The 57,671-nt window shown below is 72.2% G+C and carries 49 protein-coding genes and 1 tRNA gene (1 of these 50 cut by a window edge); 29 read left to right on the forward strand and 21 right to left on the reverse strand.

The window, feature by feature from the left end; genetic code table 11:
* Positions 1-76: 76 nt before the first annotated feature.
* A complete protein-coding gene (locus Q5425_RS23695) occupies positions 77-946 on the forward strand; it encodes a TIGR03560 family F420-dependent LLM class oxidoreductase (protein WP_308674483.1) in 870 nt (289 codons plus the stop codon).
* A 62-nt stretch (positions 947-1,008) separates the two neighbouring features.
* On the opposite strand, the gene Q5425_RS23700 is transcribed toward Q5425_RS23695, so the two are convergent.
* The 3 genes from Q5425_RS23700 to Q5425_RS23710 all read right to left on the reverse strand — a co-directional run bounded on the left by Q5425_RS23700 (position 1,009) and on the right by Q5425_RS23710 (position 5,529).
* Complete coding sequence (locus tag Q5425_RS23700; protein ID WP_308674484.1) at positions 1,009-2,376, reverse strand: FAD-binding protein; 1,368 nt, start codon at positions 2,374-2,376, stop codon at positions 1,009-1,011.
* Positions 2,373-3,929, reverse strand: a complete 1,557-nt coding sequence (locus tag Q5425_RS23705) for a class I SAM-dependent methyltransferase (protein WP_308674485.1) — start codon at positions 3,927-3,929, stop codon at positions 2,373-2,375. The genes Q5425_RS23700 and Q5425_RS23705 overlap by 4 nt, the downstream gene beginning before the upstream one ends.
* A 70-nt stretch (positions 3,930-3,999) precedes the next feature.
* Positions 4,000-5,529 (reverse strand): multicopper oxidase family protein, encoded by a 1,530-nt coding sequence (locus Q5425_RS23710; RefSeq protein WP_308674486.1) that lies wholly within the window; start codon positions 5,527-5,529, stop codon positions 4,000-4,002.
* Positions 5,530-5,805: 276 nt separating this feature from the next.
* On the opposite strand from Q5425_RS23710, the gene Q5425_RS23715 reads away from it, so the two are divergent.
* From Q5425_RS23715 to Q5425_RS23725, 3 genes are all read left to right on the forward strand, one after another.
* Positions 5,806-7,395: an MFS transporter gene (locus Q5425_RS23715; RefSeq protein ID WP_308674487.1), complete on the forward strand. Its 1,590-nt coding sequence runs from the start codon at positions 5,806-5,808 to the stop codon at positions 7,393-7,395.
* Positions 7,396-7,539: 144 nt separating this feature from the next.
* Positions 7,540-7,869: a YciI family protein gene (locus Q5425_RS23720; RefSeq protein ID WP_308674488.1), complete on the forward strand. Its 330-nt coding sequence runs from the start codon at positions 7,540-7,542 to the stop codon at positions 7,867-7,869.
* 84 nt (positions 7,870-7,953) lie between these two features.
* Positions 7,954-8,517 (forward strand): dihydrofolate reductase family protein, encoded by a 564-nt coding sequence (locus Q5425_RS23725; RefSeq protein WP_308674489.1) that lies wholly within the window; start codon positions 7,954-7,956, stop codon positions 8,515-8,517.
* Positions 8,518-8,816: 299 nt separating this feature from the next.
* Here the strand turns inward: Q5425_RS23725 and Q5425_RS23730 are convergent, their stop codons facing one another.
* Complete coding sequence (locus Q5425_RS23730; RefSeq protein ID WP_308674490.1) at positions 8,817-10,064, reverse strand: RNA polymerase sigma factor; 1,248 nt, start codon at positions 10,062-10,064, stop codon at positions 8,817-8,819.
* A gap of 115 nt (positions 10,065-10,179) precedes the next feature.
* The gene (locus tag Q5425_RS23735; RefSeq protein ID WP_308674491.1) at positions 10,180-10,596 is read right to left on the reverse strand and encodes an SgcJ/EcaC family oxidoreductase; all 417 of its coding nucleotides are present in this window, start codon (positions 10,594-10,596) and stop codon (positions 10,180-10,182) included.
* A gap of 244 nt (positions 10,597-10,840) precedes the next feature.
* Here Q5425_RS23735 and aroF point away from each other — a divergent pair, with 244 nt between their 5' ends.
* The 9 genes from aroF (at position 10,841) to Q5425_RS23780 (ending at position 20,233) form a co-directional block, all read left to right on the forward strand.
* Positions 10,841-11,875 carry a 3-deoxy-7-phosphoheptulonate synthase gene (gene aroF / locus Q5425_RS23740; protein ID WP_308674492.1) on the forward strand — a complete coding sequence of 345 codons (1,035 nt, stop codon included), beginning with the start codon at positions 10,841-10,843 and terminating at the stop codon, positions 11,873-11,875.
* Positions 11,876-12,031: 156 nt separating this feature from the next.
* Positions 12,032-13,333, forward strand: coding sequence for a hypothetical protein (locus tag Q5425_RS23745; protein ID WP_308674493.1), 1,302 nt, complete (start codon positions 12,032-12,034; stop codon positions 13,331-13,333).
* A 118-nt stretch (positions 13,334-13,451) separates the two neighbouring features.
* Positions 13,452-15,017, forward strand: coding sequence for an AMP-binding protein (locus Q5425_RS23750; RefSeq protein WP_308674494.1), 1,566 nt, complete (start codon positions 13,452-13,454; stop codon positions 15,015-15,017).
* A gap of 1 nt (position 15,018) precedes the next feature.
* On the forward strand, positions 15,019-15,303 hold the full coding sequence (locus Q5425_RS23755) for an acyl carrier protein (RefSeq protein ID WP_308674495.1): 285 nt from the start codon (positions 15,019-15,021) through the stop codon (positions 15,301-15,303).
* Positions 15,304-15,306: 3 nt separating this feature from the next.
* Positions 15,307-15,678: an ectoine synthase gene (locus Q5425_RS23760; protein WP_308674496.1), complete on the forward strand. Its 372-nt coding sequence runs from the start codon at positions 15,307-15,309 to the stop codon at positions 15,676-15,678.
* 15 nt (positions 15,679-15,693) lie between these two features.
* The gene (locus Q5425_RS23765) at positions 15,694-16,836 is read left to right on the forward strand and encodes an acyl-CoA dehydrogenase family protein (protein WP_308674497.1); all 1,143 of its coding nucleotides are present in this window, start codon (positions 15,694-15,696) and stop codon (positions 16,834-16,836) included.
* Between the two features lie 28 nt (positions 16,837-16,864).
* Positions 16,865-17,566 carry a transglutaminase-like domain-containing protein gene (locus tag Q5425_RS23770; RefSeq protein WP_308674498.1) on the forward strand — a complete coding sequence of 234 codons (702 nt, stop codon included), beginning with the start codon at positions 16,865-16,867 and terminating at the stop codon, positions 17,564-17,566.
* Positions 17,567-17,655: 89 nt separating this feature from the next.
* Positions 17,656-18,963 (forward strand): MFS transporter, encoded by a 1,308-nt coding sequence (locus Q5425_RS23775; protein WP_308674499.1) that lies wholly within the window; start codon positions 17,656-17,658, stop codon positions 18,961-18,963.
* A gap of 22 nt (positions 18,964-18,985) precedes the next feature.
* Positions 18,986-20,233 (forward strand): ATP-grasp domain-containing protein, encoded by a 1,248-nt coding sequence (locus Q5425_RS23780; RefSeq protein ID WP_308674500.1) that lies wholly within the window; start codon positions 18,986-18,988, stop codon positions 20,231-20,233.
* A gap of 133 nt (positions 20,234-20,366) precedes the next feature.
* Here the strand turns inward: Q5425_RS23780 and Q5425_RS23785 are convergent, their stop codons facing one another.
* From Q5425_RS23785 to Q5425_RS23815, 7 genes are all read right to left on the reverse strand, one after another.
* Positions 20,367-20,876 carry a hypothetical protein gene (locus tag Q5425_RS23785; RefSeq protein ID WP_308674501.1) on the reverse strand — a complete coding sequence of 170 codons (510 nt, stop codon included), beginning with the start codon at positions 20,874-20,876 and terminating at the stop codon, positions 20,367-20,369.
* Positions 20,873-22,093, reverse strand: a complete 1,221-nt coding sequence (locus Q5425_RS23790) for an ATP-grasp domain-containing protein (RefSeq protein ID WP_308674502.1) — start codon at positions 22,091-22,093, stop codon at positions 20,873-20,875. Before Q5425_RS23790 ends, Q5425_RS23785 begins: the two co-directional genes overlap by 4 nt.
* Entirely contained in the window at positions 22,090-23,463 is a 1,374-nt protein-coding gene (locus Q5425_RS23795) for a TrpB-like pyridoxal phosphate-dependent enzyme (protein ID WP_308674503.1), read from the reverse strand. The genes Q5425_RS23790 and Q5425_RS23795 overlap by 4 nt, the downstream gene beginning before the upstream one ends.
* 314 nt (positions 23,464-23,777) lie before the next feature.
* Positions 23,778-24,074, reverse strand: coding sequence for a hypothetical protein (locus Q5425_RS23800; protein WP_308674504.1), 297 nt, complete (start codon positions 24,072-24,074; stop codon positions 23,778-23,780).
* Positions 24,075-24,415: 341 nt separating this feature from the next.
* A tRNA-Arg gene (locus Q5425_RS23805) sits at positions 24,416-24,492 on the reverse strand.
* 1,264 nt (positions 24,493-25,756) lie between these two features.
* Entirely contained in the window at positions 25,757-26,131 is a 375-nt protein-coding gene (locus tag Q5425_RS23810) for a peptidase inhibitor family I36 protein (protein ID WP_308674505.1), read from the reverse strand.
* 176 nt (positions 26,132-26,307) lie between these two features.
* Positions 26,308-27,357 carry a LacI family DNA-binding transcriptional regulator gene (locus tag Q5425_RS23815; RefSeq protein ID WP_308674506.1) on the reverse strand — a complete coding sequence of 350 codons (1,050 nt, stop codon included), beginning with the start codon at positions 27,355-27,357 and terminating at the stop codon, positions 26,308-26,310.
* Positions 27,358-27,432: 75 nt separating this feature from the next.
* Between Q5425_RS23815 and Q5425_RS23820 the strand changes: the two genes are divergently transcribed.
* Positions 27,433-28,614, forward strand: coding sequence for an MFS transporter (locus Q5425_RS23820; RefSeq protein ID WP_308674507.1), 1,182 nt, complete (start codon positions 27,433-27,435; stop codon positions 28,612-28,614).
* Positions 28,615-28,789: 175 nt separating this feature from the next.
* Complete coding sequence (locus tag Q5425_RS23825) at positions 28,790-29,977, forward strand: sensor histidine kinase (RefSeq protein ID WP_396135221.1); 1,188 nt, start codon at positions 28,790-28,792, stop codon at positions 29,975-29,977.
* Here Q5425_RS23825 and Q5425_RS23830 read toward each other — a convergent pair.
* The gene (locus tag Q5425_RS23830; protein WP_308674508.1) at positions 29,951-30,589 is read right to left on the reverse strand and encodes a phosphoglycerate mutase family protein; all 639 of its coding nucleotides are present in this window, start codon (positions 30,587-30,589) and stop codon (positions 29,951-29,953) included. The two genes, Q5425_RS23825 and Q5425_RS23830, sit on opposite strands and share 27 nt — an antisense overlap.
* 56 nt (positions 30,590-30,645) lie before the next feature.
* Here Q5425_RS23830 and Q5425_RS23835 point away from each other — a divergent pair, with 56 nt between their 5' ends.
* The 8 genes from Q5425_RS23835 to Q5425_RS23870 all read left to right on the forward strand — a co-directional run bounded on the left by Q5425_RS23835 (position 30,646) and on the right by Q5425_RS23870 (position 44,825).
* Entirely contained in the window at positions 30,646-32,673 is a 2,028-nt protein-coding gene (locus Q5425_RS23835) for a cytochrome c oxidase assembly protein (protein WP_308674509.1), read from the forward strand.
* A gap of 129 nt (positions 32,674-32,802) precedes the next feature.
* Positions 32,803-34,479, forward strand: a complete 1,677-nt coding sequence (gene ettA, locus Q5425_RS23840) for an energy-dependent translational throttle protein EttA (RefSeq protein WP_308674510.1) — start codon at positions 32,803-32,805, stop codon at positions 34,477-34,479.
* Between the two features lie 16 nt (positions 34,480-34,495).
* Positions 34,496-37,204, forward strand: a complete 2,709-nt coding sequence (locus Q5425_RS23845; RefSeq protein ID WP_308674511.1) for a hypothetical protein — start codon at positions 34,496-34,498, stop codon at positions 37,202-37,204.
* Positions 37,205-37,879: 675 nt separating this feature from the next.
* Positions 37,880-42,871 carry an NAD-glutamate dehydrogenase gene (locus Q5425_RS23850; protein WP_308674512.1) on the forward strand — a complete coding sequence of 1,664 codons (4,992 nt, stop codon included), beginning with the start codon at positions 37,880-37,882 and terminating at the stop codon, positions 42,869-42,871.
* Positions 42,868-43,287 (forward strand): thioesterase family protein, encoded by a 420-nt coding sequence (locus Q5425_RS23855; RefSeq protein WP_308674513.1) that lies wholly within the window; start codon positions 42,868-42,870, stop codon positions 43,285-43,287. The genes Q5425_RS23850 and Q5425_RS23855 overlap by 4 nt, the downstream gene beginning before the upstream one ends.
* Positions 43,280-43,915, forward strand: coding sequence for a hypothetical protein (locus tag Q5425_RS23860; protein WP_308674514.1), 636 nt, complete (start codon positions 43,280-43,282; stop codon positions 43,913-43,915). The genes Q5425_RS23855 and Q5425_RS23860 overlap by 8 nt, the downstream gene beginning before the upstream one ends.
* Positions 43,916-43,968: 53 nt before the next feature.
* Positions 43,969-44,223, forward strand: coding sequence for a hypothetical protein (locus Q5425_RS23865; protein WP_308674515.1), 255 nt, complete (start codon positions 43,969-43,971; stop codon positions 44,221-44,223).
* 29 nt (positions 44,224-44,252) lie between these two features.
* The gene (locus Q5425_RS23870) at positions 44,253-44,825 is read left to right on the forward strand and encodes an ATP-binding protein (protein ID WP_308674516.1); all 573 of its coding nucleotides are present in this window, start codon (positions 44,253-44,255) and stop codon (positions 44,823-44,825) included.
* 9 nt (positions 44,826-44,834) lie between these two features.
* On the opposite strand, the gene Q5425_RS23875 is transcribed toward Q5425_RS23870, so the two are convergent.
* The 3 genes from Q5425_RS23875 to Q5425_RS23885 all read right to left on the reverse strand — a co-directional run bounded on the left by Q5425_RS23875 (position 44,835) and on the right by Q5425_RS23885 (position 47,864).
* Positions 44,835-46,385, reverse strand: coding sequence for a glycoside hydrolase family 13 protein (locus Q5425_RS23875; protein WP_308674517.1), 1,551 nt, complete (start codon positions 46,383-46,385; stop codon positions 44,835-44,837).
* Entirely contained in the window at positions 46,385-46,768 is a 384-nt protein-coding gene (locus tag Q5425_RS23880; RefSeq protein ID WP_308674735.1) for a globin, read from the reverse strand. Before Q5425_RS23880 ends, Q5425_RS23875 begins: the two co-directional genes overlap by 1 nt.
* Before the next feature lie 109 nt (positions 46,769-46,877).
* Entirely contained in the window at positions 46,878-47,864 is a 987-nt protein-coding gene (locus Q5425_RS23885; protein ID WP_308674518.1) for a mechanosensitive ion channel family protein, read from the reverse strand.
* Positions 47,865-48,222: 358 nt separating this feature from the next.
* Here Q5425_RS23885 and Q5425_RS23890 point away from each other — a divergent pair, with 358 nt between their 5' ends.
* Positions 48,223-48,720, forward strand: a complete 498-nt coding sequence (locus Q5425_RS23890) for an HNH endonuclease (RefSeq protein ID WP_308674519.1) — start codon at positions 48,223-48,225, stop codon at positions 48,718-48,720.
* A 249-nt stretch (positions 48,721-48,969) separates the two neighbouring features.
* On the opposite strand, the gene Q5425_RS23895 is transcribed toward Q5425_RS23890, so the two are convergent.
* Entirely contained in the window at positions 48,970-49,341 is a 372-nt protein-coding gene (locus tag Q5425_RS23895) for a hypothetical protein (protein WP_308674520.1), read from the reverse strand.
* 277 nt (positions 49,342-49,618) lie between these two features.
* Here Q5425_RS23895 and Q5425_RS23900 point away from each other — a divergent pair, with 277 nt between their 5' ends.
* Together Q5425_RS23900 and Q5425_RS23905 are read left to right on the forward strand one after the other, a co-directional pair.
* Positions 49,619-49,873, forward strand: a complete 255-nt coding sequence (locus Q5425_RS23900) for a hypothetical protein (protein WP_308674521.1) — start codon at positions 49,619-49,621, stop codon at positions 49,871-49,873.
* On the forward strand, positions 49,860-50,348 hold the full coding sequence (locus Q5425_RS23905; protein ID WP_308674522.1) for a DUF5130 family protein: 489 nt from the start codon (positions 49,860-49,862) through the stop codon (positions 50,346-50,348). Before Q5425_RS23900 ends, Q5425_RS23905 begins: the two co-directional genes overlap by 14 nt.
* An 804-nt stretch (positions 50,349-51,152) precedes the next feature.
* On the opposite strand, the gene pepN is transcribed toward Q5425_RS23905, so the two are convergent.
* A complete protein-coding gene (pepN, locus tag Q5425_RS23910) occupies positions 51,153-53,720 on the reverse strand; it encodes an aminopeptidase N (protein ID WP_308674736.1) in 2,568 nt (855 codons plus the stop codon).
* Positions 53,721-53,873: 153 nt separating this feature from the next.
* On the opposite strand from pepN, the gene Q5425_RS23915 reads away from it, so the two are divergent.
* Entirely contained in the window at positions 53,874-54,494 is a 621-nt protein-coding gene (locus Q5425_RS23915) for a DsbA family protein (protein ID WP_308674523.1), read from the forward strand.
* Positions 54,495-54,559: 65 nt separating this feature from the next.
* On the opposite strand, the gene Q5425_RS23920 is transcribed toward Q5425_RS23915, so the two are convergent.
* Together Q5425_RS23920 and Q5425_RS23925 are read right to left on the reverse strand one after the other, a co-directional pair.
* On the reverse strand, positions 54,560-55,369 hold the full coding sequence (locus tag Q5425_RS23920; protein ID WP_308674524.1) for an MBL fold metallo-hydrolase: 810 nt from the start codon (positions 55,367-55,369) through the stop codon (positions 54,560-54,562).
* A complete protein-coding gene (locus tag Q5425_RS23925; protein ID WP_308674525.1) occupies positions 55,366-56,088 on the reverse strand; it encodes a 2-phosphosulfolactate phosphatase in 723 nt (240 codons plus the stop codon). Before Q5425_RS23925 ends, Q5425_RS23920 begins: the two co-directional genes overlap by 4 nt.
* 45 nt (positions 56,089-56,133) lie before the next feature.
* Between Q5425_RS23925 and Q5425_RS23930 the strand changes: the two genes are divergently transcribed.
* Positions 56,134-56,607 (forward strand): ribose-5-phosphate isomerase, encoded by a 474-nt coding sequence (locus tag Q5425_RS23930; protein WP_308674526.1) that lies wholly within the window; start codon positions 56,134-56,136, stop codon positions 56,605-56,607.
* Positions 56,607-57,416, forward strand: a complete 810-nt coding sequence (locus Q5425_RS23935; RefSeq protein ID WP_308674527.1) for a DNA-formamidopyrimidine glycosylase family protein — start codon at positions 56,607-56,609, stop codon at positions 57,414-57,416. Before Q5425_RS23930 ends, Q5425_RS23935 begins: the two co-directional genes overlap by 1 nt.
* A gap of 53 nt (positions 57,417-57,469) precedes the next feature.
* Here the strand turns inward: Q5425_RS23935 and Q5425_RS23940 are convergent, their stop codons facing one another.
* On the reverse strand, positions 57,470-57,671 hold the 3' portion of the coding sequence (locus Q5425_RS23940) for a hypothetical protein (RefSeq protein ID WP_308674528.1). It continues 590 nt past the right edge of the window; only the last 202 of its 792 coding nucleotides appear in the window; its start codon lies beyond the right edge, outside the window; its stop codon occupies positions 57,470-57,472.

Genomic DNA, 57,671 nt, shown 5'->3' on the forward strand with positions numbered 1-57,671 from the left:
GAGTGGTAAGGCGGGTTAGAACCCGCCTTACCACTCACGACAGCCGCGGCAGACTGCAGAGACCGGGAGGCACCACGTGAAGATCGGCTTGGAGTTCGGGGAGTACGGCTGGGCGGGCGGCCCGGGGAAGGCGGCCGAGGTCATCGCCCGCTTCGCCCGCACGGCCGACGACGCCGGGGTGGACCTGCTCGGCGTGGGCGACCACCTCTGGCAGGGCCCGCAGGCGGGCGGGCCGGAGCAGCCCTACCTGGAGTGCTTCACCACGCTCACCGTGATGGCGGTGCACAGCTCGCGGGCCCGCCTGGCGCCGGTGGTGGCCGGGGTCCACTTCCGGGAGCCCGCGGTGCTCGCGAACGCGATCACGTCGCTGGACGTGCTGTCCGGCGGCCGCGCGGTGCTCGGCGTCGGGGTCGGCTGGGACGCCGACGAGTCGGCCGGGATGGGCATCGCGTTCCCGCCGGTGGCCGAGCGCTTCGAGCGGCTCGAGGAGACCGTGCGGATCTGCCTGCGGCTGTGGGAAGCCGGGACGCCGGAGCCGTTCGAAGGGGAGCACTACCGGCTGCCCCGGCCGCTGCTGGTGCCGAACAGCCTGACCCGCCCGCACCCGCCGATCCTCATCGCCGGTGGCGGTGAGCGGCGCACGCTGCCCCTGGTCGCCCGCTACGCCGACGCGTGCAACCTGTACCCGACGCCGGACCTGGCGGACAAGCTCGCCGTGCTGCGCCGCCTCTGCGAGGCCGAGGGACGCGACTACGACACGATCGAGAAGACCGTGATCCTGCCGTTCGAGCTGGGGACCTACGGCGAGCGCGCCGACGAGCTGGCGGGCATGCTGCGCGGCCTGGCCGGCCTCGGCGTCGACACGGCGATCGGCATCGTCTCCGGCCCCGACCCGGTGGCGCAGGCGGAGATCGTCGGCAACAAGATCGTCCCCGCCGTCGCCTGAAAGACGACAAAGCGAGCCGTGACTCCCGAGGGGGTCACGGCTCGCTTTTCGGTGCGGACAGCTCAGCTCAGCGCGGTGGCGTTGGGGGCGATGTCGCCGCGGAACACCCCGCCGGGGTCCACCCGCCGCCGGACGCGGTCCACCGCCGCCACCTGGTCGTCGTCCAGGTGCCGCTGCGGCTGCTCGAAGTGCTCGACGAAGTTGGGCACCGTCCGGCCCGTCCGCCACGGCCGGAGCGCCGTGCGGATCTTCGCGCACCGCCCCAGCAGCCGCTCGGGGCCCGACGGGTCCGGGACCCCCGACGCGGCGAAGGAGTACGCCGCGTCCAGCCGTCCCAGCACGCCGGCGCCCGCCGGGGCCGTGGCGAACGCCCCGCCCAGCTGACGCAGGCCCGCGCCGACGAACGGGGACCCCGAACCCGGCCCGAGCAGGCGCAGCAGCTCGGCCTCCCCGTCGGCGTCCAAAGTGGACAGGAGGTGGTGCTCGCCGAGGAACGGCACCGGCTCCGGGGGGTCCATGTGGATTCCGAGGACGCCTTCGGCCGTCAGCTCGCCCCAGGTGTCCACGAGCGGCTCGCCGAGCGCGTACAGCGGCCGCAGCAGGTCGTCGGCCAGCCGGTGGGTTTCGCCGGCCGACCCCGCCCGCACCAGGCCGTCCACGCAGACCGTCGTCCGCCCCGCCAGTGCCGGTGGCACGCCGGGCACCGCGGGCAGGTTGAGCAGCCGCAGGCCGGTGGTCACCTCGCGCGGCGCGTCCGCGGTCCACGCGTTCCACCGGGAGAGCACCGCTTCCGCGAGCTCGCCCGCCCAGTAGGTGGCGCCGCCGAACAGCTGCCCGGCGGGGAAGAGCGCGATCTCCACGGACGTGACGACGCCGAACCCGCCGCCCCCGCCGCGCAGCGCCCAGAACAGCTCCGGGTCATGGCCGGCGTCGACGCGGCGGGACTCGCCGTCCGCGGTGACGAGCTCGACCGCGACCACGCCGTTGACCGCCAGCCCGGCGAAGCGGCCGTAGCCGCTGAGCCCGCCGCCGAGCAGGTAGTTCACCAGGCCGACGTTCGCGGACGAACCGTGCGCCGACGTCAGCCCGTGCTTCGCGGTGGCCGCGACGAGCTCGCCCGCGCGGCTGCCCGCGGGAACCCGGGCGACCAGGCGGGCGGAGTCGACGTCGATCCCGCCCGCCAGCTCGGTCCGGATCAGCAGCGCCTCCGGCATCGGGCGGGCCGCGCCCGCGCCGTGGCCGCTGGTGAACATGCGCACGCCCAGGCCGGCCGCGGCGGCGTGCCGCACCGCGGCCCGCACCTGACCGGCCGACCGGGCGGTCACGGCGGCGGCCGGGTGGACCGGCGCCGCCAGGTTGAAGACCCGGGTCGCCGCCTCGTAGTGCGGATCACCCGGCCTGCCGATCGTGACGTCGTCGAGCTCGGTCATGCCACGCGCTCGGCCGTCAGGAACACGAACGTGCCCGAACCGGACTCGTCCCGCACGCGCATCCCGGCGTCGGCGAGCCAGCCGCGGAGCTCGTCGAGGCTGAACAGCCGCATCCCGTCCTCGGCGTTCGGGAACCGGTGCGCGTGCTGGAAGTAGCTGTAGAGCGCGTCGTCGCCCCACCGGAAGGTCAGCAGCGTGAAGGTGCCGCCGGGCCGCAGGCAGCGGCCGACCTCCGCGATGCCCGCGGCCGCGTCCGGCAGCGCCTGCAGCGCGTTCCAGCACAGCACCGCGCCCAGGGAACCGTCTTCGAACGGCAGTTCCAGCGCGCTCGCCTGCAGGGCGGGCACGCCGGGCAGCGCGATCCGCAGCGCGGCGAGCATCGGGACGCTGACGTCCAGCGCGACCAGCCGCTCGGGGCCGACGGCCTCGGCGAGCACCGTGGTCCAGCGGCCCGCACCGGCGGCGAGGTCCAGCACCGGGCCGTCCGCCGGGGCGACGTGCTCGGCGATGTAGCGGTCTTCGTCGGCCGGGGTGACGGCTTCGTCCCAGTTGGACCCCATCGCCCGTAGGAACGCCGGTCGCAGCACGGCTTCGTAGTACAGGCCCATGCTGGGCATCGCGGCGAGCTTGTGCAGCGCGTCGCCGGTGTCCTCGTCGCCGGGGGCGACCCGGTCACCCGGCATCAGGTCGAGGATGCCGCCGGCGACCGGGTACGCCGTCGCGCAGCCGGTGCAGGTGACGCCCTCGCCGTCGAACGCCAGTGCCTCGTGGCAGTTCGGGCAGCGCAGCGCGGCGGCGTGCCTGCCGAAGATGCCCGTGCCCACCTCGGCCTGGCGGCCGGCTTCCAGCGTCCCCGGGTCGGGAACGGGCGCCGCGACGATCGGGGCGGGCACGCCGTGGCGGGCCGCCCAGTACGCCTTCGCGCCGGCGTGCCCGAACAGCGTGCGCTGGTCGTTGCGCCACGCGGCGGTGAACTGCTCCGGCGTCAGCGCGGTGATCCAGCTGGTGTCGAAGTCGCGTTCGGACTCGTCGAGCCCCCACACCGACGGCGAGGGCCAGACCCGGCCCAGGTCCGCGTTCGCCTGGTCCGCCGGGGTGAGCAGCCGGACGAGCCGGGTCAGGTCGTCGTCGGACAGCGACGGCGTGACGGCGTCCGCGGCGGCGAGGATCCGCTCGCGGTCGCCGGGGAAGTGCGCCAGCAGGTAGACCAGCCCGAGGGTCAGCGGGTCCCGGTCCGCGCCCTGGGCCAGCAGCTCGAGGTAGCGGTCGAGGCCCGCGCGCACGGCCGTGGCGACCGGGCCGTCCGTCGCCGGGAACTCGGCCTCGGCCAGCACGCCCAGCAGCACGGCGAGGTGCCCCTTGCGGTCGTCGGCGGCCTTGTCCAGCCGGGCGACCAGCGCCGGCACGGCGGGCAGCGCGAGCTCCGTCAGGACACCGTCGTCCCACAGCGCGCCGGTCAGCCGCCGGAACTGCTCGTCGAGCCGCTCGGGCGGTGCGTTCACGAAACCGTCGGCCAGCTCGGCGATCTGTGCCGAAGTGCCGCTAACACTCATGACAGGCGTCCTTTCGCGCGGGCGCCCGGGGGACTCGCCGGCCGGCCGGCGGGCCCCCGGAACGGCACCGCTAGTCGACGATCTCCATCTGGCCCATCATTCCGATGGCGCCGTGCTCCAGGAAGTGGCAGTGGTACACGTACTTCCCGAGGTAGCCGGTGAACTGCGCCTTGACCTGGACGACGTCGCCGGGCGGCAGCAGCACGGTGTCCTTGAGCCCGGCGTCCTCAGGGGCCGGCGGGCCGCCGTTGCGGCTGATCACCTGGAACTGCACCAGGTGGATGTGGAAGTTGTGCGTGAACCCGTAGGCGCCGTCGGCGTTGCTGATGTTCCACAGCTCGGTCGAACCGCGCTTCACCGTCATGTCGATCCGGTTGTGGTCGAACGGTTTCCCGTTGATCACGCCGACCGGGATCGGGCCGCCCTGGGAGAAGTCGGTGGCGATGGCGACGTCGCGGGTGACCGTCGCCGCGGGCAGCACCTCGAGCGGGCGCAGGCGCGCCGGGACCTTGCTCGTGTCGGTGGCGCGGCGCACGACGTCGAAGCGCAGCATCGGGCCGAAGGTGGCGTCGGTGAGGACGATGCTGCTGCCGAACTTCACCTGCGAGAAGTCGATCACGACGTCGACCCGCTCGCCGGAGCTGAACTTCAGCTCGGCCTTGTCCACCGGCGCGGGCAGCAGGCCGCCGTCGGTGCCGATCTGGGTGATCTTGGCCCCGGCCAGGCTCAGCCGGAACACGCGCTCGGTCGCGGTGTTGACGATCCGGAAGCGGTACTTGCGCGCGGCGACCTGGAAGTAGGGCTGCGGCTTGCCGTTGACCAGCGCGACGTTGCGGTCGGCCGGGTTGCCGCCGAAGACGAAGTTGCCCGCGGCGTCGAAGAGCGCGTCCCGCAGCATGATCGGCACGTCGAAGGCCCCGCAGGGCAGGTTCAGCCCGGCCTCGGCAGGGTCGTCCACGATGTAGAAGCCGTGCTGCCCGCGGTAAACGTGCTCGGGGTCGGTGCCGTGCGAGTGCGCGTGGTACCAGAGCAGCGCGCCCTGCTGCTTGTTCGGGTAGCGGTAGGTGCGCGACCCGCCGGGCTCGATCAGCTCCATCGGGTAGCCGTCGTTCGCCGCGTCGACGTGCGCGCCGTGCAGGTGGACGTTCGTCGCCAGGGCCAGGTCGTTGCGGAAGGAGACCTCGGTGGCGCGCCCGGTCCGGGCGCGGATCACCGGGCCCATGAAGGAACCGCCGTAGGTCCACATCGGAGTCTTGAGGCCGGGCAGGATCTCGACGTCGGCCGGCTTGACCGTCAGCTCGTAGCGGTCGGCGGTCGACGTCGACGCCACCGGGCGCAGTTCCTTGGCCAGCGGCATCGGCACGGTGAACGGCGTCACTGCCGGGCGGATCGCGGGCCCGCCGGGAACGGCGAAACCGCTCGGCACGGAGTGGCCCACGTGCCCGGCCGCGGCGGCCCCGCCGGCGCCCGTCGGGGTCACCGGGGCCGGTGCCGCCCCGGCGGTGACCGGTGCGGTGGTGCCCTTGGGCAGCAGCACCGCGGCGGCTCCCGCGCCCCCTGCCACGGCCCCGAGCGCCAGCATTCGTCTTCGGTTCAGCATCGGATCCCCAATCGGTGACACACTCGAACGGGTGGCGCGCCGGACGGGCGCAGCGCACGAAGTTCCCCCGGCACCCCAAGGCCGGTCCACGGATCGTCACACCAGACCTGAACGGGTGTCCTCTTCGAGGGTGCGAAGTGTCCGATTCGGTCACTTCCGGCAGGCTCGGCCGAACGCCGTATCGGCGCGGGTGCGAACAGAGCACGGCGGAAGATGTCCGGCTCGGGCCGGCACCGGTTGAATGGAAGCTGGACCCGTATTAGGGAGGAGACAATCGTGACGACTGACGTTGCGGCGCCACGGGCCGGCAGACGGGAGTGGGTGGGCCTGGCCGTACTGGCCCTGACCGCGATGCTCGTGTCCGTCGATGTGTTCGTGCTGCTGCTGGCGCTTCCGCACCTCAGCGCCGATTTGGGTGCCGACAGCATCGAACAGCTGTGGATCATGGACATCTACGGGTTCATGGTCGGCGGGTTCCTGGTCACGATGGGCGGTCTCGGCGACCGGATCGGCAGGCGCAAGCTGCTGCTGATCGGCGCCGCGGCGTTCGGGATCGCGTCGGCGCTGGCCGCCTACGCGACGACCCCGGAAATGCTGATCGGTGCCCGTGCCCTGCTCGGTATCGCCGGTGCGACCCTCGGGCCGTGCACGCTGGCCCTGATCAGCAACATGTTCCGCAACCCCAAGCAGATGGGGCTGGCGATCGGGATCTGGTCGGCGTTCTTCACCGTCGGCGCGATCCTCGGCCCGATCATCGGCGGCGTGCTGCTCGCCCACTTCTGGTGGGGCTCGGTGTTCCTGATCAACATCCCGGTGATGGCCGTGCTGCTGGTCTTCGGCCCGGTGCTGCTGCCGGAGTTCAAGTCGCCCGCCGGCGGCCGGATCGACCTGATCAGCGTCGGCATGTCGCTGGCCGCGATCCTGCCGTTCGTCTACGGCTTCAAGGAGCTGGCGAAGAACGGCTTCGAGCTCGTGCCGGTGCTGGCCGTCGTGGTCGGCATCGTGTTCGGCGTGCTGTTCGTGCTGCGGCAGCGCACGCTCGCGGACCCGTTGCTGGACCTGAGCCTGTTCAAGAACTCGGTGTTCACCGTCGGGCTGGTCAGCCTGCTGGCCTACAGCCTGCTCACCGGTGCGGTGATGATGCTGGCCACGCAGTACTTCCAGCTCGTCGACGGCCTCGGTTCGCTGGCGGCCGGGCTGGCGCTGCTGCCGGGCATGGCGGTCTCGACCGTCGCCGTGCTGGTGTCGCCGATCCTGGCCCGCCGGGTCCGGCCCGCCTACCTCATCTCCGGTGGCCTGCTGATCGTCGCGGTCGGCCTGCTCCTGATGACGCAGGCGGCTTCGTCGGGCGGCAGCGGGCTGCTGATCCTCGGCTTCGCGGTGTGGTGCCTCGGCGGTGGCCCGCTGCTCTCGCTGGGCATCGGCCAGGTCATCGGCTCGGCTCCGCCGGAGAAGGCGGGCGCGGCCGCGTCGATGCCGCAGATCAGCAACGAGCTCGGGGCGGCGATGGGCTTCGCGATCATCGGCAGCGTCGGTGCCATCGTGTACCGCTCGACGCTCGCCGTCCCCGCCGGAGTGCCGTCCGGTACCGCGGACGCGGCTCGCGAGAGCCTCGCCGGGGCCACCACGGCGGCCAACGGGCTGCCCGGGGACGTCGCCGGTCAGCTGCTGGCCGCGGCGCGCGAGGCGTTCACCAGCGGCCTGCACACCGCGGCGTTGATCAGCGCGGTGGTCCTGGCCGGGGTCGGGGTGCTGTTCTTCGTGAAGTGCCGTCACATCGGCGCGCTCGGTGCCCCCGCCGAGGAGGCGCCGCCCGCACCCGCCGACGAAGCACCGGAACCGGTGTCCGGGACCCCCGCCGGCTGAGGCCGGCGGATCGAGGGACCAATCCGGCCAAAAGCAGGCCGCCCCCCAGGCGGCAGGTAACCGTTGCCACCCAGCCGGATGGCCGTGGCTGTGGCCGGATTGGTCCCTGACAGCTCAGTAACAAACCACAAAGGAGAAATTCGCATGGCGCAGTACGCAATCCTGATCTTCGAGCGGGAGACCCCCGGCGGGATCGCCGACATCCCGCCGGAGGTCCTGGAGGCGCACGGCCGGGTCGAGGGCCGGGTCGCGGAGTCCGGCGGCAAGCTGGTGGCCGGGTACGCCACCCAGCCGACCGCCGAAGCCCGCTCCCTCCGCGGCGGCAAGGTCACCGACGGGCCCTTCATCGAGAGCAAGGAAGCCCTCGCCGGCTTCTTCGTCGTGGACGCCCGCGACCTCGACCACGCCCTGGAGATCGCGAGCTTCGTGCCGATCATGGACGGCGGTGTGGAGGTCCGTCCGCTGATGGGCTGACCGGGAATTCCTGGACGCGCGTCGCCGTGCTTGCTTGCTTGCTCACGGCGACGCGCGTTTTCCGTTGTGGAAGGGAAGAGCGCGGTGCGCGAAGTGGTGCTGTACCTCCAGATGACCCTCGACGGCCGGATCGAAGGCCCGGCCGGAGCGATGGACTGGATCCGGGTGGACGACGACACGTGGCGGGTGGTCGGCGAGCTGCAGGAGCGAGCGGACACGGCGGTGCTGGGCCGGGCGACGTACGAGCAGTTCCTGACCCATTGGCCCGCGACGGCGACCGACCCCACGGCATCCGGCGGCGCAGGCGAGCACGCGCGCTGGCTGGAGAAGACGCCGAAGCTGGTCTGCTCGCGAACCCCGCACGAGCCGGGCTGGGTCAACGCCCGCGCGGTCCCGGAGGCGGCCGCGGCGATCGGCGCCCTGCGTGCCCAGCCGGGCGGGGACGTGCTGGTGCTGGGCGGAGTGGGCTTGGCCCAATCGCTGGTGACGGCGGGTTTGGTCGACGAGTACCGGCTGCTGGTCAACCCGGTGGTCCTCGGTCGCGGCCGCAAGCTGTTCGGGACGTTCTCGGAGCGGATGGATCTGGAGCTGGTGAGCGCCGAGGCGTTCGGCTCGGGTGTCGTGTCGCTGTGTTATCGGCGGAGCTGACGGCTCAGACGGGGTGGCCGCGCCGAGCGGTTCGGCGCCGGTCGCCCGCGAGGGTTCCTGGGCCGCGAGGTGTCCTGTCGCGAGGTGCGTGGGCCGCGGCGGCCTTGCCCGCCGGAGTTGGTTCGGCGCCGGCCGCCCGGCGAGCTGCCTGTGCCGCGGCGGCCTTGCCGCTGAGCGATTCGGCGCCGCCGCGAGCTGCCTGCGCCGCGCCGGCCTCGCCGCCGGAGTTGGTTCGGCGCCGCCGCGAGCTGCCCCCGCCGCGAGCTGCCCCGCTCCCGCGAGGCCCGCCCGCGAGCGGCTCAAGCCGCGGTGGCCTCGTCGAGCCGTCCGGCGAGAAAGGCTCGCTCGGCGTCGTTGTCCGCAAGATCCAGCGCCGCCCGGTAAGCCGTCGCGGCCTCCGCTGTCCGCCCCAGCCGGCGCAGCAGGTCCGCCTTCGCCGCCGGCAAGTAGTGGTACCCGTCGAGCCTGCCGTCGTCCTCCAGCACCTCGAGTTCGCCCAGCGCCGTCTCCGGACCGTCCACCATGGACACCGCGATCGCGCGGTTGAGCGACACCACCGGGGACGGCCACACCTTCAGCAGCTCGTCGTAGAGCACCACGACCTGCGCCCAGTCCGTCTCCGCGTAACTCGGCGCCTGCGCGTGCAGCGACGCGATGGCCGCCTGCAGCACGAACTTGCCCGGCCGGCCCGCGCGCATGGCGTCGAGCACCAGCTGGTGCCCCTCGGCGATGGCCGCCCGGTCCCAGCGGGTGCGGTCCTGCTCTTCCAGCAGCAGGATCCGGCCGTCGGCGTCGGTGCGGGTGGCGCGCCGGGCGTCGGTGACGAGCAGGAGCGCCAGCAGGCCCCAGACCTGGCGCTCGTCCGGCATCAGCTCGCGCAGCAGCCGCGCCAGGCCGAGCGCGCGGTCGACCAGGTCGTCACGCACCAGCGCGTCGCCCGAAGGCGCCGTGTGCCCGGTGGTGAACAGCAGGTGGATGACGGTGAGCACCGCGTCCAGCCGGTCCGGCAGCTCGCTCGCCGCGGGGACGCGGTAGGGGACGCCGGCGGCGGAAATCTTCTTCTTCGCCCGGGTGATCCGGGCGGCCATCGTCGCTTCCGGCACCAGGAACGCCCGCGCGATGTCGCCGGTGCCGACCCCGCACACCAGCCGCAGCGTCAGCGCGATCTGCGCCTCGCGCGGCAGCACCGGGTGGCAGCAGGTGAAGATGAGCCGCAGCCGGTCGTCGGGGATCGTCTCGCCCGCCACCAGCGCGTCCAGGTCGTCCATCTCGGTCACGTCCGGTTCCACGAGTAGCGGTATCCGGCTGCGGAACGCCTCCTGCCGCCGGAAGTGGTCCGTCGCCTTCCGGCGCGCGATCGTGGTCAGCCAGGCCCCCGGGCGGGCCGGGACACCGGTGCGGCGCCAGCCGTCCAGCGCGGAGACGAACGCCTCCTGCACGAGCTCCTCGGCGAGGTCGAGGTCGTGGGTGACCCGTACCGTCGCGGCGAGCACGAAGGCCCACTCGCGACGGTACGCATCGGCGATCGCCCGCTCGACGTCGGTCATCCGCGCTGCCCCTGCGGCATCGGTGCTTCCCCTCGATCCGGCGGCCGGTGCTCGGCCCCCACGCTAGCGCGGTGGCGGGGCGCGAGCGGGAAATCGCGCACGCAGGGAGAAGACGTCAGCCCAGCGGGGTGTTCTGGTAAGCGGCGATCAGCCATTCGCCGTCCTGCTTGGCCAGCACCCAGATGGCGCGCACCGAGCGCTCGCGGGCGACCTCGGTCTCGCCCGGGGCGAGCACGCCGCCGACGGTGACGACGATCGCGCCCTCCTTGCCGATGAAGCGGACGTCGACCGGCTCGCCGTGGACGCGGGTGCCCTTGTACGGCCCGGCGTAACCGGCCGCCATGAACTCCTTGATCCCGGGGCGGCCCTTGACGAAGACCCCGCCGGGCAGCGCCATCGTGCCGTCCTCGGTGAACGCCGCGGCGAAGGCGTCCGCGTCGTTGCCGGCCCACGCCGCGATGATGCGCTGCGGGACCGCGGCGACGGCGGCCTGCTCGGTCGCCACGGTGGAAGTGCCATTGCTGCTGGACATATCGGGATCCCTCTTCCTGCGGTGGGCACGAGTGGGTACGACGGTATCGGCCGCGGCCGGTCCGGTACTTCCGCTCGATTGCGAGAACCGTTGCCGGTCAAGGCTTTCCGTCAGGTCGCTGCGCAACGGTGGAGACGTCGGCCGCCCGCGCGGCCCGGGAGCATGGACCTGCAGGCCCATCCCGGCGGCCGCCGGCCACGGGACCGCGTCGCGCTGGAGGAGTGCTGACAACATGGTCATCGTCATGGCAACCGACGCCACGGCAGAAGACGTCGACGCGATCGTCGAGCGGGTGGGCGCGGCCGGGGGCGAGGCCTTCGTCAGCCGCGGGGTCAGCCGGGTCGTCATCGGCTTGGTCGGCGACGTCGACCGCTTCGAGACGCTGAACCTCGGCGGCATGCGCGCGGTGCAGAGCGTCACCCGGATTTCGGCCAAGTACAAGCTGGTCAGCCGGGAACACCACCCCGAACGGTCCACTGTGTACGTCGGCGGCGTGCCGGTCGGCCCGGACACGGTCACCCTGATCGCCGGGCCGTGCGCGGTCGAGACGCCGGAGCAGACCCTCGAGGCGGCGCGGATGGCGCAGGCGGCCGGCGCGGTGCTGCTGCGCGGCGGCGCCTTCAAGCCGCGGACGTCGCCGTACGCCTTCCAGGGGCTGGGCGAGGAGGGCCTGAAGATCCTGGCCGACGTCCGGGCCGAGACCAAGCTGCCGATCGTCACCGAGGTGGTCGCCGCCGACGACGTCGAAATGGTCGCCCGGTACGCGGACATGCTGCAGGTCGGCACGCGCAACATGTCCAACTTCGGGCTGCTGCAGGCGGTGGGCGAAGCGGGCAAGCCGGTGCTGCTCAAGCGCGGGATGAGCGCCACGATCGACGAGTGGCTGATGGCGGCCGAGTACATCGCGCAGCGCGGCAACCTCGACATCGTGCTCTGCGAACGCGGCATCCGCACCTTCGAGACCGCCACCCGCAACACCCTCGACATCTCGGCCGTGCCGGTGGTGCAACGGCTTTCGCACCTGCCGGTGATGGTCGACCCCTCGCACTCCGGCGGCCGCCGCGACCTGGTGCTGCCGCTGTCGCGGGCCGCGGTCGCCGTCGGCGCGGACGGCGTGCTCGTCGACGTCCACCCGCACCCGGAGGAGGCGCTGTGCGACGGCCCGCAGGCGCTAGTCGCCGAGGACCTCGAGCGGCTGGCCGCCGAGCTCGACGAGCTGAGCGGCGTGGTCGGCCGCCGGCTCTCCACCTGGTGGAACCGGCGGCTGCTGGCCGGCTGAGCACGCGCGAAGACGCCGGAAGGGGCGCTCCCGGCTAGCGTCGCCGACGAGAAGCGGCTGGGGCGCTGCTCCGCCGCCGGTCGACCAGCCGGGAGGTTTCGCCGTGCCCATGGAGCCCACGCACCGGATGTGCCCGAACACCGCGGCGGTGACCGGATGACCGGCATCGCGCCCGCACCGGCGGCAGAAGTCGCCACCGGCCTGCAGTTCCCGACCAGCCTGGCGTTCGACGACGCCGGCGGGATCTACGTCGCCGAGTCCGGCCTCGCCTTCGGGGGCGCGGCTCCCGGCGGGAAGGTCTGGCGCTTCGACGGCGGCGAGCGGACGCTGGTCGCCGACGAGCTCGCCGCCCCGGTCACCGGCCTGTGCTGGTTCGAAGGCGGCCTGTTCGTCTCCGAAGGCGGGGCCGGCCGGATCACCCGCGTCGAGGCCGACGGGAGCAAGCACGTCGTCGTCGACGGCATGCCCGGCCCCGGCAACTACCACACGAACATGGCCGTGGTCGGCGCCGACCGGAAGCTCTACTTCAGCCAGGGCGCGATGTCGAACCTGGGCGTGATCGGCCTGGACGCCTACGAGCTCGGCTGGCTGCGCCGGCTGCCGCACGCGTTCGACCTGCCCGGCCTCGACATCACCCTCTCGGGGTTCAACGCGACGACCCGGGACCCGTTTTCCGACGAGCCCGGCGCGACGATCGACACCGGCGCGTTCGGCCCGTTCGGCACCCGGACCACCCCGGGGGAGAAGATCGCGGCGCAGCTGCCGTGCACCGCCGCCGTGCTGCGGTGCGAGCTGGACGGCTCCGGCATGGAGCTGGTGGCGTGGGGGCTGCGCAACGCCTTCGGCCTCGGCTTCCTGCCCGACGGCCGGCTGATCGCGCTCGACCAGGGCGCCGACGACCGGGGGAGCCGCCCGATCGGCAACGCCCCGGACCTGCTGTTCGACGTCCGGCCCGGCGCCTGGTACGGCTGGCCGGACTACGTCGGCGACCGCCCGGTGACCGACCCCGCGTTCGCCCCCGAGCGCGGCTCGCAGCCGGAGTTCGTGCTGGCCGGCCACGACGAGCTGCCGCCGCCCGAGCGGGCGCTGCTGGAGTTCGAGCCGCACGTCTCGGCCACGCGCTTCGCCGTCGTCCCGGGCGGCGCCCTCCGCGGGCAGCTCGTGGTGACGCTGTTCGGCGACGAGGCACCGATGTGCCTGCCCGCGGGCGGGCCGCCGGTCGGCCGCAGCCTCGTCGTCGCCGACCCGGCGGACTGGTCGCTGCGCGACCTGCCCGGCGCACCCGCGCTGGCGCGGCCGATCGACGTCGGGTTCGCCCCCGGTGATGACGCGCTGTACGTGCTCGACTTCGGGAAGTTCGAGATGTCGGACGACGGCGTGCGCGCGACCCAGGGCACCGGGCGGCTGTGGCGCTGGGAGTCCTGGTCGGACGGTCCACAGGGGACGCTCCCGGCCTGATCGGCGCCGCACTGCGCGAGAAGCCAGTCACTCCGGCTCGAAGCTACCGTGGAGTCCACGCGGAGCCCGGCCCGGGCCCCGCCGGAGTCCGAAGTGGACTCCCCATGGGGGAGCCGGTGTGGCTGGTTGGCGCGCGACGGTGGTCGCCGCGTGCCCGGCTGGGTTGGAGACCATTGTGCCGTACTCGCGTTCGCTGCTCGGCTGCCTGGCCGACTTCGCCCGCACCCGGCCGGAGTCGACCGCGCTGGTGCTGGGCGAGGTCCGGGTGTCCTACGCCGAGCTGTGCGCCATGACGATGTCGGCCCACCAGGGGCTCACGGCGTTGCAGCTGCCGCCCGAGGCCCGGGTCGCGGTGCACGCGGCGAAGACCCCGCGGACCGTCGCGCTGATCGTCGCCTGCCTGCTGGCGCGCCGCCCGTTCATGCTGCCCTCCACCGAGCTCGGCGGGACGGCGCTGGAAGAGCTGCTGGAGAAGGCGGACTGCACCGACGTGCTCACCGCCGAATCCGGCGTGGGCGTGGGCGGGCTGCGGGTGCACAAGATCGACACCACCGCGGTCCTGCCCGACGGCGACCTCGCCGGCCTCGACGGCATCACCGGTCCCGACGTCAGCCCGGACGCCACCTCGTTCATCTTCACCACCTCGGGGTCCACCGGGCTGCCGAAGGTGGTGCCGCTGAGCTTCCAGGCCGTGGAGCGGTTCACCGAATGGGCCGTGACGAAGTTCCGGCTCCGGCCCGGCACCGTGGTGCTGAACTACGCACCCTTCAACTTCGACCTGTGCCTGCTCGACATCCGCGCCACCTTCAAGGCCGGCGGCACGACGGTGCTGGTCGACCCCGAGAAGGCGACCAACGGCAAGCACCTGGCCGAGCTGATCCGCGCCGAGTCCGTCGAGGTCGTGCAGTCGGTGCCGATGCTCTACCGGCTGCTGGCCGACGTCCCCGGCGGCGAGCCGTTCGAGTCGGTGAAGCACGTGATCGTCACCGGCGACAAGATGCCCGCGAAGCTGCTGCCGGAGCTGCCGCGGCTGTTCCCCAACGCGCGCTTCCACAACATCTACGGCGCCACCGAGACCAACGACAGCTTCATCCACGAGATCACCGGCTTCGAGGGCGCGGGCCCGCTGCCGATCGGCCGCCCGCTGCCCGGCGTCGACGCGCTCGTCCTCGACGCCGACGGCGAGGTCGTCGACGGCCCGGCCACCGGTGAGCTGCTCGTGTCGACCCCGTTCCAGACCGCCGGGTACGCCGTCGGCGGCGGCGCGGACAAGTTCGTCGAACGGGACAACGGCCGCGTCTACTTCCGCTCCGGCGACCTCGTCGAGCGGGACGCCGACGGCGTGTTCACCCTGGTGGGCCGCAACGACTCCCAGGTCAAGGTCCGCGGTGTGCGGGTCAACCTGGAGGAGATCGAGCAGGTCCTGCTCGGCCACGAACGGATCGCCGGTGCGGCCGTGGTCGCCGTGCCCGACGACGTGGCGGGGCTGGTCATCCACGCGGTCGTCCGCCGCGACACGACCGAGCCGCTCGGCGTGCTGGGGCTGCGGCAGTTCTGCCGCGAGCGGCTGGCGCGGGCGGCGCTGCCCACCACGATCCGCGTGGTCGACGACCCGCTGCCCACGACGTCGACGGGCAAGACCGACCGCAAAGCCGTCATCCGCGACCTGGTTACTGGGAGCTGACATGAGTTATTCGGAGCAGATCAAATCCTACGTCCTCGACGAGTTCCTCCCCGGCGTCGGCCCGGAGGAGCTGGAGGCCGACTACGACCTGCGGGCCAACGGCGTGATCGACAGCCTGGGCCTGCTGCGCGTGGTCACCTGGCTGGAGGCCACCTTCTCGATCCCGATGGAGGAGGTCGAAATCGTCGAGCAGGACTTCACCTCCATCGACTCGATCACCCGGTTCGTCGAGCAGCACTCGCCGTCCGGTGCGTCCGGTGTGGACTACCTCGGAAAGGCGGCCTGAGCCGTGATCATCCGCAAACTTTCGGAAGTCGAAGGCGTCGAGTGGGGCAACGGGCTGAGCCACCGCTTCCTGACCCTCAAGGACGGCATGGGCTACACCGTCACCCACACGATCGTCCGGGCCGGCACCGACTCGGCACTGGAGTACAAGAACCACCTCGAAGCCTGCTACTGCATCGCCGGCAGCGGCAAGGTGATCGACTCCGCGGGTGACGAGCACGCGATCGAGGTCGGCACGATCTACGCACTCGACAAGCACGACCCGCACCACCTGATCGCGTCGCCGGACCAGGACATGGAGCTCGTCTGCATGTTCACGCCGGCCCTCATCGGCGACGAATCGCACAACCTCGACGACGAATACTCCAACTACTGAGCCGGAGCTCCCCCGATGCAGCAGTGGACCGACAAGCAGCAGGCGCTGCGGGACGGCTACACCGAGGCGTTCCAGGCCTGGGGCGCCGACCACCTCCGGCGCGACCGCGAGGCGGAGTTCCCCGGCGGGTTCTGGCCGGAGATCGGCGCGTCGGGACTGTTCGGCCTGCCGTTCGGCACCGAGTACGGCGGCGGCGGGCACGACCTGCCGACCACCATGCACGTGCTGGAGGGCCTCGGCTACCACTGCCGTGACGGCGGGCTGAGCTTCTCGATCTCGACGCAGCTCGTCAGCACCGGCGTGCCGGTCCACCGGTTCGGCACCGACGAGCTGAAGCACCGGCTCCTGCCGCGCGTGTGCGACGGTTCGGTGATCTGCGCGCACGCGATCACCGAGCCGCAGGGCGGTTCCGACGCCGCGGCCATGCAGACCACGGCCGAGCGCCGGGGCGACGACTACGTCATCAACGGCCGGAAGTTCTTCATCACCAACGGCCCGGTCGCCGACGTCGTCCTGGTCTACGCCCGGACCTCACCCGGCACCGGCCCGCTCGGCATCAGCGTGTTCGCCGTCGAGAAGGGCACGCCCGGCTTCGAGGCCGGGCCGCCGATCGACAAGATGGGCCTGCGCACGTCGCCGCTGGGGAACCTGACGTTCACCGACTGCGTGGTGCCCGCGGCGAACATGGTCGGCCGCCGGGGCAAGGGCTTCCTGCTGCTCGACTACGTGATGAAGTGGGAGGTGCTCCTGTCCTTCGCGATCAGCTTGGGCGCGATGGAGTACCGCCTGGAGCAGAGCATCGACTACGCGAAGAGCCGCAAGCAGTTCGGGGCGCCCATCGCGTCCTGCCAGCTGATCGCGGAAAAGATCGTCGAGATGAAGATCGACCTGGAGACCACCCGCAACTGGTTCTACGACACCGCACGGCGGTTCGAGGCCGGGGAAGACGTGATGGTGGACGTGGCCATGGCGAAGGTGCTGGCCAGCGAAGCCAACGTCCGGTCGGCGACCAACGCCGTGCAGATCTTCGGCGGCCGGGGTTACCTCAGCGAGTTCGGGATCGAGAAGGAACTGCGCGACGCCACCGGCGGCACGATCTACTCCGGCACGTCGGAGGTCCAGCGGGACAAGGTCGCCAGAATGCTCGGAGTGCGCTGACAGGCGCCGGAACCGGAAGAAGGACGACATGGCGGCCGAGACGCCTCCGCAGGACCTGCTCGGGGTCACCCCCTTCCTCGACTACGACCACCCGGTCGTGCAGGAGTTCGTCGGGCAGGCGCTCGACGGCACGGAAACCACGCCGACCGACAAGGCGGTCGCGTTGTACTACGCGGTCCGCGACAAGCTGCACTACGAGGTCTACGGCGCGGCGCTGAGCCGCACGGGCCTGAAGGCCAGCGCGATCATCGAGCGCGGCCGCGGGTTCTGCGTGCACAAGTCCATCGTGTACGCCGCCGTGTGCCGCGCGGCGGGCGTGCCGAGCCGGATCGCGCTCACCGACGTCCGCAACCACCTGGCGTCGCCGCGCCTGCGCGAGCTGGTCGGCGGGGACGTCTTCCGCTTCCACGCGCTGAACTCGGTGTACCTGGACGGGAAGTGGGTCCGCGCGACCCCGGTGTTCAACAAGCTGCTGTGCCGGCTGTACGGCATCACGCCGCTGGAGTTCGACGGGACGGCCGACAGCATGTCGCACCCTTACGACAGCAAGGGCCGCCGGTACATGGAGTTCCTCCACGACTACGGCGACTTCGACGACTTCCCGTACGAGCTGGTGGTCGAAGGCATCCGGTCGGCCCACCCGGCCCTGTTCGCCAGCCGCTACGAGACGGCGGACGGCTCCCTCGTCGCCGAGGCGGCCGACGAGACCGGGCTCGGCAAGGCCGCGTAACCGCACGGGCACACAAGGAGATGCGGTCCGCCGTCGCCCGGGAGGACGGTGGACCGCGGGCTGCGGGGGTGGACCCGGAAGGGGCAGTGATGGTGAATCTGGCGCCCGGTTTCGTCCGGAACCGGTGGCAGCGGTCGGTGCTGGGCCGGTTCCCCGGTCTGGGCAAGCTCACGGTGAGCAGCCTGCTGTCCGAGACCGCCGACGAGTTCGCCTCCGTCGCCCTCATCTGGATCGTGCTGGTGGAGACCGGTTCCCCGGGCCTGGCCGGCCTCGCGGTGCTGTTCCGCCGGGCGCCGGAGATCGTGTCCGGGCCGCTGCTCGGCGCGTGGTTCGACCGCTGGTCGCCGGTGAAGCTCACCGCGATCGGGTTCGCCGTCCGCGGGATCGCGATCGGCGGGATCGCGCTGCTGTCGGTGGTCGGGACGTTCAGCGTCCCGGTGGTGCTCGGCCTGTGCCTCGTCATGGGCGTCACCAACCCGCTGGCCAAGGTCGGCACCCGCGTGATCACGCCGCTGCTCATCCCGCGCCGCGAGCTGCACGTCGCCAACGGCGTCCTCACCATCGGCGACCAGTTCCCCTACCTCGTCGGCCCGGTACTCGGCGGTTCGCTCGCCGGCTTCATCGGGATCTGGTCGCTGTTCATCCCGGCGGTCATGTGCCTGGCCGCGACGCTGCTGGTGCTCGGCGTCCGGGTGAACCCGGCCGCGGCGCCCCCGGTCTCCGCGGCCGTCCCCGCGAAGAAGGCCAGGAACGGGTTCGTCACCGGGTTCGGCCCGCTGATCACCGTGCCGGTGGTCCGCGCGATGATGATCCTGACGGTCATCTACTTCCTGTCCTACGGCCCGCTGCTGACCGCGGTCCCGGTGTTCGCCGAGCAGAACCTCGGCGCCGGTGGCGCGGGGTACGGCGCGATGTGGTCGGCGATGGGCGTCGGCGCGCTGCTCGGCCTGGTGATGGTGCCGCGGCTGGCCCGGTTCCGCCCGGCCGTGGTCAACGCGGTCGGCGCCACGGTGTGGGGCCTCATCCTGCTGCCGCTGGTCCTGGTGCACACGCTGCCGCTGGCGCTGGTGATCATGTTCGTCGGCGGGTTCGTCTGGGCGCCGTACGCGTCCACCGAGATCAGCGTCATCCAGAACGCGGTCACGGCCGAGCAGTACGGCGCGGTGTTCGGCGCCCGGCGGTCGGTGATCGTCGCGTCCTCGCCGACGGGCGCGGCCCTCGGCGGCCTGCTGCTGGAGCACCTCAGCGCGGCCCAGGTGGTGGCGCTGTCCGGGTTCGCCTGCGTCGTCGGCGGGGCGCTGTGCCTGTGCCTGCCGTCGGTCCGCGCGACGAAACCCGTGCCGGAGCCCGAAGTCGCGGTCCCGGCCAAACCCGAGCCCGAACCGGAACCGGTCTGAGCCCTCAGGAGTGACCAGCGAAATGGCGCCACGCATCCTGCTCATCGGCGGCAACCCCAAGCACTTCCACGCGGCGAAGGCGGCCGGCCTCGAGGTGGTGTACTGCCAGTTCCCGGCCGAGTTCAGGCCGGAGTACGGCCCGCTGGTGGTGGGCGCGCTGCTGGCGGACTACACCGACTGGGCCACGTTCGGCCCGCTGGCCGAGGCGGCGCACCGCACGTGGGGCTTCACCACGGTGGTGTCGCTGACCGAGCCGGGCCTCGACCCGGCAGGCCGGGTCCGCGACCTGCTCGGCCTCGCCGGGCCGTCGTACGAGGTGAGCCACCGGTTCACCGACAAGTACGTGATGCGCCGTTGCCTGGCGGAGGCGGCCTCCCCGGACGTCCCGGCGATCGGCGCGGAGGCCATGACGGACCGGGAGAGCTTGACGGCGTTCGGCGCCCGCTACGGCTACCCGTTCATCGTCAAGCCCGGAGCGGGCACGGCGAGCTTCGGCGTCCACCGCGTCGACAGCGCCGCCGACGTTTCTGCGGTCCACGAAGCGATTTCGAGCCGGCGCGATGTCTCCGATCACCCGTTCCTCGGCCAGTACGACCTCGACGAGTACGTCATGGAGGAATACATCGACGGAACGCTCTACAGCGCGGAAGCGTTCTCGTTCGCGGGCCGCCACACGGTGCTGGCGATCACGGAGGCGGTGACGCTGCCGGGCACGGTGGTCCACGCGGGCCACGCGATCCCGGCCCGCCTGTCGGCCGCGGAGGTGGCTGCGGTGGAGCGGATGATCCCGGCGTTCCTGGACGCACTGGGGTACGCGGACGGCCCGAGCCACACGGAGTTCAAGTTCAGCCCCCGCGGCCCGGTGGTGATCGAGAGCCAGAACCGCATCGGCGGCGCGCTGATCAACGAGATGGTCCGCGAGGTCCACGGGGTGGACATGCACGAGCTGACGATGAAGTGGCCCCACGGCACGGTGACCCCGGTGCTGCAGGCCCCGCCGGCCGAGGGAGCGGCGGCGAGCTGGCTGGCGGTGGCGCAGCCGGGCGAGATCCTGGAGATCGCGGGAGTGGACTCGGTGTCGGCGGACCCGGCCACGGTGGCGATCGACCTGGGCGGAGCAGCCCCGGGTGATGTGGTCCGGTCGTTGGACGGATCTTGGGACGGGCTGGGCCACGTGGCGGTCCGCGCGGCCGGCACGACGGCCGCGATCGAGTACAGCCGCGCGCGGGTGGCAGACATCAAGGTCCGGACGCGGGCCGTCGAAGACTGAGTTTCTGTTGCTGCGTTTCTGTTGCTGCGAAAGGGCTCCTGTGCCAGGCACAGGAGCCCTTTGCGTCGGCCGGTCGGCCACGAGAACGGGCCCGCCCCCGGCTGGGAGCGGGCCCGGTCGCCGGGTGCGGGGGTCACGGCACTCCGACGACTCCGGTGCAGTAGTCCTCGATGTAGGTCCGCTTCGCGGCCTCGTCGCGGTCCGAACGCAGGAACCGCGCCCACGCCCGGCGCTCGTGCGCGGTGGCGTCCAGCTCGACCACGTTCTGCGTCGCCCGGAACGCACCGGGCTTCGCCGGGTAGCGCTTGAACTCGTCGCCGTCCAGGAAGAAGATTCCCGTCCACAGCTCGTCCTTGCGCCACAGCCCGACGATCAGGTAGTAGCCGCCGTCGTGGTGCAGCATCGCGTAGCCGAGCTCGTTCTGGAACTCCAGCTCGCCCGCCTCCGCCTGGTCGCGCAGGTACTGGCGGGCCTGCTCGCTGATCGCCGGGGCGGCTTCCTCGCCGGCTTCGCGGATGTCGTACCACTTCAGGTACGCGCCCGGCAGCCGCAGGTCGTCGCCCGGGTAGATGCGCTTCTCGACGTGCACCCACTCCGCCGGGATGTCCGCCAGCTCGCTGAGTTCCGTGATCGCCTTGGTCACCTGGTCACCGCCTCACCTGTGTAGAGCCCGTTCAGTTCGTACTCGCGCAGCTGCTTGTAGTCCCGTTCCACCTGTTCCGGGTCGTCCGCCTCGAGGTAGACGTAACCCACCGACGTGGCGAGGTCGACCGTCCGCCGCACCGGCCCCCCGGCCGGGGTGGTCAGCACCAGGTCGACGAACGACGGCAGCGCGCGCACCGCCGCGAACCCCGCTTCGTCCGGGACCACGCCGTCGCCGGGGCTGATCAGCGTGACGTAGCGCAGGAACGACCGCGGCCGGTACGTCGGCAGCGCGGCGACCCCCTCGGCCACCGCCCGCGCCAGGCACTCGACCTGGTTGGTCCCGATGCACCGCGAGACCACCGACGGCTGGTGCGAACCGCCCATCCGCGCCCCGGATTCGACCAGGACCGGCCCGGCCGCGGTGAGCATAACCTCGGTGTGCCCGGCGCCGTTGCGGATCTCGAGCGCGTCCAGGACGCCCAGGGTGTACTCGACCAGGGCGGCCACCTGCGGGTCCTCCACCGGCACCGGCTGCTCGTAGTCGTACATCCAGCGATCGCCGCCGATGGACTGCTTGTGGTAGCGCCACACCTCGACGACGTGGTGCTCGCCGTCCCGGCTGACCGTGTTGACGAAGTACTCGTCGCCGTGCAGGTATTCCTGGGCCAGCACGGTTTCGTTGCGCGAGCCGTAGCGCGTGGTGCTGGCCAGGATCGCGGCGTGCTCGGTACGCACCTCGTCGGCGGAGTGGCAGATCCGCACGTTGTCGGTGCCCGCGCTCGCCAGTGGCTTCAGCACCACCGGCCAGCTGCCGAGCGCAGCGGCCCAGCCGGCGACCTCGTCGCCGGACGGCGAGGCGAACGACGCCGCCGTGGCCAGGCCCGCCTCGCGCACCGCCGCCACCATCTCGAACTTGTCGCGGCGCGCCGTCGGCCGGGTCATGCCGTTGCCCGGCGTGCCGAGCGCCGCCGACAGCTCGTCGGCGAGCAGCACCCCCGACTCGGTGCCGGCCAGCACGAACCCGACGTCGAGGCGCCGCAACGCTTCCGCGGTCGCGGCGACGTCGCCCTGGTGCCGGACGTCGGCGTCCGCCGAACCGGTCAGGTGCACGTCCGGCGCCTCGGACCGGACGCGCACCGCACCCAGCCCGTGCGCGGCCAGCACCGCGGGCAGGTGCGCCGCGATGCCGTCCGCGTCGACGACCGCCACCCTCACGACGTGGTCCCGCCCAGCCGCGGGATCGACGCCGCCGCGAGGTCGAGCGCCTCTTCGTTGACGACGTCGTCTTCGAGCGTGCCCGCGAAGTACTTGTCGTAGGCCACGAGGTCGAAGTGCCCGTGCCCGGAAAGTCCGAAAAGGATGGTCCGGCCGACGCCTTCGGCCTTGCACTTCAGCGCTTCGTCGATCGCGCCGCGGATGGCGTGCGTCGACTCGGGCGCCGGGAGGATCCCCTCGGTTCGGGCGAACTGCACACCCGCCTCGAAGCACCCGGTCTGCCCGACGGCAATCGGCTCGATCAGCTTGTCCTCGACGGCGCGGCTGACGAGCGGCCCGATGCCGTGCGCGCGCAGGCCACCGGCGTGCACGGGCGGCGGCATGAACTCGTGGCCGAGGGTGTGCATCCGGAACAGCGGCCCGAGCCGGCCGGTGTCCGCGTAGTCGTAGGCGATGCTGCCGCGGGTCAGCGTCGGGCACGCGGCGGGCTCGACGGCCAGCACCCGCACGGCGGGGCCACCGCGCAGCTGCGCGCCGATGAACGGGAACGTGAGCCCGGCGAGGTTGCTGCCGCCGCCGGAGCAGCCGACGATGACGTCCGGGTAGTCCCCGGCCAGTTCCATCTGCAGCAGGGCTTCCTGCCCGATGACGGTCTGGTGCAGCAGCACGTGGTTCGCGGCGCTGCCGAGCACGTAGCCGAGCGACGGGTCGGTGGCCGCGGTCTCCAGCGCTTCGGAGGTGGCGATGCCGAGGCTGCCGGGGGAGTCGGGGTGCTTGGCCAGTATCGCCCGTCCCACCGCGGTTTCCGGGCTGGGGCTGGGCACGCACTCGGCGCCGTACGACTCCATCAGCGCCCGGCGGTACGGCTTCTGCTGGAAGCTCACCTTGACCATGAACACCTTGGCGGTCAGCCCGAAGAGCGCGGCCGACAACGCCGTCGCGCTGCCCCACTGCCCGGCGCCGGTCTCGGTGATCAGGCCGGTCTTGCCCGCCTGCTTGTTGTAGTACGCCTGCGGGATCCCGGTGTTCGGCTTGTGGCTGCCGGACGGGGCGACCCCCTCGTACTTGTAGTAGATCTTGGCCGGGGTGCCGAGGGCCTGCTCGAGCCGGCGCGCGCGGTAGAGGGGGCTGGGCCGCCACTGGGCGTAGAGCTGCCGCACCGGCTCCGGGATCTCGATGTCCCGCTCGGTGCTCAGCTCCTGGTCGATGATGGGCTCCGGCATCGTCGCGCCCATCTCGTCGCGAGTCAGCGGTTCCCCGGTCGCCGGGTTGAGCGCGGGCGCCAGCGGGGCACCGGGCAGGTCGGCGGCAATGTTGTACCAGGTGCTCGGAATCTGGGACTCGTCGAGCTGGAACTTCGTTCTCTCCATCGCGGAGCCTCTCGTCTGTGCAGGACCGATCCGGCGCACGCCGGCAACCGGCCGGCACGCCCGATGCTGCCGTTCCCGCCCGTCCGCGCACATCTCCCGGAGTGCGCGCTCTCCACCGCGGAAGATGAGGTGGTTCGCCCACCGGGCCGCGGTGATCCGCGGCTGGGCGACGTCGGGCGACCACCGCGAAGGCCACATTGGGGCGCGTTGGCTCACCATGCTGTTCCGCACCCACCTGCCGGTTGGCCATCGGGTTCGGGGCGTTGACGATCACCCTCGGCTCGGCGCGCCCGGGAATCCGTCCACAGTGGTGGTCATGCTGCCGATTCCGTGCCCGTCGGCGGGATCGGACCGGGTGCCGGTTCGCCGGCCGCTGTGGTGGGCGGAAGTTGCTCCCGTGTGGACGGAGGGGAACCGCCGCCGCCCGCGGAGCGGACCGGTTCGGCGAGTGGTCCGCCCGCCGTGCCCGGCTCCGGCCGGGACGTGAGGTACCGCAGCTTCGTCAGGTGCCGCTGGACGAGGCCCGCGCGCCGGGCTTCGTCCAGGGCGGCGCGGGTGACGCTGTTGGTGCGCCGGCGCCGGTGCCGTCCGCCGGTTTCATTGGGGTTCACGTGTGTCACCGCCTCCTTCGTCAGGGGTGGCCTCGCTCGATCGGGTCGGCGTGTCGCTTTGCCCGCCCGCCGCAAGGGTTGTCGCTGGGGGTGATCGTCCGGTTGCGCGGAAGCACAACCCGGCAAAATGACCGACCAGGTCACAAGGTTGTCTCGACTGGAACTCGGCCGGGGATCGTTGCGCCACTTGGCCGCTTGCACGGTGCGACTTCCGGGCGCCGCACGTTGCGGGGGTTCGAAGGCCGCCACCGTCCACAGTGGGAGCACGGGAAGAACCGCGGTGTGGGGCCGGTCACGTGGCAGGGGGCGCCGTGCGCAACCGCGCACGGCGTCTTCCCTGGTGGCGCCCCCGGCAGGACTCGAACCTGCGACCTAGAGATTAGAAGGCTCTTGCTCTATCCAGCTGAGCTACGAGGGCCCGCGCCGACGACCGCTGCCGGTCTTGCCGGTCGCCCGGCACCGGCAGCTTAGTCGTCGCCATCCTCTCGATCGTTCGACACCGGCGAATCGTTTCAGGTCTCGTTCGACGTAATTCGGGAATTCGGCCAAGTGACGGCCGCGGTCAAGCGGCAGTAACCGGATGGCAACGGTGTGTGTGCTCCTCTCTGTCCGGTGCGGGCGGCGGCCTACGGGTGGGTTGGGGTTCCCTGACGGGCTCGAACCTGCTATTCAGAGATCAGAAGGCTCTTGCTCTGTCCGCTGGCGCTCCGGCTGGTGGCTGGCCGGTTCGGGGTAACTCGCCGGCCCGGGATCGGCTCCGGTCGACGGCCGTGCGCGGTCAGTTCCGGGTCTCCGACCTGGAGATTCGCAGGCTTGTCCGGCGCCGGGCGGTCCGGGAGTGCTTCGGCGGCAGCTCGCTGGGGCGAACGACCGCTGAGCCTGCGGTCGGCCGCAGTCGCCGGGTGGCGGCCTGCCTGGCCATTCGGAGAGGGCCGGGCCTCCCCGCAGACCATCGCCTGCCGCAGCTCGGGGATGGTGACCCGTCTGGTGGCTCGCGGGCCATCGAGGCTTCCGAAGCGGGGTGTTGGCCCCCTGCCCGGCCCGTGGTGGGCCCGCTGCAGTCGCCGGTTGGCTACCTGCGGTGGACCCTGCGGTCCCACGGTGTGCCTGCTACGGCTCGCCGGTTGGCGACCCGCAGCGGCTCCTGCGGAGCCGCAGGGGCTCCTGCGGAGCCGCAGGGGCTCCTGCGGCCCCGCGGCGTGCCCGCCGCGGGCCGCTGGCCGGCGACCTGCGCAGACCCTCCCGGACCTGCGGCCCGCCACCTGCACTCGCTGGCTGGCGACCGGCGCCCTGCAGCCCGCAGCTCGTCCGCCGGGCGACCGGCCCCGGCCGCCGGCCGTCGGGCGACCGGCCCCGGCCGCCGGCCGTCGGGCGACCGGCCCCGGCCGCCGGCCGCCGGGGGACCTGCCCTGCCGCCCGGAGAGCTCACCGAACCCCGCAAACCGCTGCCTCGCCTACCGCAACACCCCGAGGGAGCCGGTGGGCGCACCCCGCCAACCCCCCCCGGAGGGGCCCGTGTGCGCACCCGCCAACCCCCCGAGGGGGCCCGTGGGCGCACCCCGCCGCTGAGGTGCGCCCACGGGTGGGGCCGCTGTCGGGGAGCGGCCCCGGTCGGGCCCGGCCGCCGCCGCGAGCCGGCTCGCTTCCTGGAGCGGGCGGCGGTGCGGGCCCGGGTCACCGGTTCACTCCCAGATCTGGATGCCGCGGACCAGGAACGGGGCGTCCGGTACGTACGTGCCCCCGCCCGGGTACGTCACAAAATCTCCCTCCGTCGAGCATTCCTCGCTCTGGTACACCGTCACATCGCGGGTCATCAGATTCGCGAACGACGACCCGTCGAATCCTTCGGGTAGTGGCAGGCATTCCTCGGTATTGGCCGTGCGCAGGTCGAAACGCTGGATTTCCCCGCCGTACCCGTCGGACGGCCACAGGCAGAACTCGCCCTTGCGGCAGCCCGGATCGGTGCCCGCCTGAGCGGCTCCGACGCTGGTCAGGAGCCCGATCATGGCCAGGACCACGATGTGCGGCAGGCGGGAACGAAGACGACGTGCAGACATGGTGGATTTCCCCTCCGGAATCGCGGCTCTCGTGGGCCGCGGTGAACTGGTGATTCCAGATTGGCGGGCGGGGGGAGATTTGTCAGCCCGCTATTTCGATTCTGTGGACAACCGGGCGGTGCGGGAATGGTTGTCCACAGATCCGCGAACGGTCTTGCGGTGGGGCGGGGACGGTGCTAGGCGGGGCCCGTGCTGCCGCGGATGACCAGGGAAACCGGCACCTCGGACGACTCCGCGGCCGGCGCCGGATCGCCGTCCAGCAACGCCAGCGCCAGCTCCCCGGCGATCCGCCCCTTGGCCGCGAGGTCCTGCCGGACCGTGGTCAGCGGCGGTGCGGACCACGAGGCCGGCGGGCTGTCGTCGAAGCCGGCCACCGACAGCTCGCCCGGCACGTCGATCCCGAGCTGCCGGGCCGCGGCGAGCACCGCCAGCGCCAGCTGGTCGGACATGCACAGCACCGCCGTCGGCCGCGGGGCCGCCCCGAGCAGCGCGAACGCGCCGGCCATCGCGCTCTCCGCGCTCAGCCCGGCAGCCTCCTCGACGACGACTTCGCACGTCCCCAGCTCGTCCAGGTAGCCGCCCAGCCGTTCGCGGACGTCGTGGAAGGGCGAGGCGGCCGCTTCCGCCACGGTCAGCCCACCCCCGCCCGGCTTCAAACAGCTGCACGCGGCGAAGATCCCGAACCGCCGGTGCCCCAGGTCCAGCAGGTGCCGCGCGGCCAGCGCGGCGCCGGTCCGGTCCGCGCAGCCGATCCGCGCCGCGCCGGGCAGCAGCGGCTGGTCGATCACCACGAGCGGCAGCTCCCGCGTGCGTAGCGCGTCCACCGCCGGAGCGCCGTCGGGCAGCGAATACACGATCGCGAGGTCGGCCTGCGCGGTGAGCACGCGGCCGGCGGACGGTCCGCCGGGCAGGAGCAGCAGGGCGTGCCCGCGCGAGTCGATCACCCGCGCCAGCGCGTCCAGCGTCAGGTACAGCGCGGGGTCCGAGAACGCCATCGACAGCGACGTGTCCAGCAGCACCGCGATCGCGCCCGTGCGGCTCGTGGCCAGGCTCCGCGCCGTCGGGTCTGGGCCCGCGTAGCCCAGCTCGGCCGCCGCCCGCAGCACCCGGTCCCGCAGCCGGGCGGACAGCTGATCGGGCCGGTTGTAGGCGTTCGAGACGGTGGCCCGCGAGACGCCGACGGCCGAGGCGACGTCGTCGAGCGTGGGACGGCGGCGCCGGGTCATGCGCGCAGCTTAGCCGGATCCCGTGGACTTTCTGAAGCGCTTCAGTCAAGCTGGAATCACGGAAGGGGGACGCCCATGCGCGACCGGATCGCGGTCTTCACCGTGTTCGCCCTCAACGGCCTCGCTCTCGGGTCGTGGGCGTCGCGCACGCCCGCGCTGACCGCGCAGGTGCACGCCTCGCCCGGCGTGTTCGGCCTGACCCTGCTCGGCGCCAGCGTCGGGATGCTCGCCGCCGCTTCGGTGGCCGGACGGCTGATCGAGCGGGCGGGCGCCAGGGTGGTCGTCGCCGGGAGCACCGCGTCGGCCGCCGGTTCGCTGGTGCTGATCGGGTTCGCCCCCACCGTTCCGCTGCTGGCCGGGGCCCTGCTGCTGATCGGCGCGAGCGTCGGGATGCTGGACGTCGCGATGAACGTCGCCGGGGTGGCCGTCGAACGCCGCCTCGGCAAGCCGGTGATGTCGGTGTTCCACGCCGGCTTCAGCGTCGGCGCGCTCGCGGGTTCGCTGGCCGCGGGCCTCGCCGCCGGTCACGACTGGTCCCCGGGGCGCCACCTCACCGTGGCCGCCGTGGTCGCGGTCGTCGTCCTGGCGCTGGTGATCCGCGCCGTCCCGGGCAGCAGGCCCGAGCACACCGACGAGCCCGCCGTCACGCCGGCCAAGGCGCCGATCCGGCGACCGGTGCTGTGGCTGCTCGCCGCGGTCGCGCTGTGCTCGGCCATCGCCGAAGGCGCGTCGTCGGACTGGTCCGCGCTGCTGATGACGGTCGAGCGCGGGGTCGGCCAGGGCGCCGCGGCCCTCGCGTTCGCCGGGTTCCAGCTGGTCATGGCCCTCGTCCGGCTGGGCGGCCCGTGGGCGCAACGCCGCTTCGGCCCGACCCGCTGTCTCGCCGCGGGTGCGACGCTGGCCGCGGCCGGGCTGGTCGCCGCGGCCGCGATCCCGGTCGCCGCCGCCGGTTACGCCGGCTTCGCGCTGGCCGGGGCGGGGCTCGCCGCGTCGTTCCCGCTGGCGCTCAGCCTCGCCGGGGACGCCGGGAAGCGCGGCGACGGCACCGGCGGCGAGCGCGAGATCGGCTTTGTCACCGCTATCGCCTACACCGGCTTCCTCGGCGGCCCGCCGATCGTCGGCGGTATCGCGCAGGCGACGGACTACGACGTGGCGTTCGTCTTCGTCGCGCTCGTCGCGGCGTTGATCCTGCCCGCCGCGGTCGCGGCCCGGCGGTCGCGCCGGCGGGAAGAAGCGGACGCGATGATCGGCCGGTAGCCGTTCCGGGTACGAAATCCGTGCCGCGACCGGCGTTTCCGCCACGCGCCGGGCGTTGACAGTCTCCTGGTGCGCCAGGCAAGCTGAACCCCGTCGGTAAACTGAAATGAATACGGCGACGTTTCAATTTCAGGTCGGCTGATCAGGGTAGGGGCCTTGATCCGGGGAGGACGTCGTGAGGGTTGTACTGCTCGGCGGCGCGGGGGCGCTCGCCGTCCGGAGCGGGCGGGTCAGCGGGACGGGGCTGACGCTCGTGCAGGACGCCGTGCCGCGGCTCGTGCTGGTGCCCGTCGCGTTCCGGCTGGCGCTGTTCCTGCAGGCGATCTGGTCCGGTGATCCGCTGAGCGCGCCGGTGCTCTGGCTCGCGATCGCCCTCTACCTGGTGCCGAACCTCCTGGAAGTCGCCTGGGTCTTCCGCCGGGCCACCGGCATCCGGCCGGTACTGGCCGCCGACACGGCGTACACGCTCGCCGCGAGTTTTGCCGCGGCCGCGTTCGCGGCGCAGTCACCTGAGCTGCTGGGCCTGGCCTGGCCGAACATCCTGGGCACGGTGATGGTCTGGACCCTGCTGCGCGGTGCGCCGGCCGGGGCGATCGCCATCGCCGGCGCGCTGCTCCTGCGGTACGGCATGGCCGCGGTGTCGGGCACGTCGGCGCCCGCCACGTGGATCCTGCTCGCCCTGATCGCGGCCGCGGCGACGGCACTGGCGATCGTGCTGCTGGTCGCCGGGGCGATGCGGTTCGCGCTCGGGCTGGGCGAACAGCGCGGCCGGGCCGCCGAACGGGAACGCCACCGCCGCGACGTCCACGACACCGTCCTGCAGGTGATGGAGTCCCTCGCGCTGCCGGCGCCCGGCGACGCGGTCGACCCGCGGGGCAGCCTCGACCAGGTCCGCCGCACCGCCCGCGCGCACGCCCTGCGCCTGCGGCTGAGCCTCGACGGCGACGCACCCGCCAAGCCGGGCGGGCTCGAACACCGCCTCGGCGCGCTGGCGGTCGAGATGACGGCCGACGGCCTGCGCGTCGACCTCGTCGTGCTCGCGAAGCCCACCGACCTCCCCGAAGCCGTCGTCAACGCCCTTCACGACGCAACCCGCGAAGCACTGCGAAACACCTTGAAGCACGCGAGGACGGCGAAGGCGGTGGTGTGCCTCGAAGCACACGAAGGAGGCGTCACGGTGTCCGTGCGCGATCACGGCACGGGCTTCGACCTCGACGCGCGTCGCGCGGGGTTCGGCATCGAGAACTCGATCCACGCGCGGATGGCGGAGATCGACGGCGCCGCACGCATCGACTCGGCGCCCGGCCACGGCACCCGGGTCGTGCTGACCGCCCCGCTAGAGCTGGGTTTCCCCGTCGGGTGAGTCCCGCCACTGGGCGAACGGGCGGTCCAGCGCCCACTTGCCGTCGTGTTCTTCGAGGACGCGGTATTCGCAGGTCGCCGGGTTGGACAGGGACTCGAACAGCTCGATGCTCCAGCCGAAGAGCCGGCGGCACAGCAGCCGCAGCGTGAGCCCGTGGGAGACGATCAGCACCGTCTCGGGGTGACTTTCCTCGCGCAGCCGCAGATCCGAGAGGAACGCCGCGACGCGGTCGTCGACGTCCGCGCCCGACTCGCCGAACGGCAGCCGGTAGAAGAAGTGCCCGAACTCGTTGCGCCGGGTCTTCTGGACCGCCTGATCGGCCGGGTCCTGCAGGTTGCCCCAGTCCTGCTCGCGCAGCCGCGGCTCCTGCACCAGCCGCTCGCACGAAGCTTCGATGTCCAGCAGCCGCAACGTCTCCCGCGTGCGCAGGTACGGGCTGACGTACACCGCGGGCCGCGTGCCGTCGAGCAACCGCGCGATCTCCGGACCCGCCGCGAGGGCCTCCTGCCGTCCCTTCGCGGTCAGCGGCAGGGCGTGGTCGGGAATCCGCGTGTAGGCGAGTTCGTCGACGTTGCCGAGTGCCTCGGCGTGCCGCAGCAGGATCATCTTCACGGCTCCATCCTGCCCGTCACGCGGGCGTCACGGGGGCGGGGCATACCCTCGGGGGCGTGTCCAGCGAGCCCGTGACGAAACCCGACGTACCGACGCAGCGGCGGGCCAGTCCGCTGCCCCTGCTCGTGGTCGGGGTCCTGCTGGCCGCCGTGGTCGCGATCGCCCTGATCGCGCTCACCGGCGGAGCCGGCTACGCCATCGCCGGCCTGCCCGATCCGGGGCTGGTCACCAAGTACGGCATAACCGTCATGCGCGTGCTGTCCGAATCGGCGTCGGTGATCTGCGTCGGGTCGCTGCTGCTGGCCGCCTTCCTGGTGCCGCCGCAAAAGTCCGGGACGCTCGGGCCCGAGGGCTACGGCGCCCTGCGCGCGGCGGGGATCGCGGCCTGGGTGTGGTTCGCCGCGGCGCTGCTCTCGGTCGCCTTCACCGCCGCCGACACCGCCGGCAAGCCGTTCGGCGACGTCCTGGACCCGCAGACGCTGCTCGACCTCGTCGGCGCCATCGAACAGCCGAAGGCCTGGCTCTGGACGGCGCTGATCGCGGTCCTCGTCGCGCTCGGCTGCCGGCTCGCGCTGTCCTGGGGCTGGACGGCGGTGCTCTTCTTCCTGGCCGTCGGCGGGCTGGTCCCGGTCGCGGTCACCGGGCACTCCGCCAGCGGCGGCTCGCACGACGTCGCCACCAACAGCCTGCTGTTCCACCTGGTCGCCGCGTCGCTGTGGGTGGGCGGCCTGGTCGCGCTGCTCGCGCTCGGGTACCGGCGCGGGAACCACCTGAGCCTGGCCGCGCAGCGGTTTTCCCGGCTGGCCCTGGTCTGCTGGATCGTGATGGCGCTCTCCGGCGCGGTCAACGCGCTGGTCCGGATCGGCCTGAACGACCTGTTCACCACCGACTACGGCCTGCTCGTCGTGGCCAAGACGGTCGCGCTGCTGCTGCTCGGGGTGTTCGGCCACCAGCAGCGCGAAAAGGGCGTCGCGAACCTCGTCGACGGCAAGGGCGGCGCCCAGCTGCTGCGCCTGGCTTCCGTCGAGATCCTGATCATGTTCGTCACGATCGGCATCGCCTCCGGGCTGGCCAGGACACCACCGCCGGCGGACGCGATCACCCAGCCGTCGACCACCGAGCTGCTGATCGGCTACAACCTCGACGGCGCGCCGACGGTGTGGCGGCTGCTCTTCGACACCCGTTTCGACCTGGTCTACGGCACCGTCGCGCTCGTGCTCGGTGGTCTGTACCTCGCCGGGGTCCGGCGGCTGCTGCGCCGCGGCGACACCTGGCCGGCCGGCCGCACGGTCGCCTGGATCGCCGGCTGCGTGGTGCTGCTGATCGCGACGTCGTCGGGCGTCGGCCGGTACGCGCCGGCCATGTTCAGCGTCCACATGGGCAACCACATGCTGCTGTCGATGGTGGCGCCGGTGCTGTTCGTGCTCGGCGGCCCGGTGACGCTCGCGCTGCGCGCCCTGCCCGCCGCGGGCAAGGAGGCCCCGCCCGGGCCGCGCGAGTGGCTCGTCGCCTTCGTGCACTCCCCGGTGTCGCGGTTCCTCACGCACCCGGTGGTCGCGCTGGTGCTGTTCGTCGGCTCGTTCTACGCGCTGTACTTCTCCGGCCTGTTCGACACCGCGCTGAACTACCACTGGGCGCACCTGGCGATGAACGGGCACTTCCTGCTCGCCGGGTACGTCTTCTACTGGCCGGTGATCGGCGTCGACCCGTCGCCGCGGCGGATCCCGTACCTCGGCCGGCTCGGCATGATGTTCGCCGCGATGCCGTTCCACGCCTTCTTCGGCGTGATCCTGATGAGCAAGCAGACCGTCATCGGGCAGGCGTTCTACGGTCAGCTGCACCTGCCGTGGGTCACCGACCTGCTCGCCGACCAGCGGCTCGGCGGCGGCATCGCGTGGGCCGCGGGCGAGGTCCCGGTGCTGCTGGTGCTGATCGCGCTGCTGGTGCAGTGGTCGCGTCAGGACGAGCGCGAGGCGAAGCGGCGTGACCGGCGCGAAGCGGTGACGGGCGACGAGGAGCTGAACGCCTACAACGCGATGCTCAAGAACCTCGCCGAGGGCAACCGACCCTCGGGTTCCAGTTGAGGTTGAGGCCCGTCCGCTTCCCGGGAAAACGGCGGTTTCGGTACTCTCGCCGTGATCTCGGGCTGACTTTCGGTAGTCCGACGGTGACCGGCGTCGAGCCGCGATCAGGTGCGCTCTACGATCGTGGGTATGGCCGAGTTCATCTACACCATGAAGAAGGTGCGCAAGACCGTCGGGGACAAGGTCATCCTCGACGACGTCAGCACCGCGTTCTACCCCGGCGCCAAGATCGGCGTGGTCGGGCCGAACGGTGCCGGTAAGTCCACCGTTCTCAAGATCATGGCGGGGATCGAGCAGGCCAGCAACGGCGAAGCCTTCCTCCAGCCCGGCGCCTCCGTCGGCATCCTCATGCAGGAGCCGGAGCTCAACGAGGAGAAGACGGTCCGGCAGAACGTCGAGGAGGGCCTCGGCGAGATCAAGACCAAGCTCGATCGCTACAACGAGATCGCCGAGCTGATGGCGACCGACTACAGCGACGCGCTGATGGAGGAGATGGGTCAGCTCCAGGAGGAGCTGGACCACGCCGACGCCTGGGAGCTCGACTCGACCGTCGAGCAGGCCATGGACGCGCTGCGCTGCCCGCCGCCGGACGAAGGCGTCACCCACCTCTCCGGTGGTGAGCGCCGCCGGGTCGCGCTCTGCAAGCTGCTGCTGTCGGCGCCCGACCTGCTGCTGCTCGACGAGCCCACCAACCACCTGGACGCCGAAAGTGTCCTGTGGCTCGAGCAGTTCCTCTCCCGTTACGCGGGCGCCGTCCTCGCCGTCACCCACGACCGGTACTTCCTCGACAACGTGGCCCAGTGGATCATGGAGATCGACCGCGGCCGCGTCGTCGGTTACGAGGGCAACTACTCGACGTACCTGGAGAAGAAGCGCGAGCGCCTCGAGGTCCAGGGCAAGAAGGACCAGAAGCTCGCGAAGCGCCTGAAGACCGAGCTCGAGTGGGTGCGGTCCAACGCGAAGGCGCGGCAGACCAAGTCCCGGTCGCGGCTCGACCGCTACGAGGAGATGGCGGCGGAGGCGGACAAGCACCGCAAGCTGGACTTCGAAGAGATCCAGATCCCGCCGGGCCCGCGGCTGGGCAACGTCGTGGTCGAGGTCGAGAAGCTGCAGAAGGGCTTCGACGGCCGTGTCCTCATCGACGGCCTGTCGTTCGACCTGCCGCGCAACGGCATCGTCGGCGTCATCGGCCCGAACGGCGTCGGCAAGACGACGCTGTTCAAGACCATCGTCGGGCTCGAGGAGCCGGACGACGGCGTGGTCAAGATCGGCGAGACGGTCAAGCTGTCCTATGTGGACCAGAACCGCGGTGGGATCGACCCGAAGAAGACCGTCTGGCAGGTCGTCTCCGACGAGCTGGACTACATCCACGTCGGCCAGACCGAAATGCCGTCGCGGGCGTACGTCAGCGCGTTCGGCTTCAAGGGGCCGGACCAGCAGAAGCCGGCGGGCGTGCTCTCCGGTGGTGAGCGCAATCGGCTCAACCTGGCGCTGACGCTCAAGCAGGGCGGGAACCTGATCCTGCTCGACGAGCCGACGAACGACCTGGACGTCGAGACGCTGGGCTCGCTGGAGAACGCGCTGGAGCAGTTCCCCGGCTGCGCCGTCGTGATTTCCCACGACCGGTGGTTCCTCGACCGGGTCGCGACGCACATCCTGGCTTGGGAAGGCACGGACGAGAACCCCGCGCAGTGGTTCTGGTTCGAGGGCAACTTCGAAGGGTACGAGAAGAACAAGGTGGAGCGGATGGGCGCCGAGGCCGCCCGCCCGCACCGTGTCACCCACCGCAAGCTGACCCGCGACTGAGGGGGCGGGTTTCCCCGTGGAAGCCAGCAAGCAGCACCGGACGGGCCCGCTCTCGCGCACTGAGAGCGGGCGCTCCGCCAATGCCGGGGGAACCCTCTCCGCAGTCGGACGGCTGATCGAGCGGGCGGACGCCCTGCACCTGCGGGCGCCCGAGCTCGCCTTGGTCCTCGGCGAACGTGCCGCCGCGCTCTCGGAGGCCGCCGGCGCCGACGAACAGTGGATCCGGGCCGAAAGCCTGGTCGTGTCCGCGCGCGTCCGGCTCGGCGAGCGGCCGGGCATGGTCGGGCGCGCGGTCGCGGCCCTGCGCGCGGCCGAGCACGCCGGCTACGGCGACATCGCCGCGCGGCTGCGCATCGACCTCGCCGTGTGCGCCCGCAGCCTGGGCGTGCCGCTCACCGGTCTCGCCGCGTTGCGGCCGGTGCTGACCGACCCCGTCGTCTCGCCGGTGCACCGGGCGGCCGCGCTGTGCCACCTCGTCGGCTGCCTGGGCCAGCTCGGGCGCAAGCCGGAGCTGGACCGCGTGCTCGTCGAGGCGGACAAGCTCGTCGTCGGCGACGAATCGCTGGGCGCCGACACCCAGCTGCTGGTGCGGGCGCTGCTGCGCGTGGGTACGGCGTCGCACCGGCGCCGCCACGGAGACCTGACGGCCGCGGCCGACGCCGCACGGACCGGGCTCGGGTTCCTGGAGAAGCTCGACAACCCGGCCGACGACGGCGGCCTCGTCCGGATCCGCCTGGTGCTGCTGCTGGTCAGCACGCTGCTCGACCGCGGCGACGCGGAAATGGCGTACGAAATCGCCGAGCCGGTGCTGGCCGAGCCGGTGCGGGCGGCCGGCGTCGCGCCGATGGGCTGGCTGCGGCTGGCCGTCGCGACGCGGATCCACCTGCCCTCGGGGGCGGGCGAAGCGGCGATCGAGCTGGTTCGCGAAGCCGTCGCGAGCACCGACCGGCACGGGCTCCCGGCGGTCACCGCGCGGTTGTGGCTCGAGCTGGCCCAGCTGCAGGAGCGGTTCGGGCAGGCGGAGGAGGCCATCGCGTGCCTGTACCGCTCACGGGCGGCCGAGCAGCTGCACGCACGGGCCCGCCGTCAGGCGTGCAGCGTGCTGGCCGGCGAGTTCGGCACGGGGGAACCGGCGTCGGTGGACTTGGACGAGGTGCTCAAGGCGGTGCCGTCGCGGCCGGTGCCGGTCGTCGCGCCCGAGCCGGCGCCTTCGCCACGGACGCCGGCCTGGTCGTTCGGGCGCGAGGAGGCATCGGCACCGCGGCAGCCGGCTCCCGCCTGGTCGTTCGAACGGCCGCGGGTGACGGCCGACGCCGCCGAGACGACGCTGATGCCGGCGGTGCGGGACGAGCCGCCGGCGCCGGTGCGGCGCCCGGAGCCCCGGGTGCGCCCGGAACCGATCGTCGTGGAGCGGCGGCCGGGCGAGGTGCGGCCGGAGCGGGAGCCGGAGTTTCGGCCGGAGCCGGAGTCGGCTGGGACGAGGTCGGTTGAGAACCGGCCTGAGGTTGCCGAGGTGCGGTCTACGCGGGAGCCGGGACATCGGTCCGAGGCGGCCGAGTCGCGGCCTGCGCGGGAGCCGGAGTACCGGTCCGAACCTGTCGAGGTGCGATCCGCGCGGGAGCCTGGGTATCGGTTCGAACCTGCCGAGACTGGGTCTTCGCGGGAGTCGGGACATCGGTCCGAGGCGGCCGAGTCGCGGCCTGGGCGGGAGCCTGGGTATCGGTTCGAACCTGCCGAGACCGGGTCTTCGCGGGAGCCGGGACATCGGGCCGAGGCGGCCGAGTCGCCGTCTGGGCGGGAGCCTGGGTATCGGTCCGAACCTGTCGAAGCGCGATCCGCGCGGGAGCATGGCCGGGAGGCGGAGCAGCGACCCGAGCCGATCGAGGTGCGGTCGGCGCCGGAGCCGGAATACCGGTCCGAGCCCGTCGAGGTGCGGGCCACGCGGGAACCCGCCGAATCGCCGTCCGAGCGGCGTCCCGAGGCCGCCGAGGAACGTCCTCCCGAGGTGGCGCCGAGCGTCGAGAGCGGGAAGACCAAGTTCTCCTGGGCCGCGCTGGCCGAAGCGCGGCTGCGGGAGACCGCCGCCGAACGGGATTCGGCACCCACGCGGGTCACGCCGGCGCTGCCGCTCGCGCCCGAGCCCGCCGCCGAGCGGGAGTCGTGGGAGCCGGAGGAGCGCCGGCCTGAGCCGCAGCCTTCGACGCGCCACGATGCCAAGCACGGCTCGGTGGCCGCGCGGTCGGTGCTGGACCGGCTGGGCATCTCGGCTTCCGGAGGTGCCGGGGGCCGTCGCCGGGCGGAAGATGCCGAAAGCCCGCGGGCCGGGGAACCGGCCCGGCCCGAACCCGAGCTCGCTCCGCCGCCGCGGCCGGAGGACGAACCACCGTCGGTGCCGGACTACCGCGACGAGGCCGAACCGTGGCTGCCGCGGCTGCGGATGCCACCGTCGCTGGAGCCGATGGAGGACTTCGGCCACTGGACACCGGCGACGGCCCCGTTCCCGGAGAGCTACGCGCGCGCGATCGCGGAGGACGAGCCACCGCCGGACGCCGGTCTCGCCGACCTGCTCGCCCGCGCCCTCGCCGAGCACCAGGCAGGCACGGCCAGCGCGGCCGCGCTCGTCAAGCAGCTCGGCTCCGAGGACACGGGCCGCCGCAACGGCCACGGCCGCAACGGCCACGGCGCCGAGGTATCGGACTCCCGCGGCCGCCGTTCGCGCGACTGACCGCTCGGTGCACTTCGACGGCACCCTCGGCCGCGGCTCGCGCGACTGACCCTGCGCGGCCGCTTTGGGTCCGCTCAGGCCGCAACGGCCACTGCGGCCGGCTCCCGCGGCCGCAGCTCGCTCGGCCGCGCTGGGGCCGCCAAGCCGCCGCCGCAACGGCCAAGCCGCCGCCGCAACGGCCCACGGCGCCGGACTCCCGCGACCGACCTGCCCACCAGACCGAGTCCCCAAGCCGCGAATGACTCATTCGGGACCCCCAAGGTCCCCAATGAGTCATTCGCGACCTCCGGAACCCGCCCAGTCGGTGAGACACCCGGTTTTGTCGCCAACCTGCCGCACACCCTCCGCCGCCGGTTCCCTCCCCATGCGACGTCGCCGACCGGCCGACAGCGCTCGCCGAACGGCGTCGCCGCCCGTGAGCTGAACCGATCACGTTGGCCTCTCCCGCCGCGCCGCTCGCGGACCGAGGCTGGTCAGCGCTGCGCGGACCCCGGGAACGCAACCCGTCAGTAGCTTGACCGATCACGCGAATCCGCTGTCCCGGAAGGGTTTCCGCGCCCCGGGGAACCCCTGGGTCTTCATGTGATCCGCGATCCCGGCGCATTAGTGTGGGGTGGCCGGCTCAACGCCGAACCGGCGCGGTGCCACCTCACGCAAACTGGAGAGTTGCCTCAAATGAGCTCGACCGGAGTCTCGTCCCCACCCGGAACCGGAGCCGACGCCGAACCCGAATTCGGTGCCCCGCGCTCCCCGGCCAGCCCGGAGCAGATCAGGGACGACCTGATCGACTCCGCCGCCGGGCTGGCGCCGGAGATCGGTGAGCTCATCCGGCTCTACTACCGGCACATCCCGCCGGAAGAAATCGTCGGCGACGAGCCCGTCAACCTGGTCGGCGCCGTCCGCTCGCACCTGCAGCTGGCCAAGCACCGGATGCCCGGCCGCCCGGCCGTGCGGCTGCTGAACCCGACCGTCGCCGAGGACGGGTGGGCCCGCGAGGCCACCGTCGTGCAGGTCGTCACCGACGACATGCCCTACCTGGTCGACTCGATCGCCGCGGAGTTCGCCCGCGACGGCGTGCAGGTGCAGCGCATCGTTCACCCGATCGTGGTGGTCAGCCGCGACCTGACCGGCGAGCTGCTCGAGGTCCACCCCGACGCGGACCCGGCCGAGCCGCCCGCGAACTCGGCCGCCGAGTCGTGGATGTACATCGAGATCGACTTCGTCACCGACCGCAACCGCGCCCGCGAGCTCGACAACCGCCTTTCCAGCGTGCTGGGCGACGTCCGAGAGGTCGTCGAGGACGCCGAGAAGATGGCCCAGACCGCCTGCCAGCTGGCGAGCGAACTGGAGACGGACCCGCCGCAGCTGCCCCAGGGAGAGGTGGCCGAGGGGGCCCGGCTGCTGCGCTGGCTGGCCGACGGCCACTTCACGTTCCTCGGCTACCGCCGCTACGAGCTGATCGACAGCCCGGACTCCGGCGAAAACGCCGCGCCGGCCCTGCGCGCCGTCCTCGCCTCCGGGCTGGGCGTGCTGCGCCAGGACAGCCTCGCCGCCCGCGGCCTCACCGCCGGCCCGGACACCGCCGCCACCGCCCTCGCGCCGACGCTGCTGGTGCTGACCCAGGCGAGCGCCCCCTCGACCGTGCACCGGCCGGTCTACCCCTACTACGTCGGCGTGAAGACCTTCGACGCCGCGGGCAACGTCACCGGCGAGCACCGCTTCCTCGGCATGTTCACCACCACCGCGCTGCACGAGAACGTCCTCGACATCCCGGTGGTGTGCAAGCGCGTGCGCGAGGTCATCCACCGCGCCGGCTTCCCGATCGAGTCGTTCTCCGGCCAGCGGATGCTCGAAATCCTGCAGAACTGGCCGCGGGCCGACCTGTTCTCCGCCGACACCGACTCGCTGTACTCGACGACGACCGGCGCGATCACGCTCTCGGACCGCCGCCGGCTGCGGCTGTTCCTGCGCCGCGACCCCTACGGCCGCTTCTACTCCTGCCTGGTCTACCTCCCGCGCGACCGCTACACGACACGCTCGCGGCTGGCGATGCAGGAAGTCCTGCTCGAAGAGCTCGAAGGCACCCAGCTCGAATACAGCGCGCGGATCGGCGAGACCGTCCTGGCGCAGGTGCACTTCGTCGTGCACACCGACCCGGCGCGCCGGCTCGAGCCGGACACGCTCAAGATCCAGGACCGGCTGAACAACGCCGTCCGCACCTGGGACGACCGGATGGTCGAGGCGGTCCTCGACGAACGCCGTGAGCGCGCCGACGGCGGCGTCGCGGTCGGGATCGTCGGCGAGGAGTCGGCCACCGAGCAGGGCCAGCGCTTCGCGATGGTCTTCCCCGAGGGCTACAAGGAGGACTTCACCGCCGAAGAGGCGCTGGCGGACCTCCGTTCGCTGGACTCGCTGACCGACGAAGGCGACCTCGCGCTGTCGTTCTACCGGCCCGCCGACGCCGGGCCCGGGGAGCGGCGCTTCAAGCTCTACCTGCGCGGCGAGGGCGTCACGCTCTCGAAGGTCCTGCCGGTGCTGCAGGCCATGGGCGTCGAGGTGGTCGACGAGCGGCCGTACGAGCTGCACCGCGAGGACGGCGGCGCGTGCTGGATCTACGACTTCGGCCTGCGCGTCGACCAGAAGATGCTCGACGAGTCCGACGACGAAGCCGTCGAAGAGCTGCGCGGCCGGTTCCAGGACGCCTTCGAGGCCGCCTGGCGGGGCGACGCCGAGGTCGACGGCCTCAACGGTCTCGTCCTGCGCGGCGGCCTCACCTGGCGCCAGGCCGCCGTGCTGCGGGCGTACTCGCGCTACCTGCGCCAGGCCGGCAGCGCGTTCTCCCAGGACTACATCCAGAACACGCTGCTGAACCACACGCAGATCGCGACCAACCTGCTGCGGCTGTTCGAGGCCCGGTTCGACCCGAAGCTGCCCGACGCCGACCGCGAGTCCGCCACCGAGGCGCTGGCCGCCGAGCTGACCGCGATGATCGACGAGGTCACCAGCCTCGACGAAGACCGGATCCTGCGCCGCCTGATGGCCGTCATCCAGGCCACGCTGCGCACGAACTACCACGTCATGGGCACCGACGGGCGGTCGCGGTCGTTCCTGGCGATCAAGCTCGACCCGGCCGGCGTGCCCGACCTGCCCGAGCCGCGGCCGAAGTTCGAAATCTTCGTCTACTCGCCGCGCGTCGAGGGCGTGCACCTGCGCTTCGGCGAGGTCGCGCGCGGTGGCCTGCGCTGGTCGGACCGCCGGGAGGACTTCCGCACCGAAATCCTCGGCCTGGTCAAGGCGCAGGCGGTGAAGAACGCCGTGATCGTGCCGGTCGGCGCGAAGGGCGGCTTCGTCGTCAAGAGCCCGCCGGCCCCGAGCGGCGACGCGAGCATCGACCGCGACGCCCAGCTCACCGAGGGCATCGCCTGCTACCGCATGTTCATCTCGGGCCTGCTCGACCTGACCGACAACCGCATCGAGGGCAAGACCGTCCCCGCGCCCGGTGTCGTCCGGCACGACGCCGACGACTCCTACCTGGTCGTCGCGGCCGACAAGGGCACGGCGAAGTTCTCCGACATCGCCAACGAGGTCTCGGCGCAGTACGGCTTCTGGCTGGGCGACGCCTTCGCCTCCGGCGGCTCGGTCGGCTACGACCACAAGGCCATGGGCATCACGGCGAAGGGTGCCTGGGAGAGCGTCAAGCGGCACTTCCGCGAGCTGGGCAAGGACACCCAGACCGAGGACTTCACCGTGGTCGGCATCGGCGACATGATGGGTGACGTCTTCGGCAACGGCATGCTGCTGTCGGAGCACATCCGCCTGGTCGCGGCGTTCAACCACATGCACGTCTTCCTCGACCCGGACCCCGATGCGGCGACGTCGTACGCCGAGCGGCGGCGGCTGTTCGACCTGCCGCGCAGCTCGTGGGACGACTACGACCGCTCGCTGATCAGCGAAGGCGGCGGGATCTACCCGCGCACGGCGAAGTCGATCCCGGTCAGCCCGCAGGTCCGCGCCGCGCTCGGCCTGGACAGCGGTGTCACGGCGCTGGCGCCGATGGACCTGATCCAGGCGATCCTGCTGGCGCCGGTCGAGCTGCTGTGGAACGGCGGCATCGGCACCTACGTCAAGGCGGAGTCCGAAACCCACGCCGCGGCCGGCGACAAGGCCAACGACGCCATCCGCGTCGACGGCAAGCAGCTGCGGGTCAAGGTCTTCGGCGAAGGCGGCAACCTCGGCCTCACCCAGCTCGGCCGGATCGAGTTCGCCCGGGGCGGCGGCAAGATCAACACCGACGCGCTCGACAACTCGGCCGGCGTCGACTGCTCCGACCACGAGGTCAACATCAAGATCCTGCTCGACCATCTCGTGCAGACGGGCAAGCTGGAGCGCGAACAGCGCAACGAGCTGCTGGAGGAGATGACCGACGAGGTCGGCGCGCTGGTGCTCAAGGACAACTACCGGCAGAACGCCGTCCTCGGCGTCAGCCGGGCGCACGCCGCGCCGATGGTCTCGGTGCACGCGCGCCAGGTGCAGGCGCTGGTGGCCGCGGGTGCCTTCGACCGCAAGCTCGAAGCGCTGCCCGGCAACTCGGAGTTCCGCGAGCTGGAGAAGGCGGGCAAGGGCCTCACTTCGCCGGAGCTGGCGACCCTGCTGGCCCACGTCAAGCTGGAGCTGAAGGACGAGCTGCTGGCCAGCGATCTGCCCGACTCGAAGGTCTTCGCGGCCCGGCTGCCCGGGTACTTCCCGAAGCCGCTGCGCGAGCGGTTCGCCGACGCCATCGGCGAGCACCCGCTGCGCCGCCAGATCATCACCACGATGATCGCCAACGAGGTGGTCGACGGCGGTGGCATCTCGTTCGTCTACCGGCTGATGGAGGAGATGAACGCGACCGCGACCGACGCGGTGCGCGCGTACGCGGTCGTGACGCAGGTGTTCGACCTCCCCGCGCTGTGGCAGGAGATCGACGCGCTCGACAACGTCGTGCACACCGACGTCGCCGACGCGATGGTGCTGGAGACGCGGCGGCTGCTCGACCGGGCCGCGCGCTGGTTCCTCACCAACCGGCCGCAGCCGCTGGCCCCGCTGTCGGAGATCAAGCGCTTCGGCCGGGTGCTGGGCAAGCTCGTCCCGAAGATCGGCGACCTGCTGCGCGGCCGCGAGGCCGAGTCGGTGCAGGCGCACGCGGACGAGCTGATCGGCGCCGGAGTGCCGGCGAGCCTCGCCCGCCGCGTGTCGCTGCTGCTGCACACCTACGGCCTGCTCGACGTCACCGAGGTGGCCGAGCTCGCCGAGCAGCAGATCGGCGTGGACGCCGTGCACAGCCCGGCTGAAACGGCAGAGCTGTACTACGCGCTCTCGGCGCACCTGGACATCGACTCGATGCTCACCGAGATCAGCAAGCTCGAACGCGGCAACCGCTGGCACGCGCTCGCCCGGCTCTCGCTGCGCGACGACGTCTACGGTTCGCTGCGGGCGATCACGCTGGACGCGCTGCGGCACAGTGATCCCGGCTCGTCCGGGGACGCCAAGATCGCCCAGTGGGAGAAGACGAACGCGTCCCGGCTGCAGCGGACGCGCGTGGCGCTGGACGAGATCACCAAGTCCGACCGGCTCGACCTGGCGATGCTGTCGGTGGCGGCCCGCCAGATCCGGAGCACGGTGCGGTGACCTACGTTGCGCACGTCCGCCCGCGCTGGACGGACATGGACGTCTACGGCCACATCAACCACGCGAAGCTGGTCACGCTGCTCGAAGAGGCGCGCATCCCGCTGTTGTTCGGTGCGGCGGTCGAAGCGGGGCTGGAGCAGCTGCCGAAGGGCATCGTCGTGGTGCGGCTGGAAGTGGCCTACAAGCGGCCGATCGTGGTGTCCGGGCAGCAGCTGCGGATCGGCATCGACCTGACCGAGCTGCGGGCCGCGAGCTTCACGCTGGCCTACCGCGTCCACGGCGGGCCCGCCGCGGACGACCCGGTGGCGGTCACGGCCGAAACGGTGCTGGCGCCGTACGACACGGCCGAGCTGCGGCCGCGTAGGCTCACCCCGGCCGAGTCGGAGTTTCTGAAGCAGGGGTTCGCGGATGCCTGAGTTGTTCGTGCCGGACGCGGCCGACCGGGAGACCCTCGGCGCGTTTGTCGCCCGCGCGGTCCGGCTGGACGGCCAGACGGCCGTCCGGCTGCGGCAGCGCGGCGACGGCGTGGTCGAGGCCTGGACGGCAACGCCGTTCGAGTGCCTGGCCACCCGCGCGGTGGCCGGGGACGTCACCCCCGGCGACGTCACGGTGTCCGGCAACGAGCTGCTCGCGGCGCTGACCGTGGCGGGCGGGCCCCGGATGGACCCGGGCCCGGCCCGCGACCTGTTGTGGCACGGCGAGCTGCCGCCGCCGGGCCGCTGGCCGCTGGTCGACGAGCTCCCGGCGCGGGTCGTGGCGGAGCTGGCGGACCGCGGCGTGACACTGGCCAGGGACAACGCCGGCCCGCACGGGACACCACCGGCGTCGCTGATGGACCAGGCGGTGCTGACCGTGAGCGGCGGCACGGTCGAGGTCAAGGTCCAGATGCGGTGCCTGTTCGCGATGTCCGGCATGGGGTTCGTGGACTCGGACGTGGAGGGCGACGTCGTCCGCGTGACGGCGACGGACTCGTGGCTGCGCCTGGACGCGCGGTACGGCGCGATCGTGCGGCGCCGGCACGCGCTGCTGCCGCTGCTGTTCTGACCAAGTCCTTACGGCGGCCACCGCTTTTCGCCGGGCGGTGGCACGCTGGAGGCATGACCCCGGACGAAGACCCGACCGCGGAGTTCCTCGACGCTGTGCGCGCCGATGAGACGCCGTGGCGGACGGACCGTCCGGCGGGCGAGCAGGCGCCGGAGCGCGCCGAAAGACCTGAGAGGTGGGGCCGCACGCGCGCGGCGGGCCGGGCGGCTGCCCACGCGGCGCCCTACCTCCAGGCCGCGGCCCTGATGGCGTGGCTGGCGAGCGGCGCCTTCGACGACGGCTCGGGCACGGGCGACCAGGGTCAGTGAGCGCCGGTGGTTCCGGCAGGATGGCCCGGGTGACGGAAGATTCGCCGGGCCGCACCGGCCTGATCCGGGTGCCCAGGGGGCTCGTGGTGCTCGTCGGCCCACCGGCCTCGGGTAAGACGAGCTTCGTCCGGGCGCTGATCGCCCGTGGTCAGGTCGATGCGGAAGCCGTGGTGTCCAGCGACGAGATTCGCGCGGAGCTCTTCGGCACCGCGCCCCCCTCCGACGCGGCGGACGCCCGGGTCTTCGAAGAACGCGACCACCGGATCGTCGCCCGGCTGGCTGCCGGGCGGTGGGCGGTCGCCGAGTCGACGAACGTCACCCCGGAGGCGCGCGCCCGGCTCATCACGATCGCCCGGCGCTTCGACGCCCCGGTGACGGTGCTGCGCTTCGACCCGGACGTCGCCGACCTCCTCCGGCAGAACGCGGAGCGGGGCCGCCCCGACACCACCTCCGCGGATGTCCACGCCTACGCCGCGGTCATGGCCCGGCACGCCACTGCCGAGCAGCTGCGCTCCGAGGGGTCGGCTGCCGTCCACGACGTTCCCGGCCGTGCACAGGCGACCACACCCGCCGAGGCCGCGGCGCGGTTCTCGTTCGGCTGACCGGCCCGGCTAGACCAGCCAGGCGGCCGAGTCCGCGGGCAGCTTCCCCGCCACCAGCGGGCTGCTCGACAACAGCACCTCACCCGGCGGCAACGCGATCGGGCTCGCCGAGGTGTTCAGCGCGCACACCAGCCCGCCCCCGCGCCGCCGGAACGCAAAACACCCGGCAGGGGCGCCGTACCACTCCAGCTCGTCGCCGCTGAACGCCGAGTGCGTCTTCCTCAGCTCGATCGCGGCGCGGTACAGCGACAACGTCGAGTCCGCGTCCTCGATCTGCTTCTCCACCGTCAGCCCGGCCCATTCCCCGGGCATCGGCAGCCACGTCCGCGGGTTCCGGGAAAAGCCGAACGGCGGCCGGTCGCCCTCCCACGGCAGCGGCACCCGCGCCACGTCGCGCCCGAACTCCGGCCCGCTCGTCTTCGCCCGCGGGTCGGCCATCTCCGACGGCGCCAGCTCGACGTTCGCCAGGCCCAGCTCTTCGCCGTTGTACAGGTACACCGCGCCGGGCAGGGCCAGCTCGACCAGCGCCATCGCGCGGGCGCGGCGCACGCCGAGTGCACCGCCGCCGTAGCGGCTGACCTGCCGCCAGACGTCGTGGTTGCTCAGCGTCCAGGTCGCGGGCGCCCCCGTGCGGGCCGGCACCGCCAGGGATCGCTCGATGGCCGTGCGCATCGCGTCGGCGTCGAAGTGGGTCAGCACCAGCCGGAAGTTGAACGCCAGGTGCAGCTCGTCGGGGCGCAGGTAGCGCGAGAGCCGCTCCTCGTCGGTCACCCAGATCTCGCCGACCGCCATCGCGTCCGGGAACTCGTCGAGGACCTTGCGGATCATCTGGTGGATTTCGTGGACGCCGTCGTGGTCCCACCGCGGGTCGTAGTAGAGGCTCGGCCCCAGCGGGTCCGCGCGCGGGTCCATGTCCGGCAGGCCGGGCGGTTTGGCCATGCCGTGCGCGACGTCGATGCGGAAGCCGTCGACGCCGCGTTCGAGCCAGAACCGCAGCGTCCGCTCCAGGTCGGCGGCGACCTCCGGGTTGGTCCAGTTCAGGTCGGGCTGCTGCGGCGCGAACAGGTGCAGGTACCACTGCCCGTCCGGCACCCGGGTCCAGGCCGGGCCGCCGAACGCGCTGACCCAGTTGTTCGGCGGGTCCTCGCCCTTCGGGCCGACGCCGTCGCGGAAGACGTACCGGTCGCGCTCCGGGCTGCCCGGGGCCGCCGCCATCGCCGACTTGAACCAGGCGTGCTGGTTGCTGGTGTGGTTGGGGACCACGTCGACGGTGACCTTGATGTTCCGCTTGTGCGCTTCGGTGAGCAGCACGTCGAAGTCGCCGAGGGTGCCGAACATCGGGTCGACGTCGCGCGGGTCGGCGATGTCGTAGCCGTGGTCGGCCATGGGGGAGCGGTAGAACGGCGTCAGCCACAGCGCGTCGACGCCCAGCAGCTCCAGGTAACCGAGCCGGGAGTGGATGCCCTCCAGGTCTCCGACGCCGTCACCGTCCGAGTCGGCGAACGAGCGTACGTAGACCTGGTAGAAGACGGCGTCCTGCCACCAGGCGGCCCGGTTCATCAGACGAAGCTGTTCATCATGCTGTGCGCGGCCATCTCCAGGTAGGCCCAGAGCTGCCCGCGGTAGGGCTCCTCGAGGTTCTCCTCGTCGACGGCGATCCGGATGCAGCGCAGCCAGGCGTCCCGCTCGATCGGGCCGATCTTGAACGGCCCGTGCCGCATCCGCAGCCGCGGGTGCCCGCGCTGGTCGGAGTAGGTGTGGGGGCCGCCCCAGTACTGGATGAGGAACAGCCGGAACCGCTCCTCGGCGGGCCCGAGGTCCTCCTCGGGGTAGAGCGGGCGGAGGATCTCGTCGCGCGCGACCTCCTCGTAGAACCGTCCGACGATCCGGCGGAACGTCGGTTCGCCGCCGATCGCTTCGTAGAGGTTCGCCGGTTCGCTCACTGCAGACACGCCTTCCATTTTGCCCTTGGGGTGCGGGTTCCCGACGCCCGGTCCGCACTGTGCCGGATCGTCGCGAACCCGCTTCCCAGCGTAACGGCGTCGGCGGCGGCTACTTCCCGGCCGCCGGAGCCGCGGGCGGGAACAGCCGCCCGAGCGGCGGCTCGAAGCCGGCCTCTTCCAGTGCCGCCAGCAGCTGGCCGCGCAGCGCCCGCTGCACGGCCCACTGCTTGCCCGGCCGGACCTTCACCGTCAGGCGAATCTGGAGACCCTCCGGTGTGACGCTTTCCACACCCAGAATCTCCGGCGGCTCGAGGATGTTGTCCTTCAGCGCGTCGCCCTCGGTGGCCGCGGACGCCGCGTCCGCGAGCACCGTCGTCGCGCGCTCGACGTCGGCGGTGTAGCCGAGGGGGACGTCGACGACCGCCACCGCGAAGCCCTGGCTCGAGTTGCCGACGCGCAGCACTTCGCCGTTGCGGACGTACCAGACCGTGCCCTTGACGTCACGCAGTGTGGTGATGCGGAGCCCGACGGACTCGACCGTGCCGGACGCCTCGCCGACGTCCACGACGTCGCCGACGCCGTATTGGTCCTCGACCATCATGAAGATCCCGGACAGGAAGTCCTTGACCAGGTTCTGCGCGCCGAACCCGATCGCGACGCCGATGATGCCCGCCGAAGCGATGATCGGGCCCAGGTCGATGCCGAGTTCGCCCAGCACGAGGATGAACGCCAGGCCGTAGACCAGGAACGTCGACAGGGACTTCAGCACCGAGCCGATGGTCTGGGCGCGCTGCCGGCGCCGTTCGATGACGGCGGCGCCGAGAACCTCCGGGGCGCGCTCGCGCAGCGGCCGCAGCATCGACGGCAGCTTGCCGCCCGTCTTGGGCAGGGTGGTGACGCGGTTGATCAGCCGTCTCACGAGCATCCGCACGACGAACGCGATCACGATGATCATCAGGATCTTGACCGGCTTGGTGATCAGCCAGTTCGCCGAGCCCGCCAGCCACTGGTTGTTCGTGACCTGGAACACCTGGAAGCAGAAGGTGCTGGGGTCTTTCAAGCACGGCGGCGGGTCGGCGGGGAGCAGGGGGAGCACGGGGGTTCGTTCATCCTTCCGGTCGGGTCGGGCGCCCCAACGCCGAGTGGATGTTGGGTCGCGCGGATGTGACACGTCGTGTAACACACGTGCGCTGGGGGCCTGTTTTGTGGTCGACTATGCCTACGCCCCTGGAGGTGGTCGAGTGCCAGACCGACAACCCAGCCCCCGCGGCGTCTCCGGCCAAGCCACGGCCGACGAGGCGCCAGAGGTGGTTCTGCGTGCCTACCCGGGGGGTTCCGCATCCGGCGGAGCCGTCCCGGCCGGGCCGGGGACCCGCCCAGGGGGAGTGACCCGCCCGCCCGGACAGCGTAGTAGAGGCCGGGATCCGGCCGCTCCGGCCTGGGGCCGGCGCCGGGTGCTCCTGCTCAACGCCACCTTCGAGCCGTTGACGGCGCTGCCGCTGCGGCGCGCGGTCGTGCTCGTGATGTGCGGCAAGGCCGAAGTGGTGCACGGTGACCCCGGTGGGAACGAACTGCACTCGGCGAAGGTGTCGCTGCCGGTGCCCTCGGTGATCCGCCTGAGCACGTACGTGCGAGTACCGTACCGCGCGCAGGTGCCCCTGACCCGCGCCGGGCTCATGCACCGCGACCGGTACCGCTGCGCCTACTGCGGGGGGCGGGCCGAGACGATCGACCACGTCGTCCCGCGCAGCCGGGGCGGGCCCCACGCCTGGACGAACTGCGTCGCCTGCTGCGCCAAGTGCAACCACCGCAAGGCGGACCGGCTGCTCTCGGAGATCGGCTGGCGGCTGCGCGTCGTCCCGCGCGCCCCGCACGGCCCGCACTGGCGGCTGCTCGCGCACTCCAAGGAGGCCGACCCGCTCTGGCGGCCTTATCTCGGCTCCGCCGCCTAGGGCTTGGCGGTCCGGGCGGCGGAGTTCGGAGTGGGTTCGGCGGCTTCCGGGTGGCAGTGGCCTGCGCGAGGTCCGCTCGCGGCTCGGCTTGTCATGCGTTCCGGACGTGGGCTTCTTGCCGGCGCGGCGTTCGGCGGGTGCTGAGTTCCGGCCCCGGACAAGCCGGCGCCCCGGCTGCCGTGCGGCGGCCGGGGCGAGCCGGGTGCTTGCGCGAGGTGCTCAGGTAGTGCGCGGCCCTGGAGGAACGGGTCAGGCGGCGAGCGTGTAGTCGCTCTGGCAGGTGACGCGGGTGCCCATGGTGACGCGCGTGCCGCGGGTGACCCGAGTGCCACGCGTGACGCGGGTGCCGCAGGTGACGCGCGTGCCGGCCGTCACACGCGTGCCCATCGTGACGCGAGTGCCACGCGTGACCCGGGTCCCTCGGGTGACTCGCGTGCCGGCCGTCACCCGGGTGCCCATGGTGACACGGGTTCCCGCTGTCACACGTGTACCGCGAGTGACGCGTGTACCCCGCGTAACCCTTGTGCCCGCCGTCACACGCGTTCCGGGGACGAATTCGATTTCGCTCAGTGACGAGAAGGTCTCGATGATCGCCTGTGCGGGCGTCTGGACGCTGTTCATGGCAAGGCCTCCTGGACCGGTGCGTTACCTGCTGGAGCTGAGAGCCGGGGCGCAAGGCCCGTACAGGTGAAAAAGCTACGAGGATTTCAAGGCCCGGACAAGACGACAGCGGCGGGTGCGGCCGCCTGTACGTTGAGTTGCAACCTTTCGGCCCGACGGTCTTCGCCCCAACGTTCCAGTGGCCACGAGCCAAGCGGCGGACGGCACCCGGCTTACGACGAACGGTCGAGTGCGCCGCGCGCGGTGGGGGCGGAGGTCATCCGATACGCTCAGCGCCGTGAACGTTGTCGAGACGATCGTGGTCTTCGCCGTGATCCCGCTGGCCATCTACGGCCTCGCCGGGCTGCTGACGCTCCGGCGCAGGTCCGGCGGTGCCTCGCGGCACCGGTCCGGCCAGGCCTGGGAGTACCCGGCCATGTGGTGGAGCGCCAACCCCGAAGGGGTCGGCGCGGGGCACCGGCACGCCGCCACCGAGAACAGCGCGCCCGAGGGCGCCCCGACCGCGGCGGGAGGCGCTCGTGGCAACTGGTGAACTGACGAAGCGCGTCGACGAGTCCGAGCTGGGCTACGGCCAGGCGCTGATGGCCACCGGGCGGGTGTCCGCGGCCAAGATGTACGAGCCCGAGGCGCCGTCCGGCCCGTTCAACACGCGCCAGCTGGCCCGCCTCGACGAGGCACTGACGTTCGCGAGCCGCGAGACCGGCCTGGACTTCAGCCTGTACCTCGGCGAGCTGGGGCCGGAAAGCCGGGCGGCGGCGGAGAAGCTGCACGCGACGACGGCGAACCCGTCGAACGCGGTGCTGATCGCGGTTTCCCCGGGCGAGCGCTTGATCGAGATCGTCACGGGCAAGGCGGCCCACCTGCGCCTGCCCGACCGCGGCGCCAAGCTGGCGGTGGCGAGCATGGTCGCGTCGTTCAAGGAGGGTGACCTGATCCGCGGACTGGTCAACGGCCTGGTGAACGCGCTGCGCATGCTGTCCGACCAAGCGGGCCCTGCGCCTCGCTGATCTTTGGGTAGGAAAGGGCCCCGCACCTCGGTGCGGGGCTCTTTTTTGTGTGGGTCTTGGTGGTTGTCCCCAGGTTGGTCTGGTTGTGGACAAGTGGGCGGCGGTGGGGCGGGTTCGGGTTCTTTTGTCTGCCGCTCTCGATACGCTGGAAGCGGGGGAGCCCCCAGGGAGGGCGGGCCTTGCCGGGGGTGTGGTTTGGCGGGGGAGCTGTGCCTGTGTGGGCTGTGCCTGTGTGGGCTCTGCCGGGTGCTTCCCGCCGACCCGAACGCCGGATTGTTCAACGGCCGACAGGCCGTGTCAAGGCGGGAAAGCGTGCCTTGACACGGCCTGTCGGCCGCTGAGGCGGCTGCGTATCGGTTCGGCAGGGGGGTGTGGTCGGAGGGCGGGCTGTGCCGGGGGCGGGCTGTGCCGGGGTGAGCGTGCCGGGGGCGGGCTGTGCAGGGGAGAGCGTGCCGAGGTCGGGCTGTGCCAGGGGCGGGCTGTGCCGGGCGCGGCCGTGCCGGCGGCGGGCCGTGCCGGGAGAGCTGCGCCGGGGCGGGCTGCGCCGGGGAGAGCCGTGCCGGGCGCGGACTGCGCCGAGGTCGGGCGGTGCCGGGGGCGGGCTGTGCCGAGGAGAGCTATGCCGGGCGCGGCCGTGCCGGGGCGAGCCGTGCCGGGGGCGGGCTGCGCCGAGATCGGGCTGTGCCAGGGGCGGGCTGTGCCGGGCGCGGCCGTGCCAGAGGCGAGCTGTGCCAGATGCGAGCCGTGCCGGGCGCGGCCGTGCCGACGGCGGGCCGTGCCGGAGCACGACCCGCCGCCGCGTCGTCAGGACTGAGCGTCGAAGTCCCGGGCCGCCAAGGCGCGGACGATGCCCGCCCGGCCCTCCGATACCAGCCGGCGCAGGGCCTGTGGGTGGTCGCCCGCCAGCCACTCGTCCGAGGCCGTCACCGTCTCCGGGGCCACCGCCCACGATGGGTACAGCCCGATCGCGATCGGCTGGGCCCGCTCGCTGGACCGCCGCTGCCACACCTCGTCGATGACCTCGAAGTACTTCGCCACGTACGAACCCAGCAGCGCCTTCTGGCCCGGGTGGGAGAAGCCCGAGATGAGCGAGTCGCTGACCGCGTTGGGCAGCTCGTCGTCGTACACCGCTCGCTGCCACGCGTCGGTCTTGGCCTCCGCCGTCGGGCGCAGGGCGCGGGCGCGCTCCGCCTGGCGGCGGCCCGTGGCCGTGTTGTCGCGGGCCAGCTCCGCGTCGATCTCCGGCGCGGCCGCCTTGCCGTGGGCCACCAGCGCGTGCAGCAGCCGCCAGCGCAGGTCCGTGTCCACCGTCAGGCCCGGAAGCGGCGCCGACTCGTCGAGCCAGCCCGCCAGCACCTCCAGCGTGGAAGCATCCAGCACCGAACCGGCCAGGGAGTTCACGAACGCCAGCTGGTGGTCCGAACCCGGCTCGGCGCCGCGGACCAGCTCCAGCAGCCGGGCGGTGAACGCCGGCCAGCCCGTCGAGGCCGCCCACTCCTGCTCGGCGTAGGAGTTCAGCGCGGTCTGGGCCTGCAGCAGCAGCCGCTGGACGACGCCGACCTCGCTCTCGGTGTGGATGCCGCGCTGCACCAGCGTGACGAAGTCGCGGGCCTTCAGCTCGGCCTCGCGGGTCATCTCCCACGCCGCCGACCAGCACAGCGTCCGCGGCAGCGGCTCGGTGATGTCGGCGACGCGGTCGATCAGCGTGGTCAGCGACGCCGGGTCGAGGCGCATCGTGCAGTAGGTCAGGTCGTCGTCGTTGACCAGGACCAGCTTGCCCGCGGGCAGGCCGACCAGGTCCGGCACCTCGGTGCGCTCGCCGTCGACGTCCAGCTCGACCCGCTGGGTCCGGACGATCTTCCCGGAAGCGTCCTCGTCGTACACGCCGACGGCGACGCGGTGCGTGCGCAGCTCACCGGCCCCCGGCTTCGCGCCGGACTGCACGACGGCGAACGACGTGAACTTGCCGTCCGCGCCGATTTCGTAGCGCGGGCTCAGCGAGTTCAGCCCGGTGGTCTCCAGCCACTGCGCGCTCCACCACGACAGGTCGCGGCCGGACGCCTCCTCCAGCGCGCCCAGCAGGTCGGCCAGCGTCGCGTTGCCCCAGGCGTGCTTGCCGAAGTACACCTTGAGGCCGTCGAGGAAGTGGTCCAGCCCGACGTAGGCGACGAGCTGCTTGAGCACGCTCGCGCCCTTGGCGTAGGTGATGCCGTCGAAGTTGACCTCGACCGCGTGCAGGTCGACGATGTCGGCCGCGATCGGGTGCGTCGAGGGCAGCTGGTCCTGGCGGTAGGCCCACGACTTCTCGATGTTCGCGAAGCTGGTCCACGCGTTCTTGTACTCGGTCGCCTCGGCCTGGGCCAGCACGCTGGCGAAGGTCGCGAACGACTCGTTCAGCCACAGGTCGTCCCACCAGCGCATGGTGACCAGGTCGCCGAACCACATGTGCGCCATCTCGTGCAGCAGCGTCTCGGCGCGCCGCTCGTAGGCGTAGCGGGTGACGCGGCTGCGGAAGACGTAGTCCTCCAGGAACGTCACCGCGCCGGCGTTCTCCATCGCGCCCGCGTTGAACTCCGGCACGAACAGCTGGTCGTACTTGGAGAACGGGTAGGGCGTGCCGAACTTCCGGTGGTAGAAGCCGAAGCCCTGCTTGGTCTCGGTGAACAGGCGGTCGGCGTCCATGTGCTCGGCCAGCGACGCGCGGCAGTAGATGCCGAGCGGGATGGTCTTGTGGTCGTCGGTGTACTCGTCGTGCCACTCGGCGTACGGGCCGGCGACCAGCGCGACGAGGTAGGTCGAGATCCGCTCGGACTCCTTGAACACCGTGCGGACGGCGCCTTCCGGTGTCTCTTCGGCCGACTCGACGATCGCGTTGGAGACGACCTTCCAGTCCTTCGGCGCGACGACCGTGAGCCGGTAGACCGACTTCAGGTCGGGCTGGTCGAAGCAGGCGAACATCCGCTTCGCGTCCGCCGTCTCGAACTGCGTGTACAGGTAGACGCCGTCGTCGACCGGGTCGACGAACCGGTGCACGCCTTCGCCGGTGTTCATGTACCGGCAGTCGGCGGTCACCGTGAGCTCGTTGGACTCGGCCAGCCCGGCCAGCGCGATGCCCTTGTCCTCGACGTAGGCGCTGACGTCGACGTCCGCGCCGTTCAAGGTGGCCGAGTGCACGCGGTCGGCGACGATGTCGACCCACGTCGATTCGCCGGCCCGGGCGCTGGAGAACCGGACGGTCGTCGTCGACGCGAAGGTCTTCTCCCCGGGTCCGCCGTGGCCGTCGGTCAGATCGAGCTCGATGTCGTAACCGGTGACGTCGAGCAGATCCGCGCGCAGCTTGGCTTGGTCGCGGGTCAGGTTGGGGGCGGGCACAGGCACCTCTGGTCGTTGGTATCGGTTTTCAACTCCCCGCATCCAATCATGGGGACGGGGTGGCGGGCGATAAGGGAACAACCCCGCGGCCCCGGGTGTTGGCCCGCTGTGTGGGGGTCCGCCCACATCGAGACGGAACTCAGGAGTACCCAGATGACCGCTGCCGAGCAGCCCACGAAGGTCGATTTCTACTTCGACCCGATCTGCCCGTTCGCGTGGATCACCTCCCGCTGGATCCTGGAGGTGGAGAAGCACCGCAACCTGGACCTGCACTTCCGGATCATGAGCCTGTCGGTGCTGAACGAGGGCCGGGACGAGCTGCCCGAGCAGTACAAGGAGCTGCTGGCGAAGGGCTGGGGCCCGGTGCGCGTGGCCGTGGCGTTGTCGCAGCTCAAGGGCGAAGACGTGCTGCGGGAGTACTACACCGAGTTCGGCACCCGCTACCACAACCAGGGCGTCAAGGACTACGACGTGGTCATCAAGGAGGCGCTGGTCGCGATCGGCGCGCCGGCCGAGCTGGCCGACGCGGCCCACTCGACCGAGTACGACGAGGCGCTGAAGAAGAGCCACCACGAGGGCATGGACCCGGTCGGCATGGACGTCGGCACCCCGACGATCCACATCGACGGCGTGGCGTTCTTCGGCCCGGTGCTGACCTCGATCCCGCGCGGCGAAGACGCGCTGAAGGTGTTCGACGGCGCGGTGGCGCTGTCGAGCTACCCGGACTTCTTCGAGCTGAAGCGCACCCGTTCGGGCGAGCTCAACTTCGACTGACGCCTCCGGAGGTCGCAGCTTTCACGTGAAAGCTCCGCACTTTCACGTGAAAGTGCGGGTCAAGGTCAAGGGGTGGCGAGGGCGGCCAGGGTGACGTCGCTGGGGTAGCGGGAGGCGGCCACGGCGGCCACCTCGGTCGTCTCGCCGCGGCCCACCCCCGCCTTGAGCGTGATCAGCTCGTGCAGGCCGTCGCGGTGGTAGCGGACGAACTCCGCGTCGACCGGGTCGCCGTGGCCGGGCACGACGACGCGGGGGTCCAGCGCGAGGATTGCGTCGAACGCGTCCGGCCAGGCCGTCAGGTCGGTCTCGTCGCTGAACGAGAACTCGCTGAACCCGGCCTCGGCGTGCTCGACGACGTCACCGCCGAAGACGACCGCCGCGTCCGGGACGTGCACCACCACGTCGTGGTCGGTGTGCGCTCGGCCGGGGTGGAGCAGGACCGTCGTGCGGCCGCCCAGGTCCAGCTCGACGCGGTCGGTGAAGGTGTGGTCCGGCGCCGCGACGGTCGTGCGCGAAATCGCGTCGGCGATCTCCGGCTTGCCCTCCTTGCGGTAGTGGGCCACCCACGTGGCCTTGGCGGCCTCGGTGTCCCCGCGCAGCTCGGCCGCGCAGCGCTCGTGCGCCCAGATCTCGCAGGGCAGGAACGCCTCGGCGCCCCAGGCGTGGTCGAAGTGCGCGTGCGTGTAGACGACGGCCCACGGCAACGGCGTGAGCTCGCGGACCGCCGCGGCCAGCTCGGCACCCTGCTCGAGGTCGCCGCGCGTGTCGACGACCAGGCACCGTTCGGCGCCGACGACCAGCCCGACGGTCAGGTCCAGTTCCGCGTAGCGGCGGGCGTGGACGCCGTCGGCGACCTCGATCCAGCGGCCGGTCATGCCAGTACTCCTTCGATCAGGACGGGAGCGGTCTCGCTCACGTCGATTTGCCCGGCCAGCGCAACGTCGCCGCCGTGGCCGGCTTCGATCAGTTCGCGCCCGGACACGCAGCTTGCCAGGGCCGTGACGTCGGCGGACCGTGCGGCGAGCGCGGCTTCGGCCGACAGCGAAAGCCCGTGTCCCGCCAGTGCGGCGCCGATCGCCCCGGCGCCCACCTGGTCCTCGAGGCACGGCCGCAGCGGGCCGGATGTTTCGTCGTGGCCGAAAACGTTCACGCCCCAGCGTTCCCCGGCCGCGATCAGCCCGATCGGGCCGCCCAGCTCAGCGGCCTTCGCGGCAACGGCGGAGGCGTTGCGCAGGCAACCCGCGAGCACGTGCGCGCCGGTCGCCGCGGCGGTGTCGCAGAGGGTCGCGCCGTTGGGCGAGGGGAGCGCGAGCAGGGTCCCCGGCGGGATTTCCGTCACAGAAGACGGCCGCAGGGTGAATTCCCCTTCGCCCGCGACGACCGCCCCGGCCGCCCTGGCCCGCGCCACGCCGCGTTCGTCGCGCCACCGGACCGGCAGGACGCGCCCGCCGCGGGCGACCACGAGATCCGTGGTGGTGCCGAAGGAAAGCACGTCGACCACCACCAGCACGGCGCATTCCCGGCCGAGGGCGGCGACGCCTTCGGCGCCCCAGTCCAGCCGTACGTCGCTGCCCGTTTGCTCCCAGATCCCCACCCCCGGAGCATGCCCGAAACCGGCCGTGGTGGCAGACTCCCAGGCGTGCGTGTCTACTTGGGATCCGACCATGCCGGCTTCGAGCTGAAGAACCACCTGGTGGCTCACCTGGAGAAACAAGGCCACGACGTCACCGACATCGGTCCGCAGGTCTACGACGCGGCCGACGACTACCCGGCGTTCTGCGTCGAGACGGCGCTGCGCGTGGTGGCCGACGAGGGCAGCCGCGGCATCGTCGTCGGCGGCTCCGGCAACGGTGAGCAGATCGCCGCCAACAAGGTGCCCGGCGCCCGCGCCGGGCTGGCCTGGAGCGTCGAGACGGCGAAGCTGTGCCGGGAGCACAACCACGCCCAGCTGATCGGCGTCGGCGCCCGGATGCACACCGCCGAGGAGGCCGTCGAGATCGTCGAGGCGTTCCTGGCGACGGAGGTCTCGCCGGAGGAGCGGCACGCCCGCCGCGTGCAGCAGCTGCTCGACTACGAGCGCACCGGGACCCCGCCGGCGTTGCCGGAGGCCTGATGCCCGAGGGGCACACGCTCCACCGGCTCGCGCGGCTGCACAAACGCCGGTTCGCCGGCGCCCCGGTCGCGGTGAGCAGCCCGCAGGGCCGGTTCGCCGCCGAAGCGTCCCGTTTGGACGGTCAGGTGTTCGCCGGTGCCGAAGCGCACGGCAAGCACCTGTTCCACGACTACGGGCCGCACGGCATCGTGCACATCCACCTCGGGCTCTACGGCACCTTCGGCGAGTCGCCGCTGCCCGCGCCCGAGCCGGTGGGGCAGGTCCGGCTGCGGCTGGCCGGCCGGACACATTGGACGGACCTGCGCGGGCCCACGCGCTGCGAGCTCCTGGACGTCCGGCAGGCGGACGCGATCAAGGCCCGGCTCGGTCCCGATCCGCTGCGCCGCGACGCGAAACCGGAACTGGCCTGGACCCGCATTTCGCGGTCCAAGACGTCGATCGCGACGCTGCTGATGGACCAGGCGGTCCTGGCGGGCGTCGGCAACGTCTACCGCGCCGAGGTGCTGTTCCGCCACGGCGTCGCGCCGCTGACGCCGGGGCGGGCGCTGGATCGCGCGCTGTGGGAAGACCTGTGGGCCGACCTGGTGACCCTGATGCGCGACGGCGTCCGCGTCGGCCGCATCGACACGGTCCGCCCGGAGCACCTGCCGGAGGCGATGGGCCGCGCGGCTCGGGTGGACCGCCACGGCGGCGAGGTCTACGTCTACCGCCGCACCGGCGAGCCGTGCCTGGTGTGCGGAACGCCGGTGGCGCACTCGGAACTGGTGGGGCGCAACCTGTACTGGTGCCCGAAGTGCCAGCCGGCCTGAAAACGCCGTGAGCGGCCCGTTCGGTTGAACGAGCCGCTCACGGGTGTCAGGCGTCAGAAGTCGAAGCCGCCGCCGTCGAAGCCTCCGCCGTCGAACCCGCCTCCGTCGAAGCCGCCGCCGCCGTCGCCGCCCATGTCGCCGCCGGCGTCACCGCCGCCGTCGCCGCCCGCGTCGCCGGACTCGAGCGCGTCCTGCTGGCCCGCGTCGTAGCCGGACTCCCAGGCCGAGGCGCTCGCGATGCCGCCCATGCCGGAG

Source organism: Amycolatopsis sp. A133 (assembly GCF_031082405.1).
In the GTDB taxonomy this organism is placed as follows: Bacteria; Actinomycetota; Actinomycetes; order Mycobacteriales; family Pseudonocardiaceae; genus Amycolatopsis.

Bases quoted from the DNA above. Each gene is read 5' to 3' on its own strand.
- Q5425_RS23850 (WP_308674512.1), top strand. From the start codon at position 37,880: ATGAGCTCGACCGGAGTCTCGTCCCCACCCGGAACCGGAGCCGACGCC.
- Q5425_RS23795 (WP_308674503.1), bottom strand. From the start codon at position 23,463: ATGGAGAGAACGAAGTTCCAGCTCGACGAGTCCCAGATTCCGAGCACC.
- Q5425_RS23780 (WP_308674500.1), top strand. From the start codon at position 18,986: ATGGCGCCACGCATCCTGCTCATCGGCGGCAACCCCAAGCACTTCCAC.
- Q5425_RS23730 (WP_308674490.1), bottom strand. From the start codon at position 10,064: ATGACCGACGTCGAGCGGGCGATCGCCGATGCGTACCGTCGCGAGTGG.
- Q5425_RS23895 (WP_308674520.1), bottom strand. From the start codon at position 49,341: ATGAACAGCGTCCAGACGCCCGCACAGGCGATCATCGAGACCTTCTCG.
- Q5425_RS23860 (WP_308674514.1), top strand. From the start codon at position 43,280: ATGCCTGAGTTGTTCGTGCCGGACGCGGCCGACCGGGAGACCCTCGGC.
- Q5425_RS23765 (WP_308674497.1), top strand. From the start codon at position 15,694: ATGCAGCAGTGGACCGACAAGCAGCAGGCGCTGCGGGACGGCTACACC.
- Q5425_RS23700 (WP_308674484.1), bottom strand. From the start codon at position 2,376: ATGACCGAGCTCGACGACGTCACGATCGGCAGGCCGGGTGATCCGCAC.
- Q5425_RS23745 (WP_308674493.1), top strand. From the start codon at position 12,032: ATGACCGGCATCGCGCCCGCACCGGCGGCAGAAGTCGCCACCGGCCTG.
- Q5425_RS23710 (WP_308674486.1), bottom strand. From the start codon at position 5,529: ATGCTGAACCGAAGACGAATGCTGGCGCTCGGGGCCGTGGCAGGGGGC.
- Q5425_RS23755 (WP_308674495.1), top strand. From the start codon at position 15,019: ATGAGTTATTCGGAGCAGATCAAATCCTACGTCCTCGACGAGTTCCTC.
- Q5425_RS23735 (WP_308674491.1), bottom strand. From the start codon at position 10,596: ATGTCCAGCAGCAATGGCACTTCCACCGTGGCGACCGAGCAGGCCGCC.
- Q5425_RS23810 (WP_308674505.1), bottom strand. From the start codon at position 26,131: ATGTCTGCACGTCGTCTTCGTTCCCGCCTGCCGCACATCGTGGTCCTG.
- Q5425_RS23815 (WP_308674506.1), bottom strand. From the start codon at position 27,357: ATGACCCGGCGCCGCCGTCCCACGCTCGACGACGTCGCCTCGGCCGTC.
- Q5425_RS23820 (WP_308674507.1), top strand. From the start codon at position 27,433: ATGCGCGACCGGATCGCGGTCTTCACCGTGTTCGCCCTCAACGGCCTC.
- Q5425_RS23775 (WP_308674499.1), top strand. From the start codon at position 17,656: ATGGTGAATCTGGCGCCCGGTTTCGTCCGGAACCGGTGGCAGCGGTCG.
- ettA (WP_308674510.1), top strand. From the start codon at position 32,803: ATGGCCGAGTTCATCTACACCATGAAGAAGGTGCGCAAGACCGTCGGG.
- Q5425_RS23935 (WP_308674527.1), top strand. From the start codon at position 56,607: ATGCCCGAGGGGCACACGCTCCACCGGCTCGCGCGGCTGCACAAACGC.
- Q5425_RS23865 (WP_308674515.1), top strand. From the start codon at position 43,969: ATGACCCCGGACGAAGACCCGACCGCGGAGTTCCTCGACGCTGTGCGC.
- Q5425_RS23705 (WP_308674485.1), bottom strand. From the start codon at position 3,929: ATGAGTGTTAGCGGCACTTCGGCACAGATCGCCGAGCTGGCCGACGGT.
- Q5425_RS23915 (WP_308674523.1), top strand. From the start codon at position 53,874: ATGACCGCTGCCGAGCAGCCCACGAAGGTCGATTTCTACTTCGACCCG.
- Q5425_RS23920 (WP_308674524.1), bottom strand. From the start codon at position 55,369: ATGACCGGCCGCTGGATCGAGGTCGCCGACGGCGTCCACGCCCGCCGC.
- aroF (WP_308674492.1), top strand. From the start codon at position 10,841: ATGGCAACCGACGCCACGGCAGAAGACGTCGACGCGATCGTCGAGCGG.
- Q5425_RS23720 (WP_308674488.1), top strand. From the start codon at position 7,540: ATGGCGCAGTACGCAATCCTGATCTTCGAGCGGGAGACCCCCGGCGGG.
- Q5425_RS23875 (WP_308674517.1), bottom strand. From the start codon at position 46,385: ATGAACCGGGCCGCCTGGTGGCAGGACGCCGTCTTCTACCAGGTCTAC.
- Q5425_RS23770 (WP_308674498.1), top strand. From the start codon at position 16,865: ATGGCGGCCGAGACGCCTCCGCAGGACCTGCTCGGGGTCACCCCCTTC.